This window comes from Algoriphagus sp. (assembly GCF_046296635.1).
In the GTDB taxonomy this organism is placed as follows: domain Bacteria; phylum Bacteroidota; class Bacteroidia; order Cytophagales; family Cyclobacteriaceae; genus Algoriphagus.
Genome location: NZ_JBKBKZ010000040.1, coordinates 1 through 42,064 on the forward strand (window position 1 = coordinate 1; position 42,064 = coordinate 42,064).

The window sequence follows — 42,064 nt, forward strand, 5'->3', positions numbered from 1 at the left end:
CTCCCCTCCTCTCAAAACGAAACCAACGGGCACCGAGCGAAGTCGAGGTGTAATCAAAATTAAATTCGGCCACTGGTGTCATTGCGGATAATCAGATTTAAAAATTATCCAATCCAAAACGCATTGGATTTATCCCGATTCTCAACATCTATCAGTTCTAGTGTGATATTTTTATATTCGGCTGTTTTTTTGAAATCTATTAAGATATCGATGATATCAGGATGAATAAATTTTGATTTGCTGGCATCAACAACTACGTGGTGTCCTTCCGGGAGGTGATCCAAGTAAAGCATGATATCGGCTTTGTTCAAGAAGGTTACTTCTTCAGAAAGGTGTACGATGGATTTTTCTGTTCCTTCCTTTACAATTTTATCATGCATGTAGGCATTCTTATAATTGTCTCGAAGAATGAAGAAAATGGCAACAACCCCACCGACCAAAATACCCGTGATCAAATCTGAGAACATCACGATCAAAATGGTAATGATAAAGGGAAGAAATTGCTTTTTTCCCTGTGCATACACAGCCTTGTAAACAGGCACACTGGTCAGTTTATAGCCAACTACAAAGAGCACTGCGGCTAGAGAGGCTAATGGAATCTTATTCAGAACTCCCGGTATTAAAGCAACACAAATCAACATGATAGTACCATGAGTAATAGTGGCAACTTTGGTTCGACCACCAGCATTTACATTTGCTGAGGTTCTTACAATCACGGCAGTGATAGGCAACCCACCGATCAATCCTGCGATGATATTTCCAATTCCTTGAGCTTTTAGCTCGGTATTGGTCGAGGTTTTTCTACGATATGGATCAAGTTTGTCTCCAGCTTCAGTACTCAGAAGCGATTCCAAACTAGCGATGAATGTAATTGAAAGCGCAATTCCGATAATTTGAAAATTCACCTGACTAAAATCCGGGAAACTGAAAAATCCAAAGAACTCACCAAATGAAGATGCTGACGGAAGTTGAACCAATTGTGTAGGCTTTAATGCCAAATTAGGGACAGCTACATGGTAAAGTTCATTTAATCCGATGGCAACAATTACAGCTGCCAAAGCTGATGGAAAAAATTTGAAAAAGCCGTATTTTTTGAGTTCAGGACGATCCCATGCCAAGATAATCGCTAAGGAAACCAAAGTGATGATGGTTGGTCCCCAACCGATATTTTGAAGCACATAATAGATTTCTGAGAACGTATTTCTACCGTCATTTTGCCAGAAACTCTCCACCCCTTCAAAAACCTCATCGATTCCCAAGGCATGAGGAATTTGTTTTAGAATCAAAACCAAACCAATCGATGCCAAAATCCCTTTGATCATTGCATTTGGGAAAAAGTAAGCGATCGTACCTGCTTTTAAATATCCTAGTATGATTTGGAATACACCGGCAATTACAATTGCTACCAGAACCGCCTGAAAATTCCCAAGTGTCTGGATAGCTGTCAAAATCACTAATGCAACCGAAGCCGCCGGACCACTGACATTGATACTGGAACCACTAAGGAAGCCTACCACAATCCCACCTATAATCCCTGAAATAATTCCAGCAAAAAGTGGAGCACCTGATGCCAAAGAAATACCGAGACACAAGGGCAAAGCAATAAGGAAAACTACTAAGCCTGCAGATAAATCGGTTTTAAAATGTTCTTTTTTTGATGCTGTAAAGGGGGCCATAGTATTTAGGTTTTGGAAAGGGATTCTGCTTTAAAATGATTGTAAAAAGCCAAAGGCTTTTTTGGCTGTTAGTATTACTTACTTAGATTTTTCGTAAAGTAAGCATTTCTAAAGGCAGAGGCGAAATTTCCCTTGGTTTAAAGTGCCAAGGATAAATCTACTTGGTCCAGATTATCTGGTGATTACCCCCAATTCACCAAATGTGGCAAGATTCCCATCTACAGTTTTGAGTGCTTTTAGTTTGATGTACTTTGCCTGAGTTGGGTTAAATCTGATGATCTGTTCTATTGGACTGTTATGAATATTTGAAAATTCACCCTTCGAAACTTCCTTCCAAGTTTTCCCTTCTGTGCTGACTTCAAACGCATATTGAGCAATGAACCCACTTGGATATCTAGCCTGCATCGGCAAATAGGTAAATCCGGTTAAATCAACTTCGATTCCTAAATCCAAGACGATCTCATTGTTTGGAGATGTCCAAAAAGTTTGAGCCCTTTCATCGATGGCTCTCACCGCATTTGGATCATTGGAAATTGGTTTCCAGTTTCCTTTTGCCAAATCAAAATCCACTTGGGCAACTTCTGAGCTTTTTCCGCTTTTGGAATCCACTGCAATCGCTTGGACAGTCGTCGCTTCCAGTACTTCAAAATCTTCGGAATAGACATTTTCGCCGATTTTTGGAGCATTTCCATCCAATGAGAAATAGATCTGCTGACTTTCTTCCGCAGCGGTGATACTGACTTTTCCGGATGGAGTTCGGGAGATTTTTGGGGGAAAAAGTAAAGGAGGAGCGGAGTAAACCCCGATTTCAGAAATCACCGGGATTCCTTTTCCATCAAGGAAGTTGATTCGAATTTTTTGAGCTTCTGTGTCGGGAAATCTTAGGATTCGTTTGTAACCGATGGTTGTCCCTTTTGCGATTTTCTCCCAGCTACCATTGACATCTTTTTCCAGAGAAAAAGCTTTTACTCGCTGACCCAGATTGACAAATTCCTGAAGCAAAAGCCGATTGAAGGAGACGTTTTTCCCAAAATCCAATTCGACCGAAGCCTGAATTTCTCCATCAGGAGTTGCCCAATAGGTATCAAAATCTCCATCAATCAAGTTGTTAACTTCATAGCCCTTTCCCCGATCAGAAGAAGATTTAAAGGAAGCATCTTTCGCCAAATTCACAGCGAAATCTTCTTTGATCTTAGCTGCCATCTTCAAAATGGCCTCTTCGTCTTTTTCATGAATCAATCCTCGGGTATCCACCGGGAAATTGATCAGCAGAGAACTGTTTTGACCGATGCTTTTGTAATAGATTTCCATCAGCTCCGGCAAAGTTTTCACTTTATGGTCTTCATAGGAATGATAATACCAACCCGGTCGAATGCTCACATCTGATTCTGCCGGAACCCAATGAGTGCCGTTTTCTTGCCCTGTTGCCCATTTTTCTGAAAACTCCGGCATTCCTGCATATACCGAATCCCGCATCAGGTTAGACCAAGTGGTTTCATAGGCAAACCCATGTTCATTGCCCACCCAGCGGACGTCAGGACCTGCATCGCTGAAAAGCATGGCTCCGGGTTGAAGTTTTCGTACGAGTTCAATCGTCGTCGGCCAATCGTAATAGCTGAATTTGTCGACTTTTCGATCCTCATTTGCGCCACCGTACCAGCCTGTTCCGCCATTTGCACCATCAAACCAGATTTCGAATATTTCTCCATAATTAGACAGCAATTCCGTCAATTGATTCCGCATGTAGGTGACGTATTCAGGTTTGCCATAGTCGGGATGATTTCGATCCCAAGGGGAATAATACATTCCTACTTTGAGTCCTTCTGCCCGACAAGCATCTACAAACTCTTGAATCAAATCGCCTTTTCCATCTCGCCATAGACTATTTTTCACAGAATGCTCCGTGTAAGCCGATGGCCAAAGCACGAATCCATCGTGGTGCTTGGCCGTGATGATCAAGCCTTTCATTCCTGCCTCTTTCGCCACCCGAGCCCACTGCTTTGCGTCGAGTGCTGTTGGATTGAACTGCTCCGGTTTCTCATCGCCAAATCCCCATTCTCTATCTGAGAAAGTATTCATGTTGAAATGGACAAAACCGTAAAATTCCAATTTCTGCCAGCCAATTTGCTTCTGATCAGGAACGGGTAGAATTGGCTCAGGTGGAGCGGCTTTTTCTGAACAAAAACTTAATCCAAGGGCTAAAAGCAGCCAAAGAAACTTTTTCATAAAACTAAACTAATTATTTATGCATTTAGGATGGCTGATCCATTTATTTGTCAGTGTAACCCGATACTGGATTAGTTATGGGGTCTTTCTCGGGAATGTTACCAACCCAGTGTTTGAATTATATTTTAATACATTTTTTTGATTCTTTCAAGAAAAGATGCATTTAAGGTTTAATAGAATCGTTTGAATTTGAAAATCAATAATTTGGCTACGGAAAAAAAATTCAAAAATAATTTGGAAATATGGGGGGGGCGGTTTTAGTTTTAGAAATGAGAATCCTCAATCTCATAGATAAGGCCCTCTGATCCCACCTTACCTATGAATAGAAAAAGCGGGTCACCATCTAAATTTTAATAATTATGAAGAAATTTATTCTTGTCGGTTTTGCGTTCCTCTTTTCGGTAAGTGCTTCTTTTGCTTATAGGACTTTTATATCAATTCAAACAAATGGAAAAACTTACTACTATTGCACTGCATTTGGAGGAACATGTTTGCCGACCGTTATAGTAACCCCACAACAATAAGGATTAAGGTTGCCCAATAGGGTATCATTTTCATCGAATTACTACATCAACTTTGCCTATTTTTGATGTAGTAATTCGGTTTTTACAAAAAAATAGGTATTACCTTATAAATTAGCAGAGTGTAATTATTTTGCAAACCAAGAAAAAGATAACAAACAACTTTATAAAGTTATAGGGTTATAAAAGGCAACAATTTTTCTTTCATGCAAAATTTCAACTATCTAAAAATAAAATGATATCGAAATTTGACTTTTTGAGAAATTTAATGATTTATTGGTTTTTCGGATTGTTAATTAGTTGTTCTCAATCTCAGAGTTTTCGTAAAATAGAATTAATCTCAAAGCGTTTAATCGAAATTCCTCTTGATGATCAAACATCACCTGACTGGTTTTTTGTACAAACAATTGATCTTATAGGTGAAGAATATCTTGTTTTTCACGACCACATTCGATCAGATCCAAAATTTATATATTTTAGCCATATTACAGATAGACAGAAATCTTTTAAAACTCCCCTTTATTTGGATGGTCCAAATGGAATTGGGCATTTAGATGGTTTTCACGTTAGAAACCTTGATAGCATATTTGTATTAAACAGATATAAGTATGAACTAAATTTAGTTGATAGCTCAGGGAAAGTGAAAGATCGTTTTAGATTACGAAAAGACAACTCTAATGGGCCTGCCACACATTCTACGGCACTTCCTTTTATATGGAGTTTTGCGCCTGTGATTGATTTAGGGGATAAATTAATCATTCCTTCTATTCCTGAAAGAGAGCCATTTGAATCTAATTATCAGAATCAAACATTAACTATAGAATTAAATTTAAAAACTAAATCCGTTGAGTATCGACTTGGATATACCGATCGATACTTTGATTCCGGTTTTTGGGGCTTGCAGTTGGAAGCACCATCTTACACTGTTAACTACAATGATTCGGTAATATTACAATCATTTCCAATTGAAGATAGACTAATGGTTTATGATTTCAAATTAAATTTATTACAATCCCCCTCACTTTTCTCTAATTATTATAGTAATGTCTTCCAATCTCTGCCTGATTTAAACAGAGATCCTTTTGTGTTTTATCCACATATTTATTCAAATCCCAAGAATAATATACTTTTATACGACCATTATCGAAACCTTTATTATAGAATAATGACGAGTTCCTATCCTTCCAAGACTATTGAAAGTTGGGAAAAATCTGGGCTTTTTGGTGAAATGGGAAATAATGATTATCCAAATAGAATGATCATGGTGTTTGATAGAAATTTTAATGAAATAGGGGTTATTGATATTGATCAAAATCAATATTGGATAGATTTTATTAGAATAGTAAAAGACGGGATTATCATTCAAAGACAAACAAAAGATGAGAATAAATGTACTTTTGAGCTATTTGAGATCGAATTTTAAAATTACTATATTATGTTTACTTTTTGTTATTTTATCCTGTGGATCAAAAGACAAAAAGGAGCCCAGTTATACTATCATTACTCTCCAAAAAGCTTTTCAGAAGGATCGATCAAGTTGGGATAGCTTAGAGCTTCTCGTTCCTCAAGTAGGGTGCAATAGTTGTATAAATCTACTTATAGAAAAATACATGGGGCATCAACTCAATACTAAACTATCTATGATCGGAGTAACTAGCCAAAGAGAACTTAGGCTTAATTATGGAGAAGAATTTTTAAGTTATCCGTTTGTAGCTATTTATCCTGAAATGATACATCGACCAATTACCCAAGATTGCTTCGGACAGCCTGCTTTTTTATTTTATAAAAAAGATACTATTTATTATTTCTGTTTCAAAACAGACGAAGTCAATGATGTAATATCCTATTTAGCGGGTTATGAAAAAGATTAAACAAGTACGAACCGTTTTTTTTGGAATGATCCCAATGTTTTTTCTACTAGTATTTTCCTGTACTAGACCAATATCAACCTACAAAGAAGAAGTAAAAATTTACCTATTGAATGAGTTGGATGAGGCCCCTGAATTTAAAGGGGGCTATGAACAGTTTATAACCTTTCTTCTTCAAGAAATTCAAAAAAGCCCTAAAGGCACATTTGATTCAATCGAAGAAAAAGTTTATGTTGATTTTGTGATTGATGAAAATGGAACTGTAACTGAAGTTAACATCTCAACCCCGATTTCAATAGGGGCGGAGAGAGCATTAAAGTCCATCTTGGAAAATTCACCTTCTTGGAAACCAGGAAAAGTAAATGGCAAGCCAGTGTTTTCCTTTCAAACCCTCCCTATAAAATTTTAGAAATGATCGATAAGGTTTTTCTTTTCCATAACTATGGTTTGGAACTTGAGAATCAGAAGCCAATCTATCAATCGGACAGTAAGCTAATCATTGCTGCAAAGTCCAAAGAACAAGGCGAAATCCCTGTAATTCTCAAGTTTACAATTATAGAAGGTGAATTAATTGACTCATACCTTGCTAACTTTTTGAGGGTATCAAATTTAAAGCAACATCCAAGTATCCTTACTCACCATGCGATCCATCGTCTGGATCGAACTGTCCACAATTTTGATCTACTAGAAATTTTGGAATTTGTTGACTCGGTAAAAACGAGCGAAATTGTCACGAATGGAATTCCCATAGGTCGCTTAAAGCCCATTATAATTCAGTTGCTTGAGGGTTTCCGTTTTCTTCATAGTAAAAATATCCTTCATAGAGATGTAAAACCAGGTAACATTCTGATTTTTGAAGATTATAGAGGATACAATTTCAAAATTATAGATTTCGATTTCATTGGTTGCCAAGAAAATCAAAAATTAGTTACCACTCCAGAATTCTTGGCTCCTGAAGTCAATGGATTTTCTGATTATACTGTTAAGTCAGAGATTTGGTCAATTGGATTAGTGCTTTACTTGATTTTTGTAAAAGAATTACCCTTTCCAACTAGGGAAGACGGTTTGTCTATTCAAGATGTTAAACACCAGGTGTTAAGTAGTTATTTTGACTTTTCACAAGTACCGTCACCTTTAAGGATTCCCATTTCCCTTTGTTTGAAAAGTAATCCTGATGATCGAATTGGGAGTGTGAGCCTTTTGATCTTTATGATTGATCCATTTTATTTTCTGATGTGCTGGTTCAGAAAAGTTCTTAATTGATCCATCCATGTTTTTCTGCTTACATCTGTTTGGGCAAAAAATCAAATTGTGTTGGATGTATTTTTAGGGGTTTCCAGCTCCTATTCCAAATGCGTAGGACTTATTTCATTAAGCATTCCTAAAAAGATATGCTTAAAATTTGTCATATGAAACATTCCTTCCTAGTCTTCTTTTTCTTAATTTCTCTGAGTATTCAAGCCCTGATCCAAGTCAAAATCACATATCAGATCACAGGATTTCCCTTGGAAAATGTCCGAGTCAAGGGGGATGAAACCATCCAATAACCTACTTTTCAGGTTAGTAGCTTTTCCCGGAGAAAATTTAAAAACCTTCATTGCTCTCGAAGGCAATCCTTGCCCATCGTCTGTTATCCAACCCTTTCGGATTAAACTGCTCCGATTTTTCATCGCCAAATCCCCACTTACGGTCGGAAAAGGTGCTTATATTAAAATGAACAAAACCGTAATATTCCAATTCCTGCCATGCAACTTGCTTCTGATCAGGAATGGGTAAAATTGGCTCAGGTGGAGCAGCTTTTTCCTGACAGCAACTAAGGCAAAGTGCCAAAAGAGGCCACGCAAGTTTGTTCAAATGGATAAATTTCACAGCGCAGTAGGGGATTGGGTTGGATTCCGAGGCAAAAAAGTGCTAGCTGATCCTCTTTCAAAACCATTAATCAGCATTTTTGCTTTTGTCTGCAAGTTTACTTGTAATTTTCCCGTATGAAACATTTCTTCCCCCTCTTTTTTTTCCTAATTTCTTTGAGTACTCAAGCTCAAATTCAACTCAAAATAACAGATCAAATTTCCGGGCGAGCTCTCGAAAATGTCAGGGCAAAAGCTGGAACTAACATCCAAACCACCAATAGTTCGGGAATGGTTGCGTTTTCAGGAGATAATTTGAGAATTTCCTTTGCCTTGGAAGGGTATGAATCTCTGGAAAAAACTTTTGCTGCTGGAGAATTTGAAGTTCAATTGATTCCAGCCATTATGAACCTTTCTAGGGTTACTGTAACTGCTTTCGAGTCAGAACGACCACTTTTAGAGCAATCCGCAGCCATCAGCGTAGTTACGGAACGGGATTTCAACCGCTTCAATGAAATCTCTCCGGTCAATGCATTTAATCAAAAGGCCGGAGTAAGAATTGAAGAGCGAGCACCGGCGAGTTATCGGGTTTCGATCCGTGGAAGTTCGCTGCGATCACCATTTGGAGTGCGGAATGTGAAAGTGTATTGGAATGAAGTTCCCTTTACTTCTCCAGATGGTACCACTGCTTTGAACCTACTGGATTTGTCCAATATTAAAAGTGCTGAGGTGGTTAAAGGTCCTTCCGGAAGTATTTATGGTGCTGGAAATGGTGGGTCAATTTCTTTTTTCAGCCGACCGGATCTGACTGGAAACCGGATTTCAACAGAATATTTGAGAGGCGATTTTGGATTGAGCCGCTTTAGATTAGGTCTTTCCCAGCAAGTGGGAGAAGGTGGGGTAGAAGCCTCTTTCGTCAGCCAAAAATCTGATGGTTATCGAGCGCATTCGGCTGTGGATCGTCAGGTGTTTCAGTTGGGAAGCTTTTTCCCAATCTCTGAAAAGCAGGAAATCCGAACTCAACTCTTGATCTCAGATCTCGATTATCAAATTCCCGGAGCACTCAATGCCGATCAAGTTGCCGCCGATCCTACTCAAGCTCGACCCGGATCAGTTAATCAAAACAGCTCCATTTCTCAACAGTCAGTTTTGCTTTCTTTTGGGCACTTGTATCGTTTTTCGGAGAAAACCAGCAACAACACTACGCTTTATATTAATACTAATGATTTCGAAAATCCCTTTATCCTGGATTACAAAAAAGAATTGGGTTTTGGATATGGCTTAAGGACGAAATTCACCCATGATGGACAGATTGCAGGAAAAACCTTGAGATTAATCGCAGGTGGAGAATATCAAAACGGATTAACAGACGCACAAAACTTTGGGAATCGTGCAGGAGTGGCCGATACGGTGAGATTCGCAGATAAGCTCAGAGCCTACCAAGGCTTCCTTTTCCAACAGGCAGAAGTGAATTTCACGGAAAAGCTATTGTTCACTTTGGGTTTGAGTGAGAACTTTTCCGGCTACGACATTGACCGACAAATCAATGCAGCCGGTGGACGGACCGGAGTTCAATCCCGAAAGTTTGATCCGATTGTCGTTCCTCGTGTAGCTTTAAATTATAGAATGAATGGGTTCAGTTCGGTTTATGGCTCGGTTAGCAGCGGGTTTTCGCCTCCAACCATCGACGAAGTCCGAACCAATGAAGGAAGTTTGAACCTCGATTTGGAAGCAGAAAAAGGGATCAATTATGAAGTAGGCTATCGATTAGGAAAGGAAAAATTCAATTTCGAGTTGATTGGCTACTTCTTGAAACTGGATGAGACGATTACGACCTTTACGAATGAAAATGGCGTAGTGCTTTTCCGAAATGCAGGTTCCACAGATCAAAAAGGAATCGAAGCTTCTCTCGATTATGCGCTGCTGAGAAATGCAGATGGTTTTATCAAAGACTTTTTGGTAGGAACGGCGTACACCGGGCAGTTTTTCAAATTTGTCGATTATCGAAAGCAGATCAATGATTTCTCAGGGAATGATTTGACTGGTGTTCCTCCGCACAATTTGGTAAGTCGCTTGGATATACGAACTCGGCCAGGAATTTACCTGAATTTTACCCATCAGTTTACTGAAAAGACGGCTTTAAATGATGCCAATACGGTTTTTCAGGAATCATTCCATTTGGTCAATATTCGGGCTGGTTGGAGAAAAACTCTTGGAGACTGGGATCTCGAGCTTTTCGCGGGTGTGGATAATCTGTTGGATGAGAGCTATTCCTTAGGTAATGACTTGAATGCTTTCGCCGGACGATTCTATCAGCCTGCTCCGACTAGGAACTGGTATGGGGGAGTGAAAGTGGGGTTGAATTATTAGATATTAGATACAAGATTCAAGACACAAGATTTCAGAATTTTAGAACTGAATAGAAAATAGATATTGGATTTTGTTTAAACTTAGAATTGAAATGCCTCCACCCTTTTAGCTTTGATTAAGATGAAGAAACTTTTACTTCTCCCCTTTTTATTACTTCTGGTATCTACCCGAATCTCCTTTTCCCAAGAAGAAAAAACTGAAACTAAATGGATTCCTCGTGATCCTCAAAAGTTTGCATCGACTAATTCAGGCACATTCAATGGGCAAAAAATCAGCTTTAAATCCATTGTTGGAGAGACGTTTTTGAAAAATAGCAAAGGCGAAGTGACTGGGGCCATGTGGTCAACTGCTTACGTTCGAGATGGTGTGGATTCTTCCCGAAGACCAGTAATGTTTGTTTTCAATGGAGGCCCAGGCTCGGCAAGTGTCTGGCTCCACATGGGTTTCTTTGGTCCCAAAGTGGTCAAGATCGACTCTGAAGGCAAAGAAGATGACGGAGCGGCACCTTATCGTTTTGTGGAAAACAATCAGGCACTTTTGGATCTGACTGACTTGGTATTTATCGACCCGATTGGTACAGGTTTCAGCCAAATCGAAGGAGTAGGAAAAACGTCTGATTTCTGGGGACTGAATGAAGATGCTGCCTCGATTGCTCAGTTTATCCGACTTTGGGTAACACAAAATGGCAGATGGCAAGCTCCAAAGTTTTTGGCGGGAGAAAGCTTTGGCACAACGCGAGCTGCGAAAGTTGCTGAAGTTCTGGAAGGCGGAGGTCAGAATATGGCGTTAAATGGAATAATCCTTATTTCTCAGGCTTTAGATTACGCCGGGTCTTCAAGTTGGGCGGATAATCTCACTTCCTTTTTTACTTATCTGCCTTCTCAGGCCGTGACCGCTTGGTACCATGGCAAAGCCGGACAAGGGAAAACCATTGAAGCATTTGCACAAGAGGCGAGGGAATTTGCTTATGGAGATTATTTGAAGTCACTTTTTCTGGGAGAAAAGCAAACTCAAGCTGAAAAGGAAGCGATAGCTGAAAAACTAGCCTATTTCACAGGTTTGGATAAAAACTACATCCTACATTCCGATAATCAGATCTTGATGCATCGATTCAAAAAGGAATTGCTGAGAAACGAGGGAAAAGTCATTGGAACATTGGATGGAAGATTTTTGGCGTTGGAAACAGACAAATCAGCTGAAGGTCCTGTACTAGGAGACCCGAGTAATTACATGGCGGAATCTGCTTACACTGCTGTTTTCAACGATTATTTGATGAGGGATTTGAAAGTCACAATGGATCGTCCTTATCTATCATCTGCATCTGGAATGGGCGGAAGTTGGAACTGGAAGCCTGTACCGGATGGATCTTACTACGAACCGAGCTATGTGAGTACTGCTCGTTCATTGAGCGAAGTGATGCATCGGAACACCCAAATCAAGGTGATGGTGGCCAATGGCTATTATGATTTGATCACGCCTTTTTTTGATGCGGAATATACTTTTGCACGGCATGATTTCCCACAGGATCGGATTCAAATGACCTACTACGAAGCAGGTCACATGATGTACAACCGTCAGGAAGACTTTGATGCGTTGGCGAAGGATGTGCGGAAGTTTTTGGAGGGGATGTTGAAATGAAGACCATGGAAGACAACCAAGAAAATCAACCACGGAAAGGCTGGGCGGAGGCTTTTAAGAAAATGCATGAAGCCGGTGAAGATAAGCTTTTGATTCCTGATGTTTTTAAATAGTGAAAATGAGGGAATTTTAAAGGTTGAATCCGCCTTTTAGAACTCAGAAGAGTTTCGAATACTCAAATTGAACTATCGATCACAAAAGATAAAGACCAATAATTATGCAAATGCCAAATTTTAACGCTGAAGAAGTAACCAAAATCATCCGTGGACGACGTTCCATATTCGCAGCACAATTCAAAGAAAACGATCCGGTGGATGATTCGATCATTGAAGAAATGCTCGAAAATGCGAATTGGGCACCAACACATAAGTTGACTCAACCTTGGAGATTTATCGTCTATACCGGAGGAGGCTTGAAGAAATTCGCTGATTACCAAGCTGAGATGTACAAAATGAGAGCTGAAAAGTACGGCACCAACTTTATCGAAGCGACTTTTCAGAAATTCAAAGAAATGCCATTGAAAGCCTCTCATGTGATCGCGATCCTGATGAAGCGAACTGAAAATTCGGGCATCCCGGTAATGGAAGAAATCGCCGCCACAGCTATGGCAGTTCAAAATATGTATCTCACTGCCTGTGCGCATGGATTAGCCTGCTATTGGGGAACCGGCGGTCCAACTTTCTGGGAAGAAGCCAGAGAAGACTTCGGACTGGAAGGAGAGGATATGCTAATGGGCTTTTTTTATGTCGCCAAGCCTGCATCAGACAATTGGCCTGCTGGTAAGCGCGAGCCGATTGGGGATAAAGTGGGGTGGATTAGGGAGTAGAAGAGTTATTGGTTATTGAGTTATTAGAAAATGGAAGGTGAGAAGCCTTCCTTTTTTTATTCAATTAGAGAGAAACAAATTCTATTCGTCTCCCCCTAAGGAAATTCTAACTTCAAGTAACTCAAATTTTTCTCCAAAAATAAATCGTTTATTAGAGCAAAAATCATTTGGTTTTAAAATGAACATTTTTCTAGTCCTAGTTTTTGACATTAAGTCATACCAATCTTCAGAGCTAAGATCGGAGCTGAATATTGGTTGGTAATTTAACATTTCTTGATAGGTCAAATGGATTGTGGCCAATTTATCTTCAGGGTTCATCCAATTGTGACTAAGAGTGGTATGATGGAATTTGGAAATTTCCTTAAAAATGGAATACCTTCCATCAATAGGATTTAATTTTATTTCATTCCACTTTTTACAATCATCAATAACCAAAATAATGTCTTTCGGCGGTAAAAATAAATTGTAAAACAAGAGTGCTATTGCTAATCTCCACATGGTTTGGTCATGGTTTTTGCTAACTCTAAATCAAGTCTAAATTTTTGATAAGGAGACAACAAAGGTGGGTAGGTTGTTATAGATTTCATTTGATTAAAAGCAAATGTGCCATCAAGACCTTCCCAAAATAAATTCATATAGAAATCCGCAGATACCCCTTTAGGATAATATCCTTGTGATTTTACGAAATTATTCAACTTTTGAAAATCTTCCGGGAAATAATTTTTGTGTAGATCCATCAATGCTTCTCCCATAGTGGAGAGAAGATTCTCAGCCATATATTTATGATGCAGATCTCCTTGAGTATTGTTTGTTCCATACATTACATTAATGAATTTATCAAAGTTGGCTGCAAAATTATTATCTAGAACTGTATGCCCTTTGGAATGAAAGGAAGCAAGGATTTCCGCATGTACTAACTCGTGAAGAATTGTTTTGGCTATCAATAAGTCCGGTCTATTTAATTCGTTGTAATTTGAGTTTATTGTGATTTCAAAATTTCCATTTGTTCCCCTAGTTTGCCCATTTACCCCTGGGTTAAGCGGACCTAGTTTTATTACTGAATTCGTATTCACATCTTTGGTTTTGGTAAATTCTGCAATGCTGTTTACAAATGAAGTCATGGCTAATTTTCCTACAATACAATTTAATCTTGAATTGAAAGAAATAGAATAGTCAATAAATATAGTCAACTTAGGCATTGGCACATCCGGTGGATAATATCCAGAAGTAGAACCCGACGATCCTCCACTACTTGGAAATGAATCACCACCGTAACTGTAGGATCCGCCGCCTGAGGTATAAGATTCACTTCCTCCCACGGTGCAAAATTGGTTTAGCGTGCTATCCAAACTTGTGATAGTCATAACATCTCCCGCTATAGTCACATTAACCCAAACTGTCTCTACGATTTTACACCTAACATCCATATTTTCTTTTCCTATGTAAAATTTTCCGTTTGGTGCATTTTTAGTGAATTTTCTAGTATTGGTAATTTGTCCCTTTTCAATTTGAAATCCGATAAAATAATGCTCATCATAAGTGAATAGGTCTATCCACCCACTCCACTTCTCATCAATCATCTGGTAGTTGATCTCTTTAAAACCTCGCTTTGATGTCTCTTCATCAGGATAGTATCTTACAATGAGCGGATCAAACCCATTTTCAGTACGATGTTTTACAAAAAGAATATTTTGGATAACCCGTACTGCAAATTCTTCCTCTGCTTCCTTCGATTCGGATGTGGGGATATAAACTTGCTCATTTTCCAAATTTATTTCAAACACCTCCCGTCCATCAGGAAAATAATAATGGTGAAACTTATCCCAATCGGGTTCTTTTTCAAAAAATGGCAGGATGAGTTCCTGAGATACGGACCGGAAATTAGAGCCCTTTTCTGGGAGTCTGAGCTTGGTCTTATTTTCTTCAAACCAAGACTTTACTTGAGCAATCTGTGCATTTTCATTGACCTCGATTTTTGGGGCTTCGGGTTCATCCACACAGGAGTTTAACAGAAGATTCATCGTGATCAAGAAGGTTAATAAACCTAAGGATCTGAATCTACCTAGATTTTTGTATTTGGGGGGGCGGCAAATTTGTTGTTCATAAAAAAGGAGTTTTTGGTAAGTAAAAATTTGAATAAAAGATCAAAACGATTTCTTTAAAAGTCAAGAGAGTGCCATAATTTTTCAAAAAAAATAAAAATTTAGATTTGAGTCAGCTTTCAGAATTAACTTCTTCCCCCACCCAAAAAATCCCCTTCCCCTCAATCTCAGTAATCCCTTCTGGAACGTCCAATTGAGTTAAGTAAATCAGAGGCAGCATCAGTTTACCATTTTCATTGGAGATTTCTACGGGCATTCCTTCTTTTCCTAGGAGTTGAATTGTGCTTTCGGCAAACCACTTTTTGAATTTGCCGCTTTTGACTGGATAGTATTTCCAGCCTGCATCCATGATCGTCAGGTCAAATAAATCCAGCTTTTCTTCCAAATCCATAAAAGTCAGATGCGAAACTCCAACCAAATGAGCTGCCGGATGCTTGGTAGCCAAAAGGTATTGCAATCCTTTGTCTAGCGTATTTTCTAGGGAAGCTGTGAGGAATTTGACCGGATATTGTTCCTCCAGCAGATGAAGATTTTCTTTTTGAAAGGTTTCTGTTGCAAAAATCACGTCGATTTTTATTCCCCAACTCAAAACGGTTTCCAAGCACTCCTGCCAAACCAATACCGTCGGTACCCATTCCAAAAGTGGTGAAACCATTTCAAAACTTTGTCCCTCAGTATTCAAAATGAAAACCGCAGGTTCTTGCTGCTCTTTGACAAAATGATGACTTGACATCAGCTCCAGAGATTTCGATAAAAGTTAAAGACGTTTTCGAAAGCCAGTTTTTTGAGATGAGATTCACTCAGAGTTTTGCTCAAAGATTCTAGAATTGAAGGATACTTTCCTGCATTTTCTGCCAATGGGAAATATAACGGTTGTCTGCTTTCTTCGGGGAAATTTTGAGTGTAGAAGAAATCCGCTCCAAAGCAGATCGCATCCTCACACATTTTATTTCCATGCAAAATATGCTCAAAAAGCCGTTCAGGAACGTTTTGGTCAAGAAATTCCCGTAAGAAATTCACCCCGATTATTCCACCTCGCTTAATGACTTCCTGAGCAAATTCGTCGGTCAGATTCCGTTTGTTATCCCAAAGTGCCCGAAAATTGGAATGGCTGGCAATGATAGGAATGTGCAAATTGTGTCTGTCAATATGATTCAAAATTCCTTCTGCCAATAAATCGGAAGTATGGGAAAGGTCAATTGGAATTTTTTTCCCCACCATGTAGTCCAATAGTCGTTTTCCGTCCTCTTTCAGCCCAATTCCCTCCGTATAATTTCCTCCACCAAAGCGGTTTTCGGTATGGTGTGTTAAACTAATGTATGCGAGTTGACCGACTGTCGCGAGCATCCTGTCAAACTGCTTGTAGATCTCTGGCCAAGTGGCTTTTTCATGTCCAAAACCTGCTGCGTTTTCAACCGAAGCAATGATTCCGATTCGGTCATCGGAAGTATGATTTTTCAGGAAATCTGAATCAAACATCGCCACTGTTTTTTCTTCCTTTCTTAACAAATCATAGAAAATTTCGGCCTGCATTCCGGCCATTTTCATACTGGATTGGTCCACATTGGTGAAGATCGCCATGACTTGCATTTTGACTTCACCTTCCTGCAGCCATGGAAAAGCACAAGGAATTTGGTCTTTGGAAAATGCATCCGCACCGGGAACTGCCGCAAGAAAAGATAGCAAGTCACAATGAAGATCAGCGATGGGGTAAGTCATGATGCTTGGGAATTTTATAAACAAAAGTACGATTTACGAAGTACGATTTACGAGAGGTTGAGGAACTTCAAAGATTTCAGCCCATTCTAGACATTAAGGAATTTCTGAAATTCTCATGCATAAAGTTGACCTAATGATCTTGAAACTATTTAACAACTGATTTTAGATTCAATACCTATATTTGGAAGTATTCAATACAAAAACCCTACCCAAACATGTCTGTTTCCAAACCTTTCAATTTCAAAAAGTGGATCGATGAAAACCGCCATTTACTAAAACCTCCTGTTGGAAATCAGCAGGTGTTCAAAGAAAATGATGACTTTATCGTCATGGTGGTCGGAGGTCCAAATAGCCGGAAAGATTTTCATTACGATGAAGGGGAGGAGTTTTTTTATCAATTAGAAGGCGACATTGTCTTGAAAATTATCGAGGACGGTAAACCCAAAGACATTGAAATCAAAGAGGGTGAAATCTTTCTTTTGCCGGCAAAGGTTCCTCACTCACCCCGTCGCCCGGCAAATACCATCGGCCTCGTGATCGAGCGATACCGAAGAGCAGGAGAGAAAGACGGCTTCCTTTGGCACTGTGAAAACTGCGGTGAAAAGCTTCATGAAGAATATGTCGAGCTTACCGATATCGTGACCCAGCTTCCTCCAATTATGGATCGTTTCTGGTCAAATAGGGGCTTGAGGACTTGTAAAAGTTGTGGAACAGTGATGGAGAGGTGAGTATTCAGTTTTCAGTCTCAGTTTTCAGTCAAAAGCTACCGCAAAATGTTCCTTTATCCCAAGTCATTCTATACGGTACGAGTGCCGTTTCAAAATTTAATTTGATTATCAGCTTCTTTACCAGTATAAATGAAAATTGGAATTTGTGTTAATATCTAATTTTCAGACTCATCCGTCTTCGGTCCTGCCTAACGCAGGCAGGCTTCCAGCCCCTAACCTGTGGAAAATTCGCCTACTGACAGAAAAGCGTAAATCCATAAAATTTTAAAATATGAACCCAATCCAATACCAGTTTACCGAGTCTTTTGCAGCAGAATTGGACGCAAATGATTCACTTTCACACTTCCGATCCCGTTTTCATTTTCCCAAAGTACACGGAAAGGAAGCGATTTATTTTTGCGGGAATTCTTTAGGAATCCAACCCAAATCCGTCAAAGATTTCCTTGAAAAAGAACTGAACAATTGGGCGGATATGGCTGTGGATGGACATTTCCATGGGGAAGATGCTTGGTATCATGTTCGCAAAAAGTCAAAACCTGCACTTGCTAAGATTGTCGGCGCACATGAGCATGAGGTCGTGGCGATGAATAACCTTTCGGTAAATCTTCACTTGTTGATGGTGTCTTTTTATCGTCCGACAAAAGAGCGATATAAGATCATTGTAGAGGCTGGAGCTTTTCCTTCAGATCAGTACATGCTTGAGACGCAGATCAAGTTTCATGGACTGGATCCAAAGGATGTCCTGATTGAGCTTTTTCCCCGATCAGATGAATTTTCACTACGAACTGAGGATATAATTAGTGAGATTCAGCGACATGGAGATTCGCTTGCTTTGGTTAATATGGCTGGTTTGCAATATTATAGCGGGCAGCTTTTTGACATGCAAGCAATCACTGAAGCGGCTCATTCAGTAGGGGCTTTGGCTGGATTTGATTTGGCTCATGCCGCTGGCAATGCCATCTTGGAACTTCACGATTGGGATGTGGATTTTGCCACATGGTGCAGTTATAAATATTTGAATTCCGGTCCGGGGAATGTCTCGGGGATTTTTGTCCATGAGCGATTTGCCGAGAGATCGGACTTGCCACGATTTGCAGGTTGGTGGGGACATGATGAGGGTGAGCGATTTAAGATGGAAAAAGGCTTTGTTCCCATGTATGGTGCCGATGGTTGGCAATTGGCGAATTCCAATGTCTTGGCCTTAGCTGCTCATCAGGCTTCCTTGGACATTTTTGTGGAAGCAGGAATGGAAAATCTGCGAGCTAAAAGCGAAAAACTCACGGGTTATCTTGAGTTTTTAATTCGGGAAATAAGCGGAGAATCAGGCGTTTTGGAAATAATTACTCCAAAAAACCCAGCCGAAAGGGGTTGTCAGCTATCTTTACTGATTCATCATGGAGGCAAATCGGTCTTCGATGAATGGTATCAACATGGTGTCGTAGGTGACTGGAGAAATCCAAACGTGATTCGTCTTGCGCCTACTCCGCTCTACAACAGTTTCTTGGAAGTGTTTCGGTTTGGAAAGATTTTGGAACAATCCCTGAAAAAATTCGCTTAAAGAAGCGTGGGTAAACATATCCGATGAAGAAAAACGAAATTACCATCTTAGGTGCCGGCTTGATCGGCAGTCTGATGGCCATATATCTCAGACGTCAGGGACTTGAAGTTTCCATGTACGACAAGCGACCTGACAAGCGCAAAAATCCCTATTCCGAAGCTGGCAGATCGATCAATATGGCTTTAAGTCATAGAGGGTGGAAAAGTTTGGAGCAAGTAGGCTTGAAGGATAAGGTTATGCCTTTTGCGATTCCGATGTACGGAAGACGAGTGCATGATGAGCATGGAGGGACTACTTTCGTTCCTTACGGCAAAGCTGATCAGGCGATTTATTCTATTTCTAGAGGCAATTTCAATCAATTACTGGTTGAAGAAGCCGAGCGATTAGGGACTGAAATCAACTTTGAGCATAAGTGTCTTGATGTGAACTTCAGAACTGATGAAGTGACTTTTGATACGCCTGCAGGAGAAATGAAATTGTCTCCAAGAGTGGTGATAGGTGCGGATGGCGCTTATTCCGCTTTGAGAATGTCCATGCAGAAACAGATTCGCTTTAACTATCGACAGGAATACATTTCCCATGGATATAAAGAGCTGACGATACCAGCCACTGTGTCAGGTGAATTTGCAATGGACCCGAATGCCTTACATATCTGGCCGAGAGGCAAGTTTATGCTGATTGCATTACCTAATCCTGACAAATCATTCACCTGCACGCTTTTTCTTCCTTTCGAAGGAACAAAGGTCTGCTTTGAGAAAATCAAAGACGAGCAAGACCTTGAATCGGTGTTCAGGGCCTATTTCGATGATGCATATCAAGTGATGCCGAATTTGAAAACTGAGTTTTTCAAAAACCCGACTGCTGCTTTGGTGAATGTTGAATGCTATCCCTGGGTTCAGGGAAATTCACTTTTATTGGGGGATGCTTCTCATGCTATGGTTCCATTTTATGGTCAGGGGATGAATTGCGGGTTTGAGGATTGCTCCATTTTGAATGGGTTGATCGAAAAACTAGGAACAAACGCCTGGGATTTGGTTTTTGAAAAATTTCAGAAAAAGCGTAAGCCTGATACTGATGCGATTTGCCAATTGGCAATGGAAAACTTCATCGAAATGCGCGATTCCGTATCCAATCCTAAGTTTCTTATTCGTAAAAAAATCGAAGCTAAACTTCATGAACTATTTCCAAATGAATGGGTTCCGCTCTATACAATGGTAACGTTTACCGATATGAGTTATGCGGAGGCGTATGCACAAGGCAAACTTCAGGAGGCAATTATGGATAAAGTAATGTCAAGTCCGCTGATCACTGAGAATTGGCATAGTTTGGACTACGAGGATATTATCAATCAGATGGAAACAGCAAAAGCGGTGTAATAGCCGCTTTTTTTATTACAAATCAAACAAGGTCCCACTCGCTCCGGTAGGCTTGATTTTTAGATGGGTATAGGCAAGTTCTGTCGCCATTCGACCTCTGGAAGTTCGCTTTAAATAGCCTTCCTGAATTAGAAAAGGCTCATAAACTTCCTCAATCGTTTCGGCCTCTTCGCTGCAAGCGGTAGCTATCGTACTCAGCCCAACTGGTCCGCCTTTGAATTTCTCAATGATGGTTAGCAGGATTCTATTATCCATTTCGTCCAAGCCATTTTCATCCACATCCAATGCATTCAGTGCGATTTTAGCTATTTCGAGCGTAATTGTACCATTGCCTTTTACTTCTGCGAAGTCTCTTGTTCGGCGCAGCAGCATATTGGAAATACGAGGCGTGCCACGACTTCTGCGCGCTAGTTCATAGGCAGCAACTTCATCAATCGGCGTTTGCAAAATTCCGGCTGAACGGATGACGATATCAGTCAGCAATTTGGCATCGTAGTATTCCAATCTGGAATTGATTCCAAATCGAGCACGAAGTGGTGAAGTCAGTAATCCTGAGCGTGTCGTTGCTCCGATCAGCGTAAAAGGACTCAAGGAAATCTGAACAGACCTTGCATTTGGACCGGAATCCAGCATGATGTCAATTCTGAAATCTTCCATTGCCGAGTAGAGGTATTCTTCTACAATTGGATTGAGTCGGTGGATTTCATCGATAAATAGGACATCGCCTTCATCAAGGTTTGTAAGTAATCCAGCCAAATCAGAAGGTTTGTCCAAGACAGGACCTGAGGTAATTTTGATCCCTGCCCGAAGTTCGTTTGCGATGATATTGCTGAGGGTGGTTTTGCCTAGACCTGGAGGTCCATGTAAAAGTACGTGATCAAGAGGCTCCTTACGCATTTTTGCGGCGTGTACGAAGACCTTGAGGTTTTCAATGATCTTGGCCTGTCCTGTAAAATCATCAAAACTCAGCGGCCGTAATGCCCGCTCAAACTCCCGGTCTTTTGGACTTAGCTGTTCCTCGTCTCCTTTCAGGTAATCTTCTCTCATGTTTCTTTTGAATCCAGACAAATATAAACAAAACCCTTAGCGCAGAACTTTTCTATTAAGGACACACTGACAAAATTGCCCTAAATTCGCAGCAAAATATTACCTCAATGAATCCCAACGCCCGGAAAAACATTATTTACTCACTCGTGCTCTTTGCGATGCTTTTAGCAGTTTATGCTTGGCGAACCCGCGAAGGTAAGACAGAGTCCAAATTGGTAGGTAAATCTGTAGCAGGGAGAGTTTCTTTTTCGGGAAAAACCATGGGAACGGAATATCAGGTGGTTTATCTGGATGAGAAAAACCGAAATTTCCAGAGTGCTGTTGATTCTCTTTTGACGGAATTTAATTTAAGTGTCTCTGGATATGAACCGACCTCGGAAGTTAATCGACTCAATATAATTGACACCTTATTGAACCCTTCCAAGACCTTGGTGGAGATGCTCAAAGAGGCCAATCGGATGTATGACCTTACAGGCGGTGCTCTCGATCCTACCTATAGTTCAGTAGACCAGATCTGGTCTTTTTCTCGATCTGGAGTTAGACTTCAGGACAGCACAGACGTCAGGATTTTTTTGTCTTTGGTCGGGGTGAAAAAAGTAATCGTTACGGATACTCTTATTCGAAAGTCGAACCCAAACATCATTGTGGATTTTTCAAAATCAGCCAAAGGTTTTGCGCTGGATCGTATCGGATCATTTTTGGAAGGAAAAGGAATTAAAAATTTCCTTGTCAAAATTGGAGGAGAGAATCTCGCCAAAGGGGTGAATGAAAAAGGTGAACTCTGGAAAATTGGGTTGTTTTATTTGGCGGACAGTCTTGGTTCCAAAGCTGAAGGAGTAGTTGCCCTTAAAGATCAGGCAATATCGACAGCAGGTAATTTTGAGGAATTTTATAGCAGCGACTCCTTGAAATTAGCTTTTCAAATTGATCCACGCACTGGTTATCCTGTTACTCATGGTCTTTTGAGTGCAACTGTGATCGGTTCGGATGCAAAAACGGCTGATGCATTAGCCGATGCTTTGTTGGTGATGGGTTGGAGGCAAGCAATCCAGCTGGATTCTACTCGGTCCGACTTACAAATGATTCTGATCTACAATGAAAAAGGAGAAAAAATGAAGCAATATGTCAGTCCTGAGTTAAAGCCATTTTTATCATTTCCGGTAAAATAAGTTATTCAAATGCAACACTATTGAATTTTCTTATCTTTGTTGCGGTTATCACCTGCAAAGCATTTTTCCAAAGTAGGGAAAGCTGAAACATTACTCATGGGAATAAATTTTCTGCTTCTTTTCTCCACTGCAATGATTGCAGGTTTGTTAGTTTTCCTTTTTCCTTCATTTAGGGAGAAATATTTTAAGCTCTTGCTGGTTTTTGCAGGATCTTACCTTTTCTCGATCACCATCCTTCATATTATCCCTGAGCTTTTTGACAGCGGTTACAGCAGCACCCGAATGGGTCTCTACATCCTGATAGGGTTCCTTTTTCAACAAATTTTGGAATTTTGGTCGAGTGGAATTGAGCATGGTCATATCCATAAGCATGAGAGTGGAACTTCCAAGGGTGTCTGGACGCTAATGCTAGGGTTGTTTATTCACGCATTTCTGGAAGGAACGCTTCTTTCGCACGGATCAGCCATGGTAGAGGAGACTTTGATTTCAGGACAATCGCATAGTGACAAAACTGTTTTGCTTGGCATCATCATGCACAAAGGCCCTGCTGCATTTGCTTTGGCGGCTGTACTTTCGGCATCCTTAAGTAAAAAGTGGACAGTAATTTTGCTTACAATCTTTGCTTTGGCCTCACCTGCTGGAATGTTTTCCAGTGCATTTTTCATCAATCAAGGTTTGCTTTCCAAAGAGGGAATTGGTTTGCTTTATGGTTTGGTAACTGGAGGATTTTTGCATATTTCCACCACAATATTCTTCGAAAGCAGCCCGCATCACAAGTTTCAGATGAATAAGCTCTTGGTTACTTTTTTGGCGGCGGGCTTGGCTATTGCCTCGGAGTATTTGATGTGATTGTCACTTTTTCTGGCAGCTGAGAATCTTTTAGATTTTTTGAAAGATTGATTCTATGCTCTGCTATTTCAAAAATCTTTAGCTTTTCATGGAAAAGCATTTGGATTCTGTCGACAGATTCAAGTATTTCATTTTTGATTTAGATCGCCGAAAATCCTATTCTTTATCTGGTGTTTCGGTACTCTTTTCAGTTGCTTTTTTACCAAAAACCAAAACACCATGCCTGAAACACCCAATCGGATGACTGTCTATTGGAAGAAAAACCTGAGAATCTTATTGGTTCTCCTTTCTATTTGGTTCCTAGTCTCATTTGGCTTCGGGATTATACTTGTGGAAACTTTAAATCAATTTAAAATAGGAGGATATCCGCTAGGATTTTGGTTTGCACAACAGGGGTCCATTTATGTTTTTATCATCTTGATTTTTGTCTATGTGGCAAGGATGAACAAGTTGGATAAGGAATTTGACGTCAACGAAGATTAATTTTTTTAGAAATGGACATTCTTACTTGGACCTATATACTTGTCGGACTTTCATTTACAGTCTATATCGGAATTGCAATCTATTCTCGAGCTGGTTCTACGAATGAATTTTATATAGCTGGGGGGGGAGTTTCTCCACTTGCCAATGGCATGGCGACAGCAGCGGATTGGATGTCAGCTGCCTCATTTATTTCCATGGCAGGCTTGATTTCATTTTCAGGATATGATGGGTCTGTCTACCTGATGGGCTGGACAGGAGGCTATGTATTGTTGGCGCTTTTGCTGGCACCCTATCTGCGAAAATTCGGAAAATTCACCGTGCCTGACTTTGTGGGAGATCGCTATTATTCCAACAAAGCCCGAGTGGTAGCCGTGATTTGTGCGCTGTTTATTTCCTTCACTTACGTCGCTGGACAGATGCGAGGAGTAGGAATTGTATTTTCCAGATATCTCGAGATTCCCATTGAGTGGGGTGTCGTGATCGGGATGTGTATTGTCTTTTTCTATGCTGTTTTAGGCGGGATGAAAGGCATTACTTACACACAAGTCGCGCAGTTTTGCGTGCTGATATTTGCCTATATGGTTCCTGCAATCTTCATTTCTATGCAGTTGACAGGCAATCCTGTCCCTCAATTAGGTCTGGGTGGTACCGTGGCGGACGGAACTCCGCTTTTGGAAAAGCTCGATGGAGTGCTTGGAGATTTGGGATTTGCAGAATATACCTCAGGGAGAAAAGGCATGGCAGACATGCTGATGATCACCTTGGCGCTGATGGTTGGGACGGCAGGTTTGCCCCATGTGATCGTTCGTTTTTTCACGGTACCACGCGTCAAAGATGCCCGACTTTCGGCTGGTTATGCCTTGGCTTTCATCGCTATCCTGTACACGACAGCTCCGGCCGTTGCTGCTTTTGGTATCTACAATGCCATAAATTCCACCTCCGAAAAGAACATTTCGGAATTACCCGTTTGGGTTCAGAATTGGCAAAAGACAAACCTCATCCAAGTCGATGATAAAAATGGAGATGGCAAGGTTCAATACCTCGCCGATCCAGCAGCCAATGAACTGACCATTGACAAAGACATCATGGTATTGGCAAGCCCGGAGATTGCTAATCTACCCAATTGGGTAGTTGGACTGGTTGCTGCAGGAGCGATGGCAGCTGCGCTATCGACTGCTGCGGGATTGCTTTTGGTAATTTCCACTTCAGTTTCCAGGGATTTGGTTAAGACTTTTAATCCTGGAATTTCGGAGAAAAAGGAACTTCGAATCGCTCGAATTGCAGCGGCAGGTGCAGTGATATTTGCCGGATATTTTGGAGTGAATCCTCCTGGATTTGTAGCCGAAGTGGTTGCTTTTGCATTTGGATTGGCTGCAGCATCCTTCTTTCCGGTAATTATTCTTGGAATATTTTCTACAAGAATAAATAAGGAAGGCGCTATTGTAGGAATGATTTCAGGATTGATTTTCACCTTAGGTTATATCACTTATTTCAAGTTTATCAGCCCTGAATTGAATAACTTAGACCATTGGTGGTTTGGAGTTTCTCCAGAAGGAATAGGATCGGTAGGCATGCTGATCAATTTTGTGATGTGCTATTTTGTCTCAAAATTCACCCCGGCACCACCTCAACATGTACAGGATTTAATCCAGGAAATCCGGATTCCCAAAGGAGCCGGATCTGCTCAAAATCATTAATAATTCAGTACCCAAAAACCTTATTTTATCATGAGTGATCGATTACATACCCTTAGCGGATACTTATATGAATACCAAAAAAGTGTAGCTCAACCTGAAGAATTCTGGGCGAGAATTGCAGATTCGTTTCATTGGCGAAAGCGTTGGGATAGCGTTCTGGAATGGGATTTTAATAGGCCGGATGTGAAGTGGTTTGTGAATGGAAAGCTGAATATCACCGAGAATATTTTTGAACGTCATCTTTATACCATTGGTGATCGGCCGGCAATTATATGGGAACCCAGCGAACCAACTGAACCTACCCGAACGATTACCTATCAGGAGCTTTTTGTGGAGATGTGCAAGTTTGCAAATGTGTTGAAGAGCAAAGGCATTGAAAAAGGAGATCGAGTGATTATTTATATGCCTATGGTTCCCGAAGCGGCCATAGCAATGCTTGCCTGTGCGAGAATCGGAGCGATTCATTCTGTAGTTTTTGCAGGATTTTCCAGTTCCGCCTTGGCAGATCGAGTGACTGACTGCGAGGCCAAAGCAATATTGACCTCCGACGGAAATTACCGAGGCAACAAGAAAATCGGCGTGAAATCCGTGGTCGATGAGGCTTTGGAAAAATCATCGGTGGAGACCGTCATCGTCTATCAGCGAACTGGTCAGGAAGTCACAATGCAGGAAGGACGGGATTTTTGGTGGCACGAGATTATGGAAGGTCAGTCCGATAAGAATGTTGCGGAAGAAATGGACAGCGAGGATATGCTTTTCATTCTATACACATCCGGTTCGACTGGTAAGCCTAAAGGAGTGGTACACACTATCGGTGGCTACATGGTCTACACCCAATATTCCTTTGACAATGTATTTCAATATTCAGCCGGAGATGTATACTGGTGTACGGCGGATATTGGTTGGGTGACCGGACATTCTTACATCGTATATGGGCCTTTACTTGCCGGAGCGACTACTTTGATGTTTGAGGGTGTTCCGACCTATCCTAGTCCAAGCCGATTTTGGGAAGTAGTCGAAAAGCACAAAGTCAATATTTTCTATACAGCACCTACAGCGATTCGTGCGCTTCAGGCTTTTGGAACCGATCCTATTCAGGGACATGATCTAAGTTCATTGAAGGTCCTCGGTTCAGTCGGTGAGCCAATTAACGAAGAAGCCTGGCATTGGTACCATACGCATATTGGTAAAGGGAAATGTCCAATCGTCGATACGTGGTGGCAAACGGAGACAGGGGGAATTTTGATTTCTCCTTTGGCTGGAATCACTCCTACGAAGCCAGCATACGCTACTTTGCCATTGCCGGGAATTCAGCTTTGCATTGTAGATCCGGAAGGGAAAGAATTGAAAGGAAACTCAGTGGAAGGAAACCTTTGCATCAAATTCCCTTGGCCATCGATGATCCGCACGACTTATGGGGATCATGAGCGCTGCAAACAAACGTATTTTTCCACCTATAAAGGAATGTACTTCACTGGAGATGGAGTGAAGCGGGATCATGACGGTTACTACCGTATCCTAGGTCGAGTGGATGATGTAATCAACGTTTCCGGTCATAGAATGGGAACTGCGGAAGTGGAAAACGCAATTAACGAACATCCAAAGGTTATCGAATCTGCTGTAGTTGCCTATCCACATGAGATCAAGGGACAGGGTATTTATGCTTTTGTTATTTGTGATATGTCCAACCGGACTGAGGATAATCTTATCAATGAAATCAAAGATATGGTTTCTCAGATCATCGGTCCGATTGCTAAGCCTGACAAGATTCAGATTGTTTCTGGATTGCCAAAAACTCGCTCTGGCAAAATCATGAGAAGAATTCTAAGGAAAGTAGCTGAGGGAAGTTTGGATTCCATGGGAGACACAAGCACACTGTTGGATCCGGATGTGGTGGAGAAGATTATTGAGGGAAGAAAATAATTTATAGATACAAGATTCAAGACACAAGATATTAGACTCTATAAACAAGAAGTTTTATCATTCCTTTTCTAATCTTTTGGAGCGGAATCCTCTTCTTCGTCAATTTCTATGGAATTTACAATGGAGTCCGGTGAGTCCATTTCCTGTTTGTAAAAATTATGGACACCTACCATAAAGGCAACAATCAATGCCCACATCAATCGCCGTAAGGGTCGAAATATTCTGAAAAACCGATTCATTTGCAATAACTTGAATACTAGGGCTTTCAAGTTAAGGGCCAAAAATTAATCTGGCCATTCTGTCAGATCATATCTGAAAATAGTACCATCAAAAATGAGTAATGTAATTGTCAATCGTGTCGCTGAGTTTCTAAAAAGATTCCCACCTTTTTCCTTTTTGGGAAAGGAGGATTTGACGCGAGTAGCACAAAGCGTGGAGATTCAATACCTAGAAAAGGATGAAATTTTATTTCGGCAAAGTGAGGCGGCTAGACCTCATTTTTTCATCCTAAAAGAAGGATTGATCCAACTGGTAGAAAATACAGCTTCAGGTGACCAAATCCGTGAGGTCTGTGACGAAGGGGATGTATTTGGGGTACTGGCCTTGTTGGGAAAGCGACCGTATTTGTTGACTTCCAAAGTCATCGAAAACAGCCTGATTTATGCGATTCCAGTTTCTGTGTTTGAAAAGATTCTGGAGGAAAACAGTCGAGTGGCACTATTTTTTGCTGCGGGATTTGCTTCTGGACAAGTTGTTGTCAGACAAGATCTTTCTCAAGGCCAAAAAGCAAGAGGTGAATTCAAAAAAGACTCCGGGGATCATTCCCTGCTGATTTTCTCGGATCAATCGGCAGTTAATTTTTCGGAGAAAGTTTTGAGCTGTATTTCTGAAACTTCAATTCACAAAGCGGCAAAACAAATGGCTGAGGCACAAGTCAGCAGTATTGTGATCTGTAATGATGGGAGATTTCCAGTTGGGATATTGACGGATAAGGATCTCAGAAGTCGGGTTTTGGCAGTCGGGATTTCTTCCAAAAATCCGGTGTCCGAAGTCATGACCAGTCCGGTGATCACCCGGAAAAAGCAAGACGGATTTTCTAACCTTTATCTCACCATGATTCGTCATCGACTTCATCATTTGGTGTTGACGGAAGATGGTACAGACCAAAGCCCCGTTTGTGGGATTATTTCTGACCATGACGTTTTCCTTTCGATGGGAAATAGTCCGGCAGTGCTGATTCATGGTTTGATGAATACGCTGGAGGTAGCAGAAATGCGAAAAATCCGCGACCGCGCTGAGCAGATGCTTGGTTATTATCTGGAAAATGAAGTTTCGATGGAATTTGTGGCTTCGGTGTTGACAGAGATCAATGATGTGATAATCCGACAAGCTTTGGAAATCGTCAAAAACCAATTCAAAGTCGAGTATCCGGATATGACTGGAATCCGTTTTTGCTTTCTTTCTATGGGAAGCGAAGGCAGAGAGGAGCAATTGCTAAGAACCGATCTGGACAATGCCATACTCTACGAAGATGTGACAGAGGAACTTCAAGCTAGGGCATCTGAGTATTTCCTGAAGTTGGGGGAAGGTGTCGTGGAGGTTCTTTTGGCCTGTGGGTTTGATCCTTGCCCTGGTAAAATCATGGCAAGCAATCCGGAGTGGGTTCAGCCGCTTTCCACTTGGAAAAATTACTTCACGGACTGGATTCTTCATCCTTCACCGGAGGCATTGATGAAGGTTTCAATTTTCTTTGATTACAGATCGGTAGCTGGGAGCAAAGCTTTATCGGCAGAGCTTACCGATCATATTTATCATGAGATTGGTAAAAAGCAAGTTTTCCTGAACTTTCTGGCACTCAATGCGATGAAAAACCCACCGCCATTGGGCTTTTTTAAAGACTTTGTCGTAGAGAAATCCGGAGAAAATCGGGACCAGTTTGACATTAAGCTTCGGGCGATGCTGCCCTTGACAGACTTTGCGAGGTTACTTGTACTGAGTCATCAAGTGGTGGGGATCAACAATACTTTCCGACGATTTGAAAAATTATCCGAGCTGGAACCTGTCAATTCGGAGCTTTACTCCCAAGCAGGAAAGGCCTATGAAATTCTGATGCGAATGCGGGCATTGGAAGGCCTGCAAAACAAGAACAGCGGACGGTATATCAATCCAAAATCCTTGGGAAAACTCCAGCGGCAATTGTTGAAAAATGCTTTTGTGCCGATTTCAGAACTGCAGGAAATCGTTAATATCCGATTTCAATTAGACTACTTCCGGAGATGAGTTGGTGGGAATTTTGGAAACCCAAAATCGAAAGACTGGAATTCGTGCGCGATTTTTTGGAAGTCAATAAGCATACCATTCCCGGAATTCGATCAATCAACCAATTGAAATTTACTGTTTTGGATACAGAGACGACAGGTTTGGAACCATCAATGGATTCGATTTTATCTTTTGGAGCAGTGAAAATTTCAGACTTAAAAATCCAAGTTCCTAGCGCGGTTGAATGGTATCCTAAATCCGATAAAAAGACAGGAAAGGCTTCACTAATTCATGGTTTGGTGAGGATTTCTGATCAGATTTCCGTGGAGGAATTTCTCAAAAAGCTCCTGCCATATTTGAATAATTCCATCATCATTGGCCATCATATTGGATTTGACTTGGAGATGATCAATAAAGAGCTAAAACCCTTTGGGATAAATCAACTACCAAATCCAGTCATTGATACTTTGAATTTAGCCATCAGATTGGAGCATGGACCAAATGCTGACCGAAGTAGAATTGCAATGGGAGCATACAGCTTGGACGAACTTTGCAATCGATATGGGATTGAACCCGATGATCGTCACACCGCTGGAGGCGATGCTTTTTTGACGGCACAACTTTTTTTGAAGTTGCTCAAATTGGCCGATAAAAAGGGAATTAGAACCTTCAAAGATTTAATCCGCTAGTTACTTCCAACTCACATCCACTTTCCCCGTGGCCTTTAATTGAATCTCCAATCCAGTCAATGTGGGATAGAATCCAGCTGGATAAATCTCCAGTCCCAATACTTTCAAATCGGCAATCGGTGTTTCCAGCGCAAGCCTTTCATTGATGCCTCCCAAACTTCCCTCCATCACTTCAGCAAGTGGGAATCGCAGCTTTTGATTGAGCTGTCGAATGATTTTCCCTTTCTTCAGTGCGGCTGCAGTTTTTGCTTTTGGGCTATTACTTTTCAGATTAAAATTCACTTGTTCAAAAATTAAAACTTGATTTTCACTGTCAAAAGCCGGTAATCCAACCAAAAATAATTCGCCGTCAATAGCCTTCCCATTTTCTTGTTCTGCATGGAAATCCATGCTGATTCCGATCTTTTCTCCATAGGACCTAGACTTAAAATTGCTTGGCCTAAAGACAGTGGTTTTGTTAACACGGATCGCTTGATTTGCAAAATTTTCTCGCAGCAATTCGTCAATTTCCACATAGGTCAGGCTAAGGGGAATTCGGATATCCAGCGAATTGTCAGCCTTGTCATTCGGGGTAAGTTTAGGCAAAGGAAAAGGTCTACTCGGTGCTGCAGCAGCGGGATGAGAATTTACTTTTCCTTTCATACCCAGGTTGATTTGGTAATTGCCTTCAGGGGTGAAGCTTTCGGATATCTTTAGTGAATCGGGTTGAATCGAGAAAGCCATTTTCTTTCCCTGAAATTCTACAAATACAGGTTTTCCGACCTCATTCCACAACTGATCTACTAAAGGCTTTAATTTGATCAAATCCGGATTGGAGATCAGGTTTTTTGAAGCGAAGTCCTGAATCTCTCTGGTAATCATTTGACTGAGGTCCAGTTCCATTCCGAGAACATTGAACGACATTTTTCCTCCCAAATCCACCAACTCAAAATCAGAAATCCCTACTGACCAGTTTTCATTGATTTCGGGATTGATAAGAAAAATCGGAGAAAATGATTCATCAAGTGGGATTTTTGATTGGAAAAGATTTCGAAGTCCTCCGGGTTTTAATCCGACTTCTCCTCGCACTCGAATCGGGAGTTCTACCCGGAATTTCTCATTACCCAATCCCTCAATTTTGGTCAGTCCATTTCGGGAAAAATTCAAATCCCCGATCACTCCGTTGCCAAGATCCATCCCTTTTTCTTCAAAGAGTACAGGAGGAATTCGCTGATTGAGCAGATTTCCCAGGGTTTCTACCGGAATCTCCACAGGCACATTGACTCTTGAAAATGCTGTTGGCACAGGTACTGAAGCTGGATTTAAAGTAGGATCCAAGCTTTTGCAGGCACCGGAAAAAACTAATGCAACTAAGGTAAGGTGTGCAAAAAGACTAAAATGGGTAATTTTCTGAGTTTTCATTTTGGTAATTTCATTTTCAAAAAGGAACTATTTCCCTCATACAACAATTGCCCCAAAAGTAAACTATCAAGTCTATGAATTGGAATAAATTGACGGCTACGACACAAATCGAAGAAATCAAACAATTGAGTAAGAGCAAACCTGTGTTGATTTTTAAACATAGCACGCGATGCTCAGTGAGTAGTATGTCTTTGGACAGGCTACTCCGCAATTGGAAATCGACTGATGAGGATAAAATCGCCCCTTTCTTTTTGGACTTGATAGCGAATCGATCTTTGTCAAACCAAATCGAAGAGGAATTTGGAATCCCACACGAGTCTCCACAGGTGATTATTATCAAGGAAGGTAAGGCTGTATACGACAACAGTCACTATGGGATTTCTTATTTGGAAATTATGGAGCAGATTTAAATTCATTAATTTTTTTGAAAGGCAAAATCAACCATTTATCCTGCTTAATATCCGTTCTAATTTTTTAGGGAGTTGAGCTTAAACCTTTGGCTTTCTGGTTCAGTCAAAAGAGTTGAACTTTGCCTCGATATGAAAAGATTTACCCTGTTTTTTTTACTGGTTTTTGGCCTTTTGATCAGTAACATAGCCCACGGGCAGCGCCCTGATGGCCCATCTATTTTACCTGAGCGGAAATTCACCGGAAAAGTGATTGATGGAGCTGCTAATATTCCAATGATTGGGGCGAATGTCCTGATTAAGACTGTGACAGATTCACTTTTGCTGGGTACAGTCACCGGTGCAAACGGAGAATTTGAAATTGTCCGCCCGAATATTCCTTCAGTTAAAGTAGAAATTACATTTATTGGTTACAAGACAATATCCATTGTTCACCAATTCCGTCAATCACTTAATCTTGGTGACCTGATTCTTTTGGAGGATACTAAAGTCCTTGGCGAAGTGGTCATCGAGGGTCAAGTGCCTGTAGGGGAGCAGAGAGGCGATACTACCTCTTTCAATGCCAATGCATTTAAAACCCAAACCAATGCGCAGGCAGAAGATCTAATTCGAAAAATGCCTGGGATTACCATGCAAAACGGGCAAGTGCAAGCCCAAGGCGAGCAGGTACAGCGGATTTTGGTAGATGGACGGGAGTTTTTTGGTAATGACCCAAGCATCGCTTTGAGAAACCTGCCCGCTGACGCAATTGATCGGGTGGAGATCTTGGATCAGCGCTCAGATCAAAGCCGTTTGACTGGTTTTGATGACGGCAACTATACCAAAACAATCAATATTATTCTTCGATCAGATCGGAAAAACGGTTCATTCGGACGGGTTTATAGCGGCTATGGAACAGATGATCGATATGCAGCAGGTGGGAGTTTAAACTTCTTCAAGGGTGACAAGCGACTTTCTGTATTGGGACTTTTCAATAATATCAATCAACAAAATTTCTCCAGTCAAGACTTAGCCGGAGTAACGGCTAATGCTGCTGGAGGCGGAGGACAAAGAGGCTTTGGTGGCGGTGGTCCCGGTGGTGGAGGTGGTGGCGGTCGCTTTGGTGGAGGAGGAAATAATAATTTCTTCGTAGGAAATACTGGTGGTATCGTTGCTACAAATGCGATTGGCTTGAACTATTCTGACAAATGGGGTCAAAAAGTCAATTTCTCGGGTAGTTATTTTTTCAACAATACAACCAATTCACTTCGTCAAATCACCAATCGCGAAACAGTGGTGAATGAAAACCTTCGGCAGCTCTATCAGGAAAATCTGATCAATACCGTAGATAATAATAATCACCGGGCAAATGCCAGAATCGAGGCAGATATCAACGAGAAAAACTCCATAATTATTACCCCAAATATCTCTTTTCAAACCAACAGAACCTTTGGTGATCGAGACGCTTTGACTACCACAAATGCAGGTGACTCACTCTCTTCCTTGAGATCTATTTCGGATGCAGAAACCCAAGCTTTCAATATTTCAAATAATATCACTTACAGATACAAATTCGAAAAGAAAGGAAGAACTCTATCGACAGATATATTCACAGCTTGGAACAACCGAGATCAGTTTTCAACTCTTTTGGCGGCTAGTCAGGATTACCGTCGCAATATGGTCGACACTGCTGAACAGGTGACCAACTCGCTAAACAATGGCTTTAACTACCGGACGAACGTCACTTGGACTGAGCCGCTAGGCGAAAAATCCATCGGAACATTTGGCTACCAAATTGCCAACAACAAAACCAGTGCAGATCAAAAAACCAGAGTACTCAATCGTGAAAATCTTTTCACCTTAGATTCAGCACTTTCCAATGAGTTTGACAACAAATTCATCACGCAGCGACTTCGCTCAGGATATGCCTACAATAATCAAGGCTGGAACGTCAACTTAAACTTGGACTATCAAAATGCCAGATTGGATAATGAGGCGTTTTTTCCTACTCCGGGGGTTTTCGTGAGATCATTCAATAATATTCTACCTAGCGCAAATGTCAACTATCGAAATCGGGAAACCGGATTCAGTTGGAGAATGCGCTACCGCACTGACACCAGTGAACCAAGTGTAGCAGAGCTGCAGAATGTGGTCAACAACCAAAATCCGCTGAACTTGCGTGTTGGAAATCCTTCGCTAGGCCAGAGTTTCAATCACAACATCTTCCTCAACATCAGTAAAGTGAATCTGGAAAAATCCCGTACACTATTCACGTTCGCGAATTTTTCTTCCACAAATAACTTCATAGGAAACAGCACCTTCTTGGCCGTAGAGGATACCCTGATCAATGGAGAGATTCTCCTACGGCCAGGTGGTCAAATCACAAGTCCAGTTAATTTGGATGGGAACTTTAGAGCAACGCTTTTTATGACTTATGGTGCTCCGATCAAAATGATCAAATCTCAATTCAACACCAATTCCCGAATAGGCTTCAACCGAATTCCGGGAATTATCAATGGTGAAAGTAACTTGAACGATAATCTTACCCTAAGTCAGGGCATTACACTTAGCTCCAATATCAGCCAAAACGTAGACTTCTCGATCAGCACCACAGGTTCTTATAACATCGTGAACTCTTCGCTTCAGCAGAATCTGGATAATAACTTTTACCAGCAGGAGACAAATGCCCGCTTATATTTTTCATCCAAAAATGGGAAGTACTTCATGGGTAATAATGTGGCTCATTCCCTGTATTCGGGTCTTTCTGAGGGATTCAATCAAAACTTCTTCCTGTGGAATATGGAGGGAGGAATTCGCTTTGCGAAAAATAATAAGGCGGAGTTGAAAGCCGTAATTTTTGACTTGCTAAATCAAAATAACAGCATCAGCAGAACTATCTCCGATGTGGCGGTAACTGACGTATTTACCAATGTGCTTACTCGATATGGTTTGGTGACTTTCACTTATATCTTGGGCAACTTCAAGCAGCCTGAAGCTCAACCGGATCGCCCTTGGCAAATGGGGAGACCGGGCGGAGGAAGGACCTGGTAATTTTGGAAATGAAAAGGATGAAGTCAGAAATCTAAAAATGGCCCAAGTCGAAAGATTTGGGTTTTTTTATGCAAAAAAAGCAGTTGCCTCTCTTGACTTTTTAAAATATCGTTAAGATATTTTTTTAAAATTTTATTCAACCAAAAACCTTTTTTTATCAGAAACACATTTGCCCCCCCCAAGTACAAAAATCTAGGTAGATTCGGATTTTTAGGTTTTCTAGCCTTTTTGATCACTATGAATCTCCTTATGACCTCATGCGTCGAAGAACCAGAAGCACCCAAAATCGATGTCATTGAAAATGCACAGATTGCTCAAGTAAAGTCTTGGTTTGAAGAAAACAAAACCAAGCTGAGACTCCCAGAAAGGGGATCTAATTTTCGGTCAGAGTCTCAGGAATTGATCCTCCCATTTTTTGAAAAAGAACCCGATTGGGATAAGTTTCACCACTATTACTTTCCGGATGGACGGGAGGTGTTTGAAATAAATTTGGAAAATAAGCAAGTTTATATCCCCACACCCGAATCGAAGGATGTAGAGGAAGAATTTGCAGAACGGGTTATCCAAAATTTTCTTTTTGTAAAACATCGTACTGAAAACAGGTTTGATCCGCTCATTGTCAGATACTATCCTGACGAGGAGACTTCCAAGCGAAATTTTAAGGCGATCAACTACCAGATGATTGATGAGAAGTGGAGTGGGTGGATAGACCTATTCACTTATGATGAGCATTATTTTATTGGCTTTCAAATAGAAAAGGGACAAATTACCAATACTAGAAAATTCACTAAAAATGCCCCAAACGGTAAATTTTACATTGGAAAAGAAAATATGGATGTTAGGTGTAAAATTGTAGAGACAGTTTGGGTTAATGTGACTATAGCGGGAGATGTGATGACTATCACAAGTTTGGAAAGCACACTAAGCCAATTTTGCACCGTGGGAGGAAGTGAATCTTATACCTCAGGCGGCGGATCTTACAGTTACGGTGGTGATTCATATTCAAGCAGTGGAGGATATGCTGGTGCTGGCTCTTATTCAGGGTATAATCCACCGGAAGTACCGATGCCAATGTTGAGAATTTATATAGATTATTCAATATCCACCGATCCTAGACTTTCATGCATTGTTAACAAATTATCAATGAATGCTTTTGTAACCAGTATTGCAGATTTCACAAAAACCAAAGATTCCCAACAGAATTCTATAATTAAATTAGGCCCATTAGGTCTTGACAGGACTGGCCAAACTCAAAGCCGAAATGGTATACAGGAAATTACAATAAATTCTAACACGTTAAATCGACCGGATTTATTAATTGCCAAAACAATAATTCATGAATTAGTTCATGCCGAAATAAATGTAGCATTAAGAAACAATGGGCAAACAGTTTTAGATAATAATTTCGCAGCCAATTTTGATAAATTCATCAATGTAATGTATGGAACAGACAATACTCAAGGAGATCTGCATCATAAATATATGGCTGAGAATCTTCTGTACATAATGGGAACAGCTTTGATGGATGTTCACAAAAATCATTTCCCGGAAGATTTTCAAAAATTTAACGACTTTATGAAATTAAATGGTTCTCCAAAAGGCGTTTCTACTGATTTTTATGTTAATCAATTTTGGCAAGGCTTAGAAGGTACTCTTGCTTTTAATCAAATGAAATCTATAACAACTAATCCACCTATAAAGTCTCCATTTCAGCAATATTCAGATGATATTAGAGATGCTAATTATTTGACAAAGCCATGTGGAAATTAATATTCATTCTTTCAGCAATTCTTCTTTTTCTTTCGCCCAAAAAAGAAGAATCATTTTACATTATCGTAGATGATTGTAGAAATTGGAGAATAGGAACTCCGGGTAAACTTCAAGACCAGTTTTCTTTTTATAAGCAAACCGAAAATAACCGATTGATTATTATTGGCCATGGATGGATAGAACCTAGCGCAAAGTTGTCAACTGAAAAGATTGCAATATCTCAAATTATGGAGAAGAAACCGATTTATACCTCTACCCTTGATGATGAGGCGTGGTTCCGAATACTTCAAGATTCAAATCGGAAGCTCTTCATCCTTAGGCCTGATGATTTTTGTTCGGGAAAAAGATTTGTATTCAATCAAGAGTTTACTTTATATGAAGCAATAATATCCATAACTAGAAGCGAATAAAAAAATACATTTGAAAAACAAAAAAGCCCAAATATTTCAGTTTGGGCTTTTTTAAGTATAACGCTATCCACAGAGTGAATCACGCCATTTGATTGCCATACGTCGGCAATGGTTACTTTAGACTGTCCTCCGTTTGCATCTGTGATGTAGAGGTCATTGCAAATTGTAAGATTTGGTTTTTTTTTAATTAAGAAGTATAGGTCTCTCTTGACTTTTAAAGAAATCGTTTGGATATTTTCTTAAAATTTTTCCAACCAAAAAACCCTTTTTTATGACAAGCACATTTGCCCCCCATGATTCAATTTTCTAAAAAAGATTATTTATGGCTGAGTTTTCTACAAGGCGTTATCAAATTTGCTTAGCAAAAGTGTGCATTTAAAATAAAGAATGAATTTAGAGTTAATCGACCAAATTGGGATAAAGTGAAGGAAGCATTGGATTCAAACAGCCCAATTCCAATAAACTGTAATTAAAATGCTCCATATATTAAAATTTTTGACCGGATTCATTCTTTGTCTATTGGTATTCAGTTTGACAACTAGTATTTTGGCCAATTTGAGTTCCTTTAATAAACTAAGCCTTGGAGGCCATTATGGTGCATTTTACATCTTCATTATGTTTAGTCCCTCGATGCTTGGATATTATTGCATCCATTATTTGGTACAATATTTTAAACCTGAATGGAATAGACGACCCAGATATGCCCTGATATATATGGCTATTGGAGTTAGTTATACCTATGTATTTGGATTTTTAATACCGATTATCGGTCTTATTTCGTCTAGTAAAAATGTCATTTATCAATTCATTGGAATATCTATAGCTAGTGGGGTTACCTATTGGGTGCTTAGGGATTCATTTGAGAAATAGATCTTTTCGGAATATAGAATTATGGCTTTGAATTGGACTGAAAACCTTTGCGATCTTTTTATAAACCCGCTTGAATCACTTCAACTGGGTTTGGAATTTAAAAAAAAACTGTTTGGATTCTTGTTGAAAAAATGGCAACGGTATTGAAAGAAATTCATCCTTTCTTAGGCGCTAGTGAATTTTATTCCGCCACTGCAGATGCCTGGCGAAGGGGTATTATTGATCCAGTTTTTTACACTGCAATGGCATGGTCTAAGTACAACTCAGGAATAGAAAAATCATCCAAATATAGCCGAGTATAAAAGACTCCAAGATCTTGACAATAAATTAACCAAAACGTGCTTAGAATGAAGACGACTAGTGATTTTATTTTGTTTTCTCTGGTAACTTTAATTTTGTTTTCTTGTGAATTTTCTCAAAAGGAAAAGTCATTTATGGATAGATCAAATTCCTTTGCTTACTCAGGAGACACTCTGTTGATAATATTTAATAATGAAGATACTTTCTCATTTAAAAGAAAAGAATTGTTACAAAACAAGACATATATTCATTACAGAAAATATTTCAAGGAATCTCCCGATTTGATTATTAATATTGGACATTATCCCGATCAAACTCTTATAAAACTTTTACCAGAGGATTTAAGTAGATATCCGATATTATATGATTCAAATACTACTTTCAATACCTGGGCAAACCAAAGTTATGATACTTATTTCTTTATAGAAAAACACGAATTATTTCATTCGCTTTCAGACAGTCTTCAGTTCCTGGAAGTTTCTTTCAGTGCTAAAGGTGAAATTTAAACTATGAATTGCTTAAGGTAAATCAAATACAAAAATTAGAATTATATAAAAGCGAATAGCCCAAATCAATCGACTTGGGCTATTTTTATTTAATAACAATGTCTTTCAATTACATCTTAGGAAGCACTACGCTATCCACAGAGTGAATCACGCCGTTTGACTGCCATACGTCGGCAATGGTTACTTTAGACTGTCCTCCGTTTGCATCTGTGATGTACAGGTCATTGCCTTTCATCCAAGCAGTGATCGTTCCACCTTGTACAGTTGTCAAAGTTGCTTTGCCGTTTCCGGCTTTGATCGCAGCAGCGATTTCTTTGGATCCCATTTTTCCGGCTACCACGTGGTAAGTCAATACTGCTTGCAATTGCGCTTTGTTCTCTTCTTTTAAAAGTGTCTCAACTGTTCCCGCTGGAAGTTTTGCGAAAGCAGAATTCTCAGGAGCGAAAACTGTAAATGGACCTGCGCTCTGTAAAGTTTCTACCAAACCAGCTGCCTGAACAGCCGCAACTAGGGTAGTATGATCTGCAGAATTAACCGCATTTTCCACGATGTTTTTAGAAGGGTACATTGGCGCACCACCCACTTCTACTGTTTTTTCCATTTGACCAAAAGCAGCATTAGCTGAAAGGAATACGAAGGCTGCGAAAGCCATTTTGAATAATTTGTTCATGTTTTTATTGTTTTGGTTTTTTCTAATATGGATGCACTTACGTGTCAGATTTCAGAGGTGGATTGAATGGGGGTCGGATTTTTTTGAGGAATTCGAAAAGGACTGGAGATTACATGTAGGGAAATCGCATTTACGATTTTCTATAAAAATGATATCACCCCGTTGGGGTTATCCTACTTAATAGACACGTTTAAAGCTATAATCCTGTCATCCCTACGGGATTTAAAAGCCAGTATGGCTGGAATTATTATAGAATAGATGGGCTGTAAATTCATTTAAACCCCGAAAGGGGTGATATAAATTTCAAAATCGATTTTCCAGTTTACCCGGTGACTTTTGCTCCCCAAAGCTCAAAATTGATAGCTTTGTGGCTGGATTAATTTGCAGTCATGTACCAAGAGAAAATCGAAGCGATCAAAGCAGCAATAGCAGCGGCTGATGCGACTACCCCTGACCAACTTGAAGCGTATCGAATGGAGTTTATCTCCAAAAAAAGTGTCGTCGGGGAGCTTTTTGCAGCGATGGGCCAAATTCCCAATGAGGAAAAACGGACTTACGGTCAAGTGGTCAACAGTGTAAAGCAGTTGGCTGAGGAGAAGTTTCAGGAGTTGATCGAGAAGGTAGCTTCATCTAATAAGAAGTCAAAATCTGCAGACATTGACCTGACTTTGCCGCCGTCCAATTATCCTTTGGGAGGAATTCATCCGCTTACTGCAACCCGTCAGCGGATTATCGAGATCTTTGAACGGATCGGTTTCAACCTTTCCGAAGGGCCTGAGATCGAAGACGATTGGCATAACTTTACGGCACTTAATTTTCCTGAAAATCACCCTGCACGCGAGATGCAGGATACTTTTTTCATTGAGAAAAATCCCGATATCGCACTTCGTACGCACACTTCATCCGTGCAGGTGCGGGTGATGGAAAACCAAAAGCCTCCGATTCGGACGCTTTCTCCGGGACGAGTTTATAGAAACGAAGCCATCTCAGCTCGTGCACATTGTATTTTCCACCAAGTGGAAGGACTTTATGTGGATGAAAATGTGGGTTTTGCAGATTTGAAAAATACCCTTTATCATTTTGCCAAGGAGATGTTTGGCAAAGAGACCAAAGTGCGATTCCGGCCTTCCTTCTTTCCATTCACCGAACCAAGTGCAGAGATCGATATTTCCTGCCTGATCTGTGGTGGAAAAGGCTGCAATGTATGCAAAGGAAGCGGCTGGGTAGAGATCGGAGGAAGCGGAATGGTCGATCCAAATGTCCTCGAAAACTGTGGAATTGACTCGAAAAAATATACAGGATTTGCCTTTGGAATGGGAATCGAGCGAATAGCGATGCTCAAATATCAGATCAAGGATTTGCGACTATTTACGGAAAACGATGTTCGGTTCCTGAGTCAATTCAGGCCGCTGTTATAGAGAAATTAGAAAGCTGATCGGAAGATTGGCTTTTTTTTATAATTTTTCCCGCTGATTTACGGAGATTAAATTCGCTGATTAGCGCTGATTTTTGATTGTTTTAAATAGATTGATAATCATACCTTAACCTTATGAAATCGAGCATGACCCTGTTGGTGTCATACAGAGGGATGCCCCGATAACCCCGATAGCTATCGGGGGGGAATGCATGCGAAGATTCCACCTGCCTGCCGACAGGCAGGTATGGCCTTTAAAAATCAAATTATTAACACATGAAAATCAAATTCCAAAATGGTTTGCCAGATCCTTCAAAAGAAGAAATTCTAAAAAATATTAAGTCCGGGCTGAAGGAAGTAAAAGAACATGAAGCCGGAAAAATTAAGCTTAAGGAGGCAAGAGAATTTTTGAATGAACTGAAATAGTTGATGTCTGCGATTTGCTAGGTTCAGGAAAGTGTTCTTGATCCATTCAAGCGAAAAATCAGCGAACATCCGCGACCTTTTCAGCGCTCATCTGCGGGAAACAAACATTATAATCCAGACTGATCGAGAGATTGGATTTTTTAGTTCCCACAGATCAACAAGGATAAGGGCACAGATTTACACTGATAATTATAAAGAAAAAATCTGTGTAGATCTGGTGCGCCACGAGGCGTGTGTGTTATAAATTAACTTAAAAACCTAGGAAGATGAAAGTTCTTTCCAGCCAAAT

The 42,064-nt window shown here is 40.4% G+C and carries 37 protein-coding genes and 1 pseudogene; 26 read left to right on the plus strand and 12 right to left on the minus strand.

What is annotated here, in order from left to right; translation table 11 throughout:
- Positions 1-104 precede the first annotated feature (104 nt).
- On the minus strand, positions 105-1,676 hold the full coding sequence (locus ACK4HU_RS20835) for a SulP family inorganic anion transporter (protein ID WP_409809756.1): 1,572 nt from the start codon (positions 1,674-1,676) through the stop codon (positions 105-107).
- A 171-nt stretch (positions 1,677-1,847) separates the two neighbouring features.
- Complete coding sequence (locus tag ACK4HU_RS20840) at positions 1,848-3,902, minus strand: alpha-L-fucosidase (protein WP_409809758.1); 2,055 nt, start codon at positions 3,900-3,902, stop codon at positions 1,848-1,850.
- A 777-nt stretch (positions 3,903-4,679) separates the two neighbouring features.
- Between ACK4HU_RS20840 and ACK4HU_RS20845 the strand changes: the two genes are divergently transcribed.
- From ACK4HU_RS20845 to ACK4HU_RS20865, 5 genes are all read left to right on the plus strand, one after another.
- A complete protein-coding gene (locus ACK4HU_RS20845) occupies positions 4,680-5,846 on the plus strand; it encodes a DUF4221 family protein (protein WP_409809760.1) in 1,167 nt (388 codons plus the stop codon).
- Positions 5,847-6,063: 217 nt separating this feature from the next.
- A complete protein-coding gene (locus ACK4HU_RS20850) occupies positions 6,064-6,294 on the plus strand; it encodes a hypothetical protein (RefSeq protein ID WP_409809762.1) in 231 nt (76 codons plus the stop codon).
- Positions 6,281-6,700, plus strand: coding sequence for an energy transducer TonB (locus ACK4HU_RS20855; RefSeq protein WP_409809764.1), 420 nt, complete (start codon positions 6,281-6,283; stop codon positions 6,698-6,700). The genes ACK4HU_RS20850 and ACK4HU_RS20855 overlap by 14 nt, the downstream gene beginning before the upstream one ends.
- 2 nt (positions 6,701-6,702) lie before the next feature.
- Positions 6,703-7,554, plus strand: coding sequence for a protein kinase domain-containing protein (locus ACK4HU_RS20860; RefSeq protein ID WP_409809766.1), 852 nt, complete (start codon positions 6,703-6,705; stop codon positions 7,552-7,554).
- 146 nt (positions 7,555-7,700) lie between these two features.
- Positions 7,701-7,838: a hypothetical protein gene (locus ACK4HU_RS20865; protein WP_409809768.1), complete on the plus strand. Its 138-nt coding sequence runs from the start codon at positions 7,701-7,703 to the stop codon at positions 7,836-7,838.
- Between the two features lie 37 nt (positions 7,839-7,875).
- Here the strand turns inward: ACK4HU_RS20865 and ACK4HU_RS20870 are convergent, their stop codons facing one another.
- The gene (locus ACK4HU_RS20870; protein WP_409809770.1) at positions 7,876-8,145 is read right to left on the minus strand and encodes a hypothetical protein; all 270 of its coding nucleotides are present in this window, start codon (positions 8,143-8,145) and stop codon (positions 7,876-7,878) included.
- A 131-nt stretch (positions 8,146-8,276) separates the two neighbouring features.
- Between ACK4HU_RS20870 and ACK4HU_RS20875 the strand changes: the two genes are divergently transcribed.
- The 3 genes from ACK4HU_RS20875 to ACK4HU_RS20885 all read left to right on the plus strand — a co-directional run bounded on the left by ACK4HU_RS20875 (position 8,277) and on the right by ACK4HU_RS20885 (position 12,972).
- Positions 8,277-10,508, plus strand: a complete 2,232-nt coding sequence (locus ACK4HU_RS20875; RefSeq protein ID WP_409809772.1) for a TonB-dependent receptor family protein — start codon at positions 8,277-8,279, stop codon at positions 10,506-10,508.
- A 120-nt stretch (positions 10,509-10,628) separates the two neighbouring features.
- Positions 10,629-12,146 carry a S10 family peptidase gene (locus ACK4HU_RS20880; protein ID WP_409809774.1) on the plus strand — a complete coding sequence of 506 codons (1,518 nt, stop codon included), beginning with the start codon at positions 10,629-10,631 and terminating at the stop codon, positions 12,144-12,146.
- A gap of 217 nt (positions 12,147-12,363) precedes the next feature.
- A complete protein-coding gene (locus ACK4HU_RS20885; protein WP_409809776.1) occupies positions 12,364-12,972 on the plus strand; it encodes a nitroreductase in 609 nt (202 codons plus the stop codon).
- Positions 12,973-13,053: 81 nt separating this feature from the next.
- Here the strand turns inward: ACK4HU_RS20885 and ACK4HU_RS20890 are convergent, their stop codons facing one another.
- The 4 genes from ACK4HU_RS20890 to ACK4HU_RS20905 all read right to left on the minus strand — a co-directional run bounded on the left by ACK4HU_RS20890 (position 13,054) and on the right by ACK4HU_RS20905 (position 16,793).
- Entirely contained in the window at positions 13,054-13,470 is a 417-nt protein-coding gene (locus ACK4HU_RS20890; protein ID WP_409809778.1) for a hypothetical protein, read from the minus strand.
- The gene (locus ACK4HU_RS20895; protein WP_409809780.1) at positions 13,458-14,993 is read right to left on the minus strand and encodes a hypothetical protein; all 1,536 of its coding nucleotides are present in this window, start codon (positions 14,991-14,993) and stop codon (positions 13,458-13,460) included. The genes ACK4HU_RS20890 and ACK4HU_RS20895 overlap by 13 nt, the downstream gene beginning before the upstream one ends.
- 193 nt (positions 14,994-15,186) lie before the next feature.
- Entirely contained in the window at positions 15,187-15,807 is a 621-nt protein-coding gene (locus tag ACK4HU_RS20900) for a thiamine pyrophosphokinase (RefSeq protein ID WP_409809782.1), read from the minus strand.
- Positions 15,807-16,793, minus strand: coding sequence for a dipeptidase (locus ACK4HU_RS20905; protein WP_409809784.1), 987 nt, complete (start codon positions 16,791-16,793; stop codon positions 15,807-15,809). The genes ACK4HU_RS20900 and ACK4HU_RS20905 overlap by 1 nt, the downstream gene beginning before the upstream one ends.
- A 215-nt stretch (positions 16,794-17,008) precedes the next feature.
- Between ACK4HU_RS20905 and ACK4HU_RS20910 the strand changes: the two genes are divergently transcribed.
- From ACK4HU_RS20910 to ACK4HU_RS20920, 3 genes are all read left to right on the plus strand, one after another.
- Entirely contained in the window at positions 17,009-17,521 is a 513-nt protein-coding gene (locus tag ACK4HU_RS20910; protein ID WP_409809786.1) for a 3-hydroxyanthranilate 3,4-dioxygenase, read from the plus strand.
- A gap of 271 nt (positions 17,522-17,792) precedes the next feature.
- Positions 17,793-19,079 carry a kynureninase gene (kynU, locus tag ACK4HU_RS20915; protein ID WP_409809788.1) on the plus strand — a complete coding sequence of 429 codons (1,287 nt, stop codon included), beginning with the start codon at positions 17,793-17,795 and terminating at the stop codon, positions 19,077-19,079.
- Positions 19,080-19,102: 23 nt separating this feature from the next.
- Positions 19,103-20,455: an FAD-dependent oxidoreductase gene (locus ACK4HU_RS20920; RefSeq protein WP_409809789.1), complete on the plus strand. Its 1,353-nt coding sequence runs from the start codon at positions 19,103-19,105 to the stop codon at positions 20,453-20,455.
- A 15-nt stretch (positions 20,456-20,470) separates the two neighbouring features.
- Here the strand turns inward: ACK4HU_RS20920 and ruvB are convergent, their stop codons facing one another.
- Positions 20,471-21,502 carry a Holliday junction branch migration DNA helicase RuvB gene (ruvB, locus tag ACK4HU_RS20925; RefSeq protein ID WP_409809791.1) on the minus strand — a complete coding sequence of 344 codons (1,032 nt, stop codon included), beginning with the start codon at positions 21,500-21,502 and terminating at the stop codon, positions 20,471-20,473.
- Positions 21,503-21,609: 107 nt separating this feature from the next.
- Here ruvB and ACK4HU_RS20930 point away from each other — a divergent pair, with 107 nt between their 5' ends.
- From ACK4HU_RS20930 to acs, 5 genes are all read left to right on the plus strand, one after another.
- A complete protein-coding gene (locus ACK4HU_RS20930; RefSeq protein ID WP_409809793.1) occupies positions 21,610-22,671 on the plus strand; it encodes an FAD:protein FMN transferase in 1,062 nt (353 codons plus the stop codon).
- A gap of 36 nt (positions 22,672-22,707) precedes the next feature.
- Positions 22,708-23,520, plus strand: a complete 813-nt coding sequence (locus tag ACK4HU_RS20935; protein ID WP_409809795.1) for a ZIP family metal transporter — start codon at positions 22,708-22,710, stop codon at positions 23,518-23,520.
- Positions 23,521-23,739: 219 nt separating this feature from the next.
- Positions 23,740-24,003 carry a DUF4212 domain-containing protein gene (locus ACK4HU_RS20940; protein WP_409809798.1) on the plus strand — a complete coding sequence of 88 codons (264 nt, stop codon included), beginning with the start codon at positions 23,740-23,742 and terminating at the stop codon, positions 24,001-24,003.
- 11 nt (positions 24,004-24,014) lie between these two features.
- Positions 24,015-25,700 carry a sodium:solute symporter family protein gene (locus ACK4HU_RS20945; protein WP_409809801.1) on the plus strand — a complete coding sequence of 562 codons (1,686 nt, stop codon included), beginning with the start codon at positions 24,015-24,017 and terminating at the stop codon, positions 25,698-25,700.
- Between the two features lie 30 nt (positions 25,701-25,730).
- Entirely contained in the window at positions 25,731-27,623 is a 1,893-nt protein-coding gene (acs, locus tag ACK4HU_RS20950; RefSeq protein WP_409809804.1) for an acetate--CoA ligase, read from the plus strand.
- A 68-nt stretch (positions 27,624-27,691) separates the two neighbouring features.
- Here acs and ACK4HU_RS20955 read toward each other — a convergent pair whose 3' ends face one another.
- A complete protein-coding gene (locus tag ACK4HU_RS20955; RefSeq protein ID WP_409809807.1) occupies positions 27,692-27,862 on the minus strand; it encodes a hypothetical protein in 171 nt (56 codons plus the stop codon).
- A gap of 94 nt (positions 27,863-27,956) precedes the next feature.
- Here ACK4HU_RS20955 and ACK4HU_RS20960 point away from each other — a divergent pair, with 94 nt between their 5' ends.
- Positions 27,957-29,903: a DUF294 nucleotidyltransferase-like domain-containing protein gene (locus tag ACK4HU_RS20960; protein ID WP_409809810.1), complete on the plus strand. Its 1,947-nt coding sequence runs from the start codon at positions 27,957-27,959 to the stop codon at positions 29,901-29,903.
- On the plus strand, positions 29,900-30,571 hold the full coding sequence (locus ACK4HU_RS20965; RefSeq protein WP_409809813.1) for a PolC-type DNA polymerase III: 672 nt from the start codon (positions 29,900-29,902) through the stop codon (positions 30,569-30,571). Before ACK4HU_RS20960 ends, ACK4HU_RS20965 begins: the two co-directional genes overlap by 4 nt.
- On the opposite strand, the gene ACK4HU_RS20970 is transcribed toward ACK4HU_RS20965, so the two are convergent.
- Positions 30,572-31,972 (minus strand): DUF4403 family protein, encoded by a 1,401-nt coding sequence (locus ACK4HU_RS20970; protein WP_409809816.1) that lies wholly within the window; start codon positions 31,970-31,972, stop codon positions 30,572-30,574.
- A gap of 74 nt (positions 31,973-32,046) precedes the next feature.
- On the opposite strand from ACK4HU_RS20970, the gene ytxJ reads away from it, so the two are divergent.
- From ytxJ to ACK4HU_RS20990, 4 genes are all read left to right on the plus strand, one after another.
- A complete protein-coding gene (gene ytxJ, locus ACK4HU_RS20975) occupies positions 32,047-32,382 on the plus strand; it encodes a bacillithiol system redox-active protein YtxJ (RefSeq protein ID WP_409809819.1) in 336 nt (111 codons plus the stop codon).
- A 129-nt stretch (positions 32,383-32,511) separates the two neighbouring features.
- Positions 32,512-35,409 (plus strand): outer membrane beta-barrel protein, encoded by a 2,898-nt coding sequence (locus ACK4HU_RS20980; RefSeq protein ID WP_409809822.1) that lies wholly within the window; start codon positions 32,512-32,514, stop codon positions 35,407-35,409.
- A gap of 489 nt (positions 35,410-35,898) precedes the next feature.
- Positions 35,899-37,179 (plus strand): hypothetical protein, encoded by a 1,281-nt coding sequence (locus ACK4HU_RS20985; protein WP_409809825.1) that lies wholly within the window; start codon positions 35,899-35,901, stop codon positions 37,177-37,179.
- Positions 37,167-37,589, plus strand: coding sequence for a hypothetical protein (locus ACK4HU_RS20990; protein WP_409809827.1), 423 nt, complete (start codon positions 37,167-37,169; stop codon positions 37,587-37,589). The genes ACK4HU_RS20985 and ACK4HU_RS20990 overlap by 13 nt, the downstream gene beginning before the upstream one ends.
- A gap of 47 nt (positions 37,590-37,636) precedes the next feature.
- Here the strand turns inward: ACK4HU_RS20990 and ACK4HU_RS20995 are convergent.
- Positions 37,637-37,741, minus strand: a pseudogene (locus ACK4HU_RS20995) (fasciclin domain-containing protein); the annotation flags it as partial.
- 849 nt (positions 37,742-38,590) lie between these two features.
- Between ACK4HU_RS20995 and ACK4HU_RS21000 the strand changes: the two are divergent.
- Both ACK4HU_RS21000 and ACK4HU_RS21005 read left to right on the plus strand, forming a co-directional pair.
- A complete protein-coding gene (locus ACK4HU_RS21000; RefSeq protein WP_409809830.1) occupies positions 38,591-38,761 on the plus strand; it encodes a hypothetical protein in 171 nt (56 codons plus the stop codon).
- Between the two features lie 45 nt (positions 38,762-38,806).
- Entirely contained in the window at positions 38,807-39,265 is a 459-nt protein-coding gene (locus ACK4HU_RS21005) for a hypothetical protein (protein WP_409809833.1), read from the plus strand.
- Positions 39,266-39,374: 109 nt separating this feature from the next.
- Here the strand turns inward: ACK4HU_RS21005 and ACK4HU_RS21010 are convergent, their stop codons facing one another.
- Complete coding sequence (locus ACK4HU_RS21010) at positions 39,375-39,935, minus strand: fasciclin domain-containing protein (RefSeq protein ID WP_409809836.1); 561 nt, start codon at positions 39,933-39,935, stop codon at positions 39,375-39,377.
- Positions 39,936-40,324: 389 nt separating this feature from the next.
- Between ACK4HU_RS21010 and pheS the strand changes: the two genes are divergently transcribed.
- A complete protein-coding gene (pheS, locus tag ACK4HU_RS21015) occupies positions 40,325-41,353 on the plus strand; it encodes a phenylalanine--tRNA ligase subunit alpha (RefSeq protein ID WP_409809839.1) in 1,029 nt (342 codons plus the stop codon).
- Positions 41,354-41,625: 272 nt separating this feature from the next.
- A complete protein-coding gene (locus ACK4HU_RS21020) occupies positions 41,626-41,775 on the plus strand; it encodes a hypothetical protein (protein ID WP_409809842.1) in 150 nt (49 codons plus the stop codon).
- Positions 41,776-42,064 lie beyond the last annotated feature (289 nt).

What these genes read in the sequence shown, in the direction of transcription:
- ACK4HU_RS20835 (WP_409809756.1), bottom strand. Translation starts at nt 1,676, where the DNA reads ATGGCCCCCTTTACAGCATCAAAAAAAGAACATTTTAAAACCGATTTA.
- ACK4HU_RS20840 (WP_409809758.1), bottom strand. Translation starts at nt 3,902, where the DNA reads ATGAAAAAGTTTCTTTGGCTGCTTTTAGCCCTTGGATTAAGTTTTTGT.
- ACK4HU_RS20850 (WP_409809762.1), top strand. Translation starts at nt 6,064, where the DNA reads ATGATCGGAGTAACTAGCCAAAGAGAACTTAGGCTTAATTATGGAGAA.
- ACK4HU_RS20855 (WP_409809764.1), top strand. Translation starts at nt 6,281, where the DNA reads ATGAAAAAGATTAAACAAGTACGAACCGTTTTTTTTGGAATGATCCCA.
- ACK4HU_RS20860 (WP_409809766.1), top strand. Translation starts at nt 6,703, where the DNA reads ATGATCGATAAGGTTTTTCTTTTCCATAACTATGGTTTGGAACTTGAG.
- ACK4HU_RS20865 (WP_409809768.1), top strand. Translation starts at nt 7,701, where the DNA reads ATGAAACATTCCTTCCTAGTCTTCTTTTTCTTAATTTCTCTGAGTATT.
- ACK4HU_RS20875 (WP_409809772.1), top strand. Translation starts at nt 8,277, where the DNA reads ATGAAACATTTCTTCCCCCTCTTTTTTTTCCTAATTTCTTTGAGTACT.
- ACK4HU_RS20880 (WP_409809774.1), top strand. Translation starts at nt 10,629, where the DNA reads ATGAAGAAACTTTTACTTCTCCCCTTTTTATTACTTCTGGTATCTACC.
- ACK4HU_RS20885 (WP_409809776.1), top strand. Translation starts at nt 12,364, where the DNA reads ATGCAAATGCCAAATTTTAACGCTGAAGAAGTAACCAAAATCATCCGT.
- ACK4HU_RS20890 (WP_409809778.1), bottom strand. Translation starts at nt 13,470, where the DNA reads ATGTGGAGATTAGCAATAGCACTCTTGTTTTACAATTTATTTTTACCG.
- ACK4HU_RS20895 (WP_409809780.1), bottom strand. Translation starts at nt 14,993, where the DNA reads ATGAATCTTCTGTTAAACTCCTGTGTGGATGAACCCGAAGCCCCAAAA.
- ACK4HU_RS20900 (WP_409809782.1), bottom strand. Translation starts at nt 15,807, where the DNA reads ATGTCAAGTCATCATTTTGTCAAAGAGCAGCAAGAACCTGCGGTTTTC.
- ACK4HU_RS20905 (WP_409809784.1), bottom strand. Translation starts at nt 16,793, where the DNA reads ATGACTTACCCCATCGCTGATCTTCATTGTGACTTGCTATCTTTTCTT.
- ACK4HU_RS20910 (WP_409809786.1), top strand. Translation starts at nt 17,009, where the DNA reads ATGTCTGTTTCCAAACCTTTCAATTTCAAAAAGTGGATCGATGAAAAC.
- kynU (WP_409809788.1), top strand. Translation starts at nt 17,793, where the DNA reads ATGAACCCAATCCAATACCAGTTTACCGAGTCTTTTGCAGCAGAATTG.
- ACK4HU_RS20920 (WP_409809789.1), top strand. Translation starts at nt 19,103, where the DNA reads ATGAAGAAAAACGAAATTACCATCTTAGGTGCCGGCTTGATCGGCAGT.
- ruvB (WP_409809791.1), bottom strand. Translation starts at nt 21,502, where the DNA reads ATGAGAGAAGATTACCTGAAAGGAGACGAGGAACAGCTAAGTCCAAAA.
- ACK4HU_RS20930 (WP_409809793.1), top strand. Translation starts at nt 21,610, where the DNA reads ATGAATCCCAACGCCCGGAAAAACATTATTTACTCACTCGTGCTCTTT.
- ACK4HU_RS20940 (WP_409809798.1), top strand. Translation starts at nt 23,740, where the DNA reads ATGCCTGAAACACCCAATCGGATGACTGTCTATTGGAAGAAAAACCTG.
- ACK4HU_RS20945 (WP_409809801.1), top strand. Translation starts at nt 24,015, where the DNA reads ATGGACATTCTTACTTGGACCTATATACTTGTCGGACTTTCATTTACA.
- acs (WP_409809804.1), top strand. Translation starts at nt 25,731, where the DNA reads ATGAGTGATCGATTACATACCCTTAGCGGATACTTATATGAATACCAA.
- ACK4HU_RS20955 (WP_409809807.1), bottom strand. Translation starts at nt 27,862, where the DNA reads ATGAATCGGTTTTTCAGAATATTTCGACCCTTACGGCGATTGATGTGG.
- ACK4HU_RS20960 (WP_409809810.1), top strand. Translation starts at nt 27,957, where the DNA reads ATGAGTAATGTAATTGTCAATCGTGTCGCTGAGTTTCTAAAAAGATTC.
- ACK4HU_RS20965 (WP_409809813.1), top strand. Translation starts at nt 29,900, where the DNA reads ATGAGTTGGTGGGAATTTTGGAAACCCAAAATCGAAAGACTGGAATTC.
- ACK4HU_RS20970 (WP_409809816.1), bottom strand. Translation starts at nt 31,972, where the DNA reads ATGAAAACTCAGAAAATTACCCATTTTAGTCTTTTTGCACACCTTACC.
- ytxJ (WP_409809819.1), top strand. Translation starts at nt 32,047, where the DNA reads ATGAATTGGAATAAATTGACGGCTACGACACAAATCGAAGAAATCAAA.
- ACK4HU_RS20980 (WP_409809822.1), top strand. Translation starts at nt 32,512, where the DNA reads ATGAAAAGATTTACCCTGTTTTTTTTACTGGTTTTTGGCCTTTTGATC.
- ACK4HU_RS20990 (WP_409809827.1), top strand. Translation starts at nt 37,167, where the DNA reads ATGTGGAAATTAATATTCATTCTTTCAGCAATTCTTCTTTTTCTTTCG.
- ACK4HU_RS21000 (WP_409809830.1), top strand. Translation starts at nt 38,591, where the DNA reads ATGGCAACGGTATTGAAAGAAATTCATCCTTTCTTAGGCGCTAGTGAA.
- ACK4HU_RS21005 (WP_409809833.1), top strand. Translation starts at nt 38,807, where the DNA reads ATGAAGACGACTAGTGATTTTATTTTGTTTTCTCTGGTAACTTTAATT.
- ACK4HU_RS21010 (WP_409809836.1), bottom strand. Translation starts at nt 39,935, where the DNA reads ATGAACAAATTATTCAAAATGGCTTTCGCAGCCTTCGTATTCCTTTCA.
- pheS (WP_409809839.1), top strand. Translation starts at nt 40,325, where the DNA reads ATGTACCAAGAGAAAATCGAAGCGATCAAAGCAGCAATAGCAGCGGCT.
- ACK4HU_RS21020 (WP_409809842.1), top strand. Translation starts at nt 41,626, where the DNA reads ATGAAAATCAAATTCCAAAATGGTTTGCCAGATCCTTCAAAAGAAGAA.